Annotated in this window: 50 protein-coding genes and 1 tRNA gene (1 of these 51 running past the window's edge); 16 read left to right on the top strand and 35 right to left on the bottom strand. The window is 56.2% G+C overall.

Annotated elements, in window-relative coordinates:
- The first annotated feature begins 4 nt into the window (after nt 1-4).
- A tRNA-Met gene (locus tag CRO87_RS05790) sits at nt 5-81 on the top strand.
- A 108-nt stretch (nt 82-189) separates the two neighbouring features.
- Here the strand turns inward: CRO87_RS05790 and amiC are convergent.
- Nucleotides 190-1,446, bottom strand: coding sequence for an N-acetylmuramoyl-L-alanine amidase AmiC (amiC, locus tag CRO87_RS05795; protein WP_097161991.1), 1,257 nt, complete (start codon nt 1,444-1,446; stop codon nt 190-192).
- Nucleotides 1,447-1,673: 227 nt separating this feature from the next.
- Between amiC and argA the strand changes: the two genes are divergently transcribed.
- Nucleotides 1,674-3,005, top strand: a complete 1,332-nt coding sequence (gene argA / locus CRO87_RS05800; RefSeq protein ID WP_097161992.1) for an amino-acid N-acetyltransferase — start codon at nt 1,674-1,676, stop codon at nt 3,003-3,005.
- Nucleotides 3,006-3,049: 44 nt separating this feature from the next.
- Here argA and recD read toward each other — a convergent pair whose 3' ends face one another.
- From recD to rppH, 12 genes are all read right to left on the bottom strand, one after another.
- The gene (recD, locus tag CRO87_RS05805) at nt 3,050-4,888 is read right to left on the bottom strand and encodes an exodeoxyribonuclease V subunit alpha (RefSeq protein ID WP_097161993.1); all 1,839 of its coding nucleotides are present in this window, start codon (nt 4,886-4,888) and stop codon (nt 3,050-3,052) included.
- Nucleotides 4,888-8,427 carry an exodeoxyribonuclease V subunit beta gene (gene recB, locus CRO87_RS05810; protein WP_097161994.1) on the bottom strand — a complete coding sequence of 1,180 codons (3,540 nt, stop codon included), beginning with the start codon at nt 8,425-8,427 and terminating at the stop codon, nt 4,888-4,890. The genes recD and recB overlap by 1 nt, the downstream gene beginning before the upstream one ends.
- Nucleotides 8,424-11,312, bottom strand: coding sequence for a pitrilysin (ptrA, locus tag CRO87_RS05815; protein ID WP_097161995.1), 2,889 nt, complete (start codon nt 11,310-11,312; stop codon nt 8,424-8,426). Before ptrA ends, recB begins: the two co-directional genes overlap by 4 nt.
- Before the next feature lie 129 nt (nt 11,313-11,441).
- Nucleotides 11,442-14,807, bottom strand: coding sequence for an exodeoxyribonuclease V subunit gamma (gene recC, locus CRO87_RS05820; RefSeq protein WP_097161996.1), 3,366 nt, complete (start codon nt 14,805-14,807; stop codon nt 11,442-11,444).
- A 29-nt stretch (nt 14,808-14,836) separates the two neighbouring features.
- Nucleotides 14,837-15,157, bottom strand: coding sequence for a prepilin-type N-terminal cleavage/methylation domain-containing protein (locus tag CRO87_RS05825; protein WP_097161997.1), 321 nt, complete (start codon nt 15,155-15,157; stop codon nt 14,837-14,839).
- Nucleotides 15,142-15,519 carry a DUF2509 family protein gene (locus CRO87_RS05830; RefSeq protein ID WP_255252490.1) on the bottom strand — a complete coding sequence of 126 codons (378 nt, stop codon included), beginning with the start codon at nt 15,517-15,519 and terminating at the stop codon, nt 15,142-15,144. Before CRO87_RS05830 ends, CRO87_RS05825 begins: the two co-directional genes overlap by 16 nt.
- Before the next feature lie 26 nt (nt 15,520-15,545).
- Nucleotides 15,546-16,103 carry a prepilin peptidase-dependent protein gene (locus CRO87_RS05835; protein WP_097161999.1) on the bottom strand — a complete coding sequence of 186 codons (558 nt, stop codon included), beginning with the start codon at nt 16,101-16,103 and terminating at the stop codon, nt 15,546-15,548.
- A complete protein-coding gene (locus CRO87_RS05840; RefSeq protein WP_097162000.1) occupies nt 16,094-16,564 on the bottom strand; it encodes a prepilin peptidase-dependent protein in 471 nt (156 codons plus the stop codon). The genes CRO87_RS05835 and CRO87_RS05840 overlap by 10 nt, the downstream gene beginning before the upstream one ends.
- Nucleotides 16,565-16,726: 162 nt before the next feature.
- Nucleotides 16,727-17,521, bottom strand: a complete 795-nt coding sequence (thyA, locus tag CRO87_RS05845; RefSeq protein WP_097162001.1) for a thymidylate synthase — start codon at nt 17,519-17,521, stop codon at nt 16,727-16,729.
- A gap of 6 nt (nt 17,522-17,527) precedes the next feature.
- Nucleotides 17,528-18,403 (bottom strand): prolipoprotein diacylglyceryl transferase, encoded by an 876-nt coding sequence (lgt, locus tag CRO87_RS05850; RefSeq protein ID WP_097162002.1) that lies wholly within the window; start codon nt 18,401-18,403, stop codon nt 17,528-17,530.
- A 173-nt stretch (nt 18,404-18,576) separates the two neighbouring features.
- Nucleotides 18,577-20,823: a phosphoenolpyruvate--protein phosphotransferase gene (gene ptsP / locus CRO87_RS05855; RefSeq protein WP_097162003.1), complete on the bottom strand. Its 2,247-nt coding sequence runs from the start codon at nt 20,821-20,823 to the stop codon at nt 18,577-18,579.
- A 12-nt stretch (nt 20,824-20,835) separates the two neighbouring features.
- Nucleotides 20,836-21,369, bottom strand: a complete 534-nt coding sequence (gene rppH / locus CRO87_RS05860; protein WP_097162004.1) for an RNA pyrophosphohydrolase — start codon at nt 21,367-21,369, stop codon at nt 20,836-20,838.
- Nucleotides 21,370-22,051: 682 nt separating this feature from the next.
- On the opposite strand from rppH, the gene mutH reads away from it, so the two are divergent.
- From mutH to CRO87_RS05885, 4 genes are all read left to right on the top strand, one after another.
- Nucleotides 22,052-22,738 carry a DNA mismatch repair endonuclease MutH gene (gene mutH / locus CRO87_RS05870; protein ID WP_097162006.1) on the top strand — a complete coding sequence of 229 codons (687 nt, stop codon included), beginning with the start codon at nt 22,052-22,054 and terminating at the stop codon, nt 22,736-22,738.
- A 69-nt stretch (nt 22,739-22,807) separates the two neighbouring features.
- Entirely contained in the window at nt 22,808-23,521 is a 714-nt protein-coding gene (locus CRO87_RS05875; protein WP_097162007.1) for a TerC family protein, read from the top strand.
- 126 nt (nt 23,522-23,647) lie between these two features.
- The gene (locus CRO87_RS05880; protein WP_097162008.1) at nt 23,648-23,866 is read left to right on the top strand and encodes a YgdI/YgdR family lipoprotein; all 219 of its coding nucleotides are present in this window, start codon (nt 23,648-23,650) and stop codon (nt 23,864-23,866) included.
- Between the two features lie 139 nt (nt 23,867-24,005).
- The gene (locus CRO87_RS05885) at nt 24,006-25,046 is read left to right on the top strand and encodes an NADP(H)-dependent aldo-keto reductase (RefSeq protein WP_097162009.1); all 1,041 of its coding nucleotides are present in this window, start codon (nt 24,006-24,008) and stop codon (nt 25,044-25,046) included.
- A gap of 44 nt (nt 25,047-25,090) precedes the next feature.
- Here CRO87_RS05885 and lplT read toward each other — a convergent pair whose 3' ends face one another.
- Together lplT and aas are read right to left on the bottom strand one after the other, a co-directional pair.
- The gene (gene lplT, locus CRO87_RS05890) at nt 25,091-26,284 is read right to left on the bottom strand and encodes a lysophospholipid transporter LplT (protein WP_097162010.1); all 1,194 of its coding nucleotides are present in this window, start codon (nt 26,282-26,284) and stop codon (nt 25,091-25,093) included.
- On the bottom strand, nt 26,277-28,436 hold the full coding sequence (gene aas, locus CRO87_RS05895) for a bifunctional acyl-ACP--phospholipid O-acyltransferase/long-chain-fatty-acid--ACP ligase (protein WP_097162011.1): 2,160 nt from the start codon (nt 28,434-28,436) through the stop codon (nt 26,277-26,279). Before aas ends, lplT begins: the two co-directional genes overlap by 8 nt.
- A gap of 423 nt (nt 28,437-28,859) precedes the next feature.
- Here aas and galR point away from each other — a divergent pair, with 423 nt between their 5' ends.
- Complete coding sequence (galR, locus tag CRO87_RS05905) at nt 28,860-29,876, top strand: HTH-type transcriptional regulator GalR (protein ID WP_097162012.1); 1,017 nt, start codon at nt 28,860-28,862, stop codon at nt 29,874-29,876.
- Here the strand turns inward: galR and CRO87_RS05910 are convergent.
- The 4 genes from CRO87_RS05910 to CRO87_RS05925 all read right to left on the bottom strand — a co-directional run bounded on the left by CRO87_RS05910 (nt 29,837) and on the right by CRO87_RS05925 (nt 33,956).
- Nucleotides 29,837-30,316, bottom strand: a complete 480-nt coding sequence (locus tag CRO87_RS05910) for a GNAT family N-acetyltransferase (protein ID WP_097162013.1) — start codon at nt 30,314-30,316, stop codon at nt 29,837-29,839. The two genes, galR and CRO87_RS05910, sit on opposite strands and share 40 nt — an antisense overlap.
- Nucleotides 30,313-31,086: an FCD domain-containing protein gene (locus CRO87_RS05915; RefSeq protein ID WP_097162014.1), complete on the bottom strand. Its 774-nt coding sequence runs from the start codon at nt 31,084-31,086 to the stop codon at nt 30,313-30,315. The genes CRO87_RS05910 and CRO87_RS05915 overlap by 4 nt, the downstream gene beginning before the upstream one ends.
- A gap of 100 nt (nt 31,087-31,186) precedes the next feature.
- Nucleotides 31,187-32,614: a glycoside hydrolase family 1 protein gene (locus tag CRO87_RS05920; protein ID WP_097162015.1), complete on the bottom strand. Its 1,428-nt coding sequence runs from the start codon at nt 32,612-32,614 to the stop codon at nt 31,187-31,189.
- 7 nt (nt 32,615-32,621) lie between these two features.
- Nucleotides 32,622-33,956 (bottom strand): PTS sugar transporter subunit IIC, encoded by a 1,335-nt coding sequence (locus CRO87_RS05925; RefSeq protein ID WP_097162016.1) that lies wholly within the window; start codon nt 33,954-33,956, stop codon nt 32,622-32,624.
- A gap of 297 nt (nt 33,957-34,253) precedes the next feature.
- Here CRO87_RS05925 and CRO87_RS05930 point away from each other — a divergent pair, with 297 nt between their 5' ends.
- Nucleotides 34,254-35,288, top strand: a complete 1,035-nt coding sequence (locus CRO87_RS05930) for a LacI family DNA-binding transcriptional regulator (protein WP_097162017.1) — start codon at nt 34,254-34,256, stop codon at nt 35,286-35,288.
- Here the strand turns inward: CRO87_RS05930 and lysA are convergent.
- A complete protein-coding gene (gene lysA / locus CRO87_RS05935; protein ID WP_097162018.1) occupies nt 35,258-36,520 on the bottom strand; it encodes a diaminopimelate decarboxylase in 1,263 nt (420 codons plus the stop codon). The two genes, CRO87_RS05930 and lysA, sit on opposite strands and share 31 nt — an antisense overlap.
- 121 nt (nt 36,521-36,641) lie before the next feature.
- Between lysA and CRO87_RS05940 the strand changes: the two genes are divergently transcribed.
- Nucleotides 36,642-37,589, top strand: a complete 948-nt coding sequence (locus CRO87_RS05940; RefSeq protein WP_097162019.1) for a LysR family transcriptional regulator — start codon at nt 36,642-36,644, stop codon at nt 37,587-37,589.
- On the opposite strand, the gene CRO87_RS05945 is transcribed toward CRO87_RS05940, so the two are convergent.
- The 5 genes from CRO87_RS05945 to CRO87_RS05965 form a co-directional block, all read right to left on the bottom strand.
- The gene (locus CRO87_RS05945; protein WP_097162020.1) at nt 37,576-38,268 is read right to left on the bottom strand and encodes an aspartate/glutamate racemase; all 693 of its coding nucleotides are present in this window, start codon (nt 38,266-38,268) and stop codon (nt 37,576-37,578) included. The two genes, CRO87_RS05940 and CRO87_RS05945, sit on opposite strands and share 14 nt — an antisense overlap.
- 116 nt (nt 38,269-38,384) lie before the next feature.
- Complete coding sequence (gene wzz(fepE), locus CRO87_RS05950) at nt 38,385-39,512, bottom strand: LPS O-antigen length regulator Wzz(fepE) (protein WP_097162021.1); 1,128 nt, start codon at nt 39,510-39,512, stop codon at nt 38,385-38,387.
- 348 nt (nt 39,513-39,860) lie between these two features.
- Nucleotides 39,861-40,622 carry a 2-dehydro-3-deoxy-D-gluconate 5-dehydrogenase KduD gene (gene kduD / locus CRO87_RS05955; protein ID WP_097162022.1) on the bottom strand — a complete coding sequence of 254 codons (762 nt, stop codon included), beginning with the start codon at nt 40,620-40,622 and terminating at the stop codon, nt 39,861-39,863.
- Nucleotides 40,623-40,682: 60 nt separating this feature from the next.
- Nucleotides 40,683-41,519 (bottom strand): 5-dehydro-4-deoxy-D-glucuronate isomerase, encoded by an 837-nt coding sequence (kduI, locus tag CRO87_RS05960; RefSeq protein WP_097162023.1) that lies wholly within the window; start codon nt 41,517-41,519, stop codon nt 40,683-40,685.
- A gap of 473 nt (nt 41,520-41,992) precedes the next feature.
- Entirely contained in the window at nt 41,993-43,174 is a 1,182-nt protein-coding gene (locus CRO87_RS05965; protein WP_097162276.1) for an acetyl-CoA C-acetyltransferase, read from the bottom strand.
- Nucleotides 43,175-43,392: 218 nt separating this feature from the next.
- Here CRO87_RS05965 and CRO87_RS05970 point away from each other — a divergent pair, with 218 nt between their 5' ends.
- The gene (locus CRO87_RS05970) at nt 43,393-44,622 is read left to right on the top strand and encodes an amino acid permease (RefSeq protein WP_097162024.1); all 1,230 of its coding nucleotides are present in this window, start codon (nt 43,393-43,395) and stop codon (nt 44,620-44,622) included.
- Nucleotides 44,623-44,732: 110 nt separating this feature from the next.
- Nucleotides 44,733-45,611, top strand: a complete 879-nt coding sequence (locus tag CRO87_RS05975) for an aldo/keto reductase family oxidoreductase (RefSeq protein WP_097162025.1) — start codon at nt 44,733-44,735, stop codon at nt 45,609-45,611.
- A gap of 4 nt (nt 45,612-45,615) precedes the next feature.
- On the opposite strand, the gene CRO87_RS05980 is transcribed toward CRO87_RS05975, so the two are convergent.
- Both CRO87_RS05980 and CRO87_RS05985 read right to left on the bottom strand, forming a co-directional pair.
- A complete protein-coding gene (locus CRO87_RS05980) occupies nt 45,616-46,377 on the bottom strand; it encodes a transporter substrate-binding domain-containing protein (RefSeq protein ID WP_097162026.1) in 762 nt (253 codons plus the stop codon).
- Between the two features lie 12 nt (nt 46,378-46,389).
- Nucleotides 46,390-47,553, bottom strand: coding sequence for an amidohydrolase (locus tag CRO87_RS05985; protein WP_097162027.1), 1,164 nt, complete (start codon nt 47,551-47,553; stop codon nt 46,390-46,392).
- A gap of 144 nt (nt 47,554-47,697) precedes the next feature.
- Between CRO87_RS05985 and CRO87_RS05990 the strand changes: the two genes are divergently transcribed.
- The 5 genes from CRO87_RS05990 to CRO87_RS06010 all read left to right on the top strand — a co-directional run bounded on the left by CRO87_RS05990 (nt 47,698) and on the right by CRO87_RS06010 (nt 51,669).
- On the top strand, nt 47,698-48,543 hold the full coding sequence (locus CRO87_RS05990) for a LysR family transcriptional regulator (protein WP_097162028.1): 846 nt from the start codon (nt 47,698-47,700) through the stop codon (nt 48,541-48,543).
- 85 nt (nt 48,544-48,628) lie between these two features.
- Entirely contained in the window at nt 48,629-49,192 is a 564-nt protein-coding gene (locus CRO87_RS05995; RefSeq protein WP_097162029.1) for a peroxiredoxin, read from the top strand.
- Nucleotides 49,193-49,211: 19 nt separating this feature from the next.
- Nucleotides 49,212-50,435 (top strand): protein-disulfide reductase DsbD, encoded by a 1,224-nt coding sequence (locus CRO87_RS06000; RefSeq protein ID WP_097162030.1) that lies wholly within the window; start codon nt 49,212-49,214, stop codon nt 50,433-50,435.
- Between the two features lie 54 nt (nt 50,436-50,489).
- Nucleotides 50,490-51,059: an RNA polymerase sigma factor gene (locus CRO87_RS06005; protein ID WP_097162031.1), complete on the top strand. Its 570-nt coding sequence runs from the start codon at nt 50,490-50,492 to the stop codon at nt 51,057-51,059.
- Nucleotides 51,046-51,669, top strand: coding sequence for an NrsF family protein (locus CRO87_RS06010; RefSeq protein WP_097162032.1), 624 nt, complete (start codon nt 51,046-51,048; stop codon nt 51,667-51,669). The genes CRO87_RS06005 and CRO87_RS06010 overlap by 14 nt, the downstream gene beginning before the upstream one ends.
- A 55-nt stretch (nt 51,670-51,724) precedes the next feature.
- Here CRO87_RS06010 and CRO87_RS06015 read toward each other — a convergent pair whose 3' ends face one another.
- The 8 genes from CRO87_RS06015 to CRO87_RS06050 all read right to left on the bottom strand — a co-directional run.
- The gene (locus tag CRO87_RS06015) at nt 51,725-52,360 is read right to left on the bottom strand and encodes a carbonic anhydrase (protein WP_097162033.1); all 636 of its coding nucleotides are present in this window, start codon (nt 52,358-52,360) and stop codon (nt 51,725-51,727) included.
- A 163-nt stretch (nt 52,361-52,523) separates the two neighbouring features.
- Complete coding sequence (locus CRO87_RS06020) at nt 52,524-53,006, bottom strand: cold-shock protein (protein WP_097162034.1); 483 nt, start codon at nt 53,004-53,006, stop codon at nt 52,524-52,526.
- Between the two features lie 369 nt (nt 53,007-53,375).
- Complete coding sequence (locus CRO87_RS06025; RefSeq protein WP_097162035.1) at nt 53,376-54,149, bottom strand: hypothetical protein; 774 nt, start codon at nt 54,147-54,149, stop codon at nt 53,376-53,378.
- The gene (locus CRO87_RS06030) at nt 54,146-54,634 is read right to left on the bottom strand and encodes an undecaprenyl-diphosphatase (protein WP_176504263.1); all 489 of its coding nucleotides are present in this window, start codon (nt 54,632-54,634) and stop codon (nt 54,146-54,148) included. Before CRO87_RS06030 ends, CRO87_RS06025 begins: the two co-directional genes overlap by 4 nt.
- Nucleotides 54,635-54,689: 55 nt before the next feature.
- On the bottom strand, nt 54,690-55,316 hold the full coding sequence (locus tag CRO87_RS06035) for a VTT domain-containing protein (protein ID WP_097162037.1): 627 nt from the start codon (nt 55,314-55,316) through the stop codon (nt 54,690-54,692).
- Nucleotides 55,317-55,425: 109 nt separating this feature from the next.
- Complete coding sequence (locus CRO87_RS06040; RefSeq protein ID WP_255252491.1) at nt 55,426-56,838, bottom strand: heavy metal sensor histidine kinase; 1,413 nt, start codon at nt 56,836-56,838, stop codon at nt 55,426-55,428.
- A complete protein-coding gene (locus CRO87_RS06045; protein ID WP_097162039.1) occupies nt 56,801-57,502 on the bottom strand; it encodes a heavy metal response regulator transcription factor in 702 nt (233 codons plus the stop codon). The genes CRO87_RS06040 and CRO87_RS06045 overlap by 38 nt, the downstream gene beginning before the upstream one ends.
- Nucleotides 57,499-57,671: the end of an efflux RND transporter permease subunit gene (locus CRO87_RS06050; RefSeq protein WP_097162040.1), read on the bottom strand. 2,908 nt of this gene lie beyond the right edge of the window; only the last 173 of its 3,081 coding nucleotides appear in the window; its start codon lies off the right edge, out of view — the gene reads right to left on this strand; it ends in the stop codon at nt 57,499-57,501. The genes CRO87_RS06045 and CRO87_RS06050 overlap by 4 nt, the downstream gene beginning before the upstream one ends.

Raw genomic sequence — 57,671 nt, forward strand, 5'->3', positions numbered from 1 at the left:
CGGACGCGGGATGGAGCAGCCTGGTAGCTCGTCGGGCTCATAACCCGAAGGTCGTCGGTTCAAATCCGGCTCCCGCAACCACTTCATAAAACAATAAGCACCTTAACGGGTGTTTTTTTGTATCTGAAATCCAGACTCCTGCCAAAAAAATGACGCCTTTCAGCGCCATTACTCTGTTTACTGAAACTATTAGCCCCGTCGTGCGAGCGTTGCACCATCGGCGAAGTACGCCTTGATCCCTGCCAAAATTGATTCGGCCACTTCCTGCTGGAAGGTCGCCGTTTTCAGCTTGCGTTCTTCTTCCACGTTACTGATAAAGGCCGTTTCCACCAGAATGGAAGGGATGTCAGGGGCTTTCAGAACCGCAAACCCTGCCTGCTCCACTCGATTTTTGTGCAAATCGTTGATCTTACCGAGCTTGCCAAGCACCGCTTTGCCAAACTTCAGGCTGTCGTTGATGGTCAACGACTGGACCATGTCGAACATGGTGTGGTCGACATACTTATCACCGCTCTTGCTAACGCCACCGATAAGATCCGAGGCGTTCTGGGTTTGTGCCAGATACTTCGCCGCGGTACTGGTTGCACCTTTGGTCGACAGCGCAAACACCGAGGAACCGCTCGGCTGACGGCTGGTAAAGGCGTCGGCGTGAATGGAGACGAACAGATCCGCGCGCTGCTTCTGGGCCTTCACCACACGGACCTTCAGCGGAATGAAGATGTCTTCATTCCGCGTCATGTAGGCCTTCATATTGGCTTCTTTGTCGATAAGCGCTTTCAGGCGGCGGGCGATTTGCAGCACCACATCCTTCTCACGCGTGTGGTATTTCCCCACCGCGCCGGAGTCTTCGCCGCCGTGACCTGGATCGAGCATGATCACAATCGGTCGATCGCGCCCGGCCTTGCCAGGCTGCGGGCCGCTCTGGGCCGGAGGCGGCACCTGCTTGTCCAGATCACCTTTGTTGTAGTCCTCCAGCAACGCCAGCAGTGGATCCTGCACCTCCGTTGCCGTAGACGGGTAAAGATCCATCACCAGGCGCTCTTTGAACCCGGCGACCGGGGCCAGGGCAAACAGCTGAGGACGGACGTTTTGCTTAAGTTCAAAGACCATTCGCACCGTCTGCGGATCGAACTGTCCGACGCGTGCGGATTTAATATAAGGATCGTCACCGCGAATCTGCGCGCCCATACCCTTGAGCACGGAATTGAGGTTCACGCCCTGAAGATCGACCACCAGCCGCTCAGGATTGCTCAACGCAAACTGCTTATATTTCAGCTCGTGGCTGGATTCCAGCGTCACGCGAGTATAGGTCGACGAAGGCCAGACGCGTACGGCGACCACCCGACTTTCGGCGGCAAGCCCCACCTGACTTACGCTGAGCAACCACATCGCCCCTGCCCCTTTTAACAGGCCGCGGCGCGTTATTCCTGACTGACTTCCCGACATGCTTCTCCCAGGCAAAAAATTCGATTTAGCAAAGTAAACGGCTGGTTTGACCGAAAACTTTAACCAAAGGCGCATAAACTGTCATCTATAAAAGGGTAAACATTCCTGATCCCTTCCGCGTTCCCGCGAGAATTTTCAAGCTATTGGTTGAAATTGCTGCTTGCACTCGGGATAAAAACAGAATAAAAATACACTTATTACGAATAATCATGCATCGAGGTTGTACTGTGGTGAAGGAACGTAAAACCGAACTGGTTGAGGGATTTCGTCATTCTGTTCCCTACATTAACGCCCACCGCGGCAAAACTTTTGTCATCATGCTCGGCGGTGAAGCGATAGAGCATGAGAATTTTTCAAGCATTGTCAATGACATAGGCCTTCTTCACAGTCTGGGCATCCGCCTGGTACTGGTTTATGGCGCGCGCCCGCAGATTGACGCCAATCTGGCTGAGCATCATCACGAGCCGTTGTATCACAAAAATACCCGAGTGACTGACGCCAAAACCCTCGACCTGGTGAAACAGGCCGCCGGGATGCTGCAGCTGGATATCACCGCGCGTTTGTCAATGAGCCTCAATAATACGCCGTTGCAGGGCGCACACATTAACGTGGTCAGCGGCAACTTCATTATCGCGCAGCCGCTTGGCGTGGATGACGGCATTGATTACTGCCATAGCGGGCGTATTCGCCGTATTGACGAAGAAGCTATCCACCGCCAGCTCGACAGCGGTGCCATCGTACTGATGGGCCCGGTGGCGGTGTCCGTCACCGGAGAAAGCTTCAACCTGACGTCGGAAGAGATTGCCACGCAGCTTGCCATCAAGTTGAAAGCGGAAAAGATGATTGGCTTTTGCTCCTCGCAGGGTGTGATGAATGCCGACGGAAATATCATTTCTGAGCTGTTCCCGAATGAAGCCCAGGCGCGGGTGGAAACTCTCGAAACTGAGGGAGATTACTATTCCGGCACTGTGCGTTTCCTGCGTGGCGCGGTGAAGGCCTGCCGCAGCGGCGTGCGTCGCTGCCACCTCATCAGCTATCAGGAAAATGGCGCGTTGCTGCAGGAACTCTTCTCCCGCGACGGCATCGGCACGCAGATAGTGATGGAGAGCGCCGAGCAAATTCGCCGCGCCACCATCAACGACATCGGCGGAATCCTCGAGCTTATCGAGCCGCTGGAGCAGCAGGGGATTCTGGTTCGCCGCTCGCGCGAACAGCTGGAAATGGAAATCGACAAATTCACGGTTATTCAGCGTGATAACACCACCATCGCCTGTGCTGCGCTCTATCCTTTCCCGGAAGAACGCATCGGCGAGATGGCCTGTGTGGCGGTCCATCCCGACTACCGCAGCTCGTCTCGCGGCGAAGTGCTGCTGGAGCGAATCGCCGCCCAGGCGCGGCAAATGGGGCTCAGCAAGCTGTTTGTCCTGACCACCCGCAGCATTCACTGGTTCCAGGAGCGCGGATTCACGCCGGTTGAAGTGGATTTGCTGCCGGAGAGTAAGAAAGAGATGTACAACTATCAGCGTCGTTCGAAGGTGCTGATGGCGGATTTGGCCTGAGCCAATAAGCTGCCGGGCGGCACTCCTTTCGCCCGGCCTTCTGGCTATCCCAATCGGGCAAACAGCGCCGCCAGGCCACTTCGCCGTTCGGTTCTAACGGTAATCGCTTTTTCCAGCAGCCGCTTATCGGCATACAGCGACAGCTGCTGTTTGGCACGCGTGATCGCCGTATAAACCAGTTCCCGCGTAACCAGCGGTACGCTTTGCGAGGGCAAAATCAGTGCCGCATGGTTAAACTCCGAGCCCTGAGATTTATGGACCGTCATCGCCCAGGCGGTATCATGCTCCGGCAAGCGGCTCGGCTGCACGGATTTGATGCTGCCGTCCGGCATCGGGAACCACACGCGCAGACCCGTCCCCCGATCCAGCGCAATGCCGATATCACCGTTGAACAGCCCAAGCGCGCTGTCGTTGCGGGCAATCATCACCGGACGCCCTTCGTACCAGCGGGAGTGTCGGGAGAGCGTGATATGCCGTTTCCGGGCAAGCGCATTTTCAAGCTGTTCGTTCACTCCACTCACGCCATACGGCCCTTCGCGCAGCGCACAGAGTAACTGATACTGAGAGAACGCAGCCAGCACGTCTGCCGGTTCCGCCCTGGTCTTCAGCTGCGCCAGATAATCCGCATAACCCGCCACCGCATCCAGGAGCATTGCTTCATACTCCGTCGTTGTTTGCAGCGGTTTAAGTGCGATGTCAGAAAAGCCCTGCTCAAACACGGTGTTTATCGCCCGCGCGTCGCCATTATTCACCGCCCTTGCCAGCTGGCCGATACCGGAGTCGCTGCCGAAACGATAGCTTTTTTGCAGCAGGCACAGGCTGTCACGCAGCGGTCCGGCTTCCGTTCCCGCACCTGATGGCACCGTAAAACCCGTCAGCCTGCTAAGCTCCTGAGCACGCTCTGGCGTGTACCCGGCATTGACCCAGGCGCAGATATCGCCCAGCACCGCCCCGGCTTCCACTGAAGCCAACTGATCGCGGTCGCCGAGGAAAATCACCCGTGCGTGTTCAGGGAGGGCCGCAATCAGTCGCGCCATCATCGGCAGGTCGATCATTGAGGCTTCATCCACTACCAGCACGTCGAGATGCAGCGGGTTCCCCGCGTGGTAGCGCAGACGCTGGCTGCCGGGCTGAGCACCGAGCAGACGGTGCAAGGTGCCCGCCTCTGTAGGCAGCCATTTTTTCTGCTCGTCGGTGAGTGGCAGCTCGCGCAGTGCCGCCCCTAATGACTCCGTCAGGCGCGCCGCTGCTTTGCCCGTGGGGGCTGCCAGCCGTATACGGCATTTGGGTTGCGTTTTAGTCTGGATAAGCGCAGCCAGCAGCTTCGCAACCGTCGTGGTTTTCCCGGTGCCCGGCCCGCCGGAAATCACCGAGATGCGCCTGGTCAGCGCAACGGCCGCGGCGACTTTCTGCCAGTCAATGTCTGTTGAAGCGGGGAAAAGTGCGGCAAGCGTCGCGGTCAGCGGTGCCTCATCCGCAGACGTAAGCGGCCCGCCCTGACTGAAAAAGCGGGCAATAGCGAGTTCGTTGTGCCACATACGGTTGAGGTAGAGCCGCCCTTCACACAGCACCAATGGCGTGGCCCCGGAGCCATCGCTCACCGCCGGGGAAGCCAGAAGCTGAGCTTCGATATCGTCCACCGACTCTGGCAGCGCAAACAGCTGCTGCCAGAGCGCCTGCGCCCGGCCGGTGGCCTGCTCATCGGCGTGAAAGCGGGACAGCGGCAGGCAAACGTGCCCTTCCCCGGCATCACGGCTGAGCAGCGCCGCCGCCAGCAGGACCGCAGGTTTATCGTTCTCCGCCACCATCAGGGCAAACTGGACGTCGAGCGGGCGCAGTAACTTCTGCTGCGCGGCTTCCATCAGCAAGTTCACCATAGTCATCACGCCACCTCCTGTGTGTCGCCAGCAAACAACCGATCCAGGCCGTCGATTAAGGCCCGCTCTGGCCTGGTGGCGAAAATGCCCTGCCCGCTATCGCAACCATCAACGCCGCGAAGGAAGAGATAAATAACACCGCCGAAGCATGTATCGTAATCGTAATCCTGCAAACGATGGCGCAGGTAGCGGTGCAGCGCGAGGCTGTAGAGCTGATACTGCAAGTCGTAACGATGTGACTGCATCGCCTGTGCCATCGCAGTCTGAGTGTAGGCCTCGCTGCTTTCACCGAGCCAGTTTGACTTGTAATCCAGCAGGTAGTAGCGCCCATCGTGGCGGAACACCAGGTCGATAAACCCCTTCAGCATGCCGCTCACCTGGCGGAAATCAAGCGGTGGGCAGCCTGCGGACAGCGCGTCATGCTGGCGGATCAGCGCATCCAACTGCTGCGGCATCAGCAGTTGCTCAATCGGCAGATAAAACTCCATCTCCACCTGCTTGTCTTTGCCGGTTAACTGGCTGAGCGAGACGCCCGCTAAGGAAAGCGGCGTCTGTAGCACGGTGGTCAGCCACTGAGTTAAAACAGGAGCCCATTTAGCCTCAAAGCCGTTACGCTCAAGCTGTTCCAGCATCCACGTTTCCGACACGGGCTGAGTGAAATCAATCTCTTCGAACAGGCTATGCAGGAAGGTGCCCGGCGACGCACCGCGCGGAAAATGGTGAGGAGTTAACTCAGGCTCCTCTGTGGCTTCTGCCACGCCCGCTGCATCGATATCCAGACGCGGCAGCAAATCCTGCGCCACGCTGTGCCCGCGCTGCTGCAACCCGGAATAGCTGGTCACTCGCCAGTCATCCACAATGCGAACGGTCATTTCGCGCGCGCTCAGCTCCGGCATCTCTGGTGCGATGGCCTGCCAGCGGCTGCCCTCCGGCAAGGTGGCGATATGCAGCGCAACATGATCGTTGCATAGCGAGCGCAGGCAGGCTTCAAGCCCCGCCGCATCTTTCGCTTCGCCCTTTTGCACCAGCCGCCCTAATGCACTGTGATGCAGTTCGGTTTCTGTTGCTTTATCGCTGCGACGGGGGCTGAGCGGAGCAATCCCCAGGCTGCAGTGCCAGATGGCGCGGGTCAGCGCGACGTACAGCAGGCGCAAATCTTCGGCCAGACGTTCGGCCTCGGCAAGTTCGAGGCTCTCTTCGCTGTTGTGTAAATCGAGCACTGCCGCAAAGGTGCTGCGGTCGTGATAAAACGCCTGGTCCTGCTTGCGATAGCGGGCGATAAACGGCAGCCAGACCAGCGAATACTCCAGCCCCTTTGATTTATGCACCGTCACGATTTGCACCAGATGTTTGTCGCTTTCCAGACGCATTTGCTGGCTGGAGGCGCCGCTGTCCGGCCCGCCAATCTGCTGCACCAGCCAACGCATCAAGGCATGCTCGCTTTCCAGCTGTCCGGCGGCCTCCTGCAACAGCTCACTCAGGTGCAGAATATCCGTCAGGCGACGCTCGCCGCCGTGGGTGGCCAGCAGGTTTTCTGCAATATTGCGTGCGGCCATCAGCGCCCGCAGCATCGCCATCACCCCACGCTGCTGCCAGAGCTGACGATACTGGCTGAACTCTTCGACCAGCGCATCCCAGGCCAGCTCATCAAGATTCAGCCGTTCGATATCCTGCGCATTCAGGCCGAAAAGCGAGCTGGCAAGCGCGCTACGCAGGCTGCTTTCTCTTTCCGGGGCGAGGACTGCCTGAAGTACCCAAAGCAGTTCCTGCGCCTCTGGCGTTTCAAACACGCTGTCGCGGTTAGAGAGATAGACGGAGGGAATGCCGAGTGCGTTCAGCGCATCGCGCACCAGCCCGGCTTCCTGACGGTTTCGTACCAGCACGGTGATATCCGAAGCCTGAACCGGCCTCGCCTTTTCACCCCGCCAGAGCAGGGCATCGCCCCGCTGTCCGGCGCTCAGCCAGTCGCGAATTTGCCCGGCGCAAAGCTGCGCCATAAAGGCCTGATAGTCGCCCGAGCCCACATTGTTCCCCGGCATCAGCCAGAAACTCATGGCGGGCTGATCTTCCCCTTTCAGCTCAAAGCGTAACGTCTGGTTTTTTGGCGCAGACTTCACCGGCAGAAAAGGAATATCGCGGAACATGAAGGGGTTATCAGAAAGGCTGAACAGCTGATTGACGCTTTCAACCATGCCTGGCGCGGAACGCCAGTTAGTATCGAGCGTGTAGTGTGCTGCCACATCACCGCGGGCGCGCATGTAGGTGAAAATATCCGCGCCGCGGAAGGCGTAGATAGCCTGTTTTGGATCGCCAATCAGCAACAGTGCGGTATCAGGCTGCCGCCGCCAGATACGACGGAAAATGCGGTACTGCTGCGGATCGGTGTCCTGAAACTCATCGATCATCGCCACCGGGAAACGCTGGCGGATTGCCGCAGCCAACGCCTCACCGCTTTCACTCTGCAGGGCCTGATCCAGACGGCTCAGCATATCGTCAAAGCCCATCTCACCACGCCGCAGCTTCTCCCGCGCGACGGCCTCACGGATTTCGACCATTGCCCGGGAGATAACCAGATCGTTGAGCGAAGGCGGTGCAGCCAGCAGGTTTTCAATGGTGTCGAACAGTGGGTGCACCGGCGGATTGCCACCCTCTTTGGTGCGTGAAAACAGGAAGGATTGGGCGAATTTCTCAAGAGAATCAGGAAGTTCATAGCCGGTGTTCTCCACGCCAGCCCAGGAGGAGATCTTCTCGATCCACTTGCCCTGGTTCCCACGGTTGAACTTGCGCCTGTCGAGATCTGAGTGTTCGAGGAGATCGGCGATCTCACCGACGGTCGCCAGCCATCCGGCTTTGATCCCGGCAATCTGTTCAATAATCTGTTGATGGCGGGCAATCAGCGTCTCATCCGAAGGCAGTGTTTTCAGCTGTGGAGCTTCGCCCTGGAGGTAACGATCGATGGATTTGAGCAGCGCCTGTGGCCCCTTCCAGCTGGCATAGACCGCCTCGGCCACCTCGCGTGGCAGCGGGTAACAGTGGCGCCGCCAGAAATCAGCACAGGCCTGGAAGCGCAGCCGGGATTCATCCTCAATCAGCTGCTGCTCGAAGAGCATGCCGGATTCAAAAGCGTTGAGGCTCAGCATCCGCTGGCAGAAACCGTGAATGGTAAACACGGCGGCTTCGTCCATCTGCCGTTCAGCGAGCAGAAGGACATCGGCGGCCTGGTCCCGGTCCGGGATCTCTTCCAGCAGGCTGGCGTACAGCGGGTTATCGGTGCTGTTACGCAGGCAGGCGATACGCAGTTCGTGGATATTGCTGCGAATGCGGCCACGCAGCTCTTCGGTGGCGGCTTCGGTGAAGGTCACCACCAGCAGCTCTTCGACATCGACAGGGCGAACAAAGGCGGCTTCGCCGCCCAGTCCAAGCAACAGCCGCAGATAGAGAGCGGCGATGGTGTAGGTTTTTCCGGTGCCCGCTGAGGCTTCAATCAGGCGCTCACCCGTTAACGGTAAGCGCAGGGGATTTAAGGACTCGGCGGTTTCGGTCATTCGTTCTCTCTCATCAACGGCATGGATTGCTGCAACGCGCTGACGCTCTTCCAGACCTTCCAGCCTTTCGGGTGAACATACTCTGTTTTCCCGTTCTGGCTGCCGGAGACCTGAGAAAGTACGGTCATGCCCTGCGGCTCCACCACCGTCTGATGGAAGAAGTCTGCAAGCTTTTGCGGCGTCAGCAGTTTTATCTGAGCCACTACTTTATCACGTGAATCAAAACGCATATTACCGCGATCGAAATCTTTGCTGAGCTTCGAGGCTTCATCCCCCAGCGTTTGCGGTGGCTGCTGCATCTGGGCAATCACCGACTGCTGGATTTGCGCAAACTCCTCTGGCTTCATAGCACGTAATTTGGCCTCTGCCGTCGGGAAAAATGCCTTAAAGCGCTGCCAGAGGAAGCCTGGCTGCTTATCGCTGCTCTGTAACAGGAAGCCAACGCCCCATTGACGGCCGATGTTCATCGGGAACGCAAAGACGGCGTAGCCCAGCTGTTCTTCGGTACGCAGCTGATTGTAGAACCAGGGCTGAATAATCTGACCGAGCAGGGCGCTGGCCGCTGAACTGCTGAACTCATCGGCCTTCGGTGGTGCGAATACCGCAGCAAGCGCTGAATCGCTGGTGCTGCCCGCTTTTTCAAAAATCGCGTTCTGCTTTTTATCGACAATGACATCTTTGTTGCGACACCACTCACTGCCGTGGGCATTGAGCTGAGTCTGCACTTTGCGAGCGAGGGCGACAGAATTTTCAGCCGTCATGTTGCCGACGACCAGAAACTCCGGGCGCGCACCGGCTTTCAGCTCATCCCGCCAGGTCAGAACGTCTTTCAGGGTGATTGATGGCAGCAGATCGCGACGGACTTCACGCTGGAAGTAAGGCACCTGGGACAGCATCTGAACAGGCATGATCGCCTGATCGAACGCTTTGCCTTTCTCGGCAGAGTCCAGCATTTGTGCATACCATGACTTCGCCTGCGCGAGCTGCTCATCCGTGGGCTGGTAGCTGAAATAGCCCTGAAGCAGTGCGTCAAACAGCTGCGGCAGGCGCTGGGTGTAGCCGTTGGCGTTAACCATCAGGCCATTGTTCGCCCCGGTGGAGAAGCTGATCCCGCCGACGGCGGCCTGATTGCTCAACTGATCGAGTGCGATCCCTGCCAGATAGTCATTCAGGGCAAAAATGACCTGGTTGCGCGCACTCTCCATCGCATGAGGATTGCGCAGCACCATTGTGACGTCAGCTTTAGGTTCGCTGGCAAAGTAGCGGCTCGGGGTATAAACCACGCGAAGCTGTGGCTCATCGACAATAAGCTGCGGTTTGTCGCTGACTTTCTCAGGCTTAATCAGCGAGAAATCATCGGGAATGTACGGGTTCAGGGTCGGCAACTGCAGGGCAATCTTCGCGGATTCCTGCTGCCACTGGCTGAAGGTCTGCTCGCCAATCTTATCGACCTGATAGGGCGCATTGACGAAGTAGGCCGTTTTGTTGTGCGGCTCGTTCGGGCTGATATACCAGATGCGCGCGTTTTGCGGGGTCATCATCGCCAGCCGGTCCTGGATGGCCTTCTCGTCGTACTGATCTGCGATATTCACTGCATCAAGCGTGTGTTCGACCGGCACGCGAATCATGGTGTCCGCCAGCCATTCGACGTAATCCATATCGCGGTTGATGGACGGGTAGCGGAAATCAAGATCCAGCACGTGGGCCAGTTCGTCGAAATAGCGTTTATCCACGCCCTTTTCACGCAGCAAATTGAGGTAGCTGAAAATCGCCGCCACGACCTGGTCTCGGTTCGCCAGGCCTTTATCGGTCAGCGTAGCGGAAATGGCCAGCACGCCGCTGTTACCGTTCACTACCGGATCGGAATCCGCGCGAATCCCTTCAACCAGACCCTGATTTTGCAGCCAGTCTGACAAGGTTCCCGGGCTGCGGTTGCCAATCAGATAAGTCACAAGCTCATCGGTTTTGCTGCGGAACTGCGCGGTGTTGTTATCGATACGAAACTCAACGCGCAGCACTTTGCGAGGCACGGCCGGGGTGTAATGAATGATGATGCCTTTTTGCGCATCAGTGACAACCGGCACGGTGATTTCCGGGCGGGTGATATTTTTATTCGGTACGCGGCCCCAGGTTTCTGCAGCCATTTTCGCCAGTTCCGGCAGCGGTTTATTGCTGTAGATAACCGCCTTCATCAGGTTGGCGGAATAGTATTTGTCACGGAATGCCAGCAGAGCGTCCAGCGTCGGGCTGCCCGGCTTGTCACTCAGGGTTTCAAGGTTGCCGCCAGAGAAACGCGCACCGGGGTGAGCCGGGTTGATCGTCTCCGCGCTGACCTGCGCCATGCGCATACCGTCGCGGCTGCGGGCCATGGTCAGTTCGGAGTTGACGGCGTTGCGTTCGCGATCGGCGTATTTTTTATCCAGCAGCGGTTCGGCAATGGCATCGGCCAGACGATCAACGGCACCTTCCAGCGCGTCATTCTCCACTTCAAGATAGAACGCGGTACGGTACGGCGCGGTGCTGGCATTGTGGCTGCCGCCGTGCATTTTAAGGTATTCGGCGAGGCTGTCCGGCTGTGGGTATTTTTTAGAACCCATCAGCGTCATATGCTCGAGGAAGTGAGCGAGGCCAGGGTGTGAGTCAGGATCCTGAAGCGAGCCTACCGGCACGACCAGCGCAGAGAGTGATTTTACCGCCTGCGGATCGGATACCAACAGCACGACCATGCCGTTATCCAGCTTGATAGCCTGATACTGACGCGGGTCTTTCTCGCTTTTACGGATGGTTTCTTTTACCGGCTGCCAGCCCTGATCGGCTTGGCTAATGGGCGCCCAGAGGGCGAACAACACGATAAATACGACATTCAACCAGGTGCTGCGGGGCATTCACGGACCTCATCATTAACAAACTTCTGTGCTGCTCTGAATGGCAGCCTCACTTATGAACATCAGTCCGTGACAAGTTGCGCATGATAATGGAATCCGAATATCTGCGCAATTTTTATACAACGGTTCTCACTGATGGAAGCGAAAAATCGGCAGTAGATAACGTTCTGCCTGTCGGGTAATCGCTTCAATGCTTTCCGGTTCAAGGGTTCGCCACAGTCGCTGGTACCAGACATCAGCCCCTTCACCACGAACAACCTGGTTGCCTTCCCAGGCCTGGATAAACTTACTCCGCGCCTTCTGCTGCGTTTCGTCATCCCATAAAATGACATCATTTTCGCGGTCATAACAAGCGTTCAGCCATGCCCCCCCACTTTCAGGGAGGAACAGTAGCGTCTGCGACATGCCTTCACGGTAGCCTGCAACCAAATCCGTCAGGTACGACATGGCTTCCTGCTCAGAGAGCGGCGGAAAGCGCCACTCCTCTTCTTTGCGCAGCAGCAGACGGCTCTCACCCGTTCCGCCACTGGCACAGTAGACAAGATGCTCCAGCCAAAGTTGCATCCCCTGCGAGACGTTCTTCATTGACGGACGCCAGCGCAGCAGTCCATCTGACTGTACCTGTGTGAGCCATCCAGTAATATTGACGCCGTCACACTGCAAATCAATTTCCAGACTTTTCCCCGGCTGGCGGCTGGCATTGACTCTGTCTGCCAGCGCCTGCATCTCCTCGCGCTGAGCATCCCAGGCAATTTCACCAAATGCACCGTAGGGCAGTTCGCCACCGGCACGAAAGCGGCGGTACATCAGGCTGGCGTCCTGCTCCTCTACCAGCGTATTGACCAGTTGCTGATTCAGCTGATATCGAGTCAAACCTTCCAGGCTGAACGGCTCAGTTTCAGGGATATCGTTATCTTCAGTGCGGAAATTGACCTGCAGACGCATCTGGAAAAATGCTCTGACTGGGTGCGACCAGAAGCGCTGAAGCTGTTCAAAGGGAAGTGTTTCTAAAACCTGCGGCGGCAACGGCTGAATAAATTCGCTGTGGGCTTCCCCCCCCTGGCTCGCTGCTTTCAACCATTCGCGGGCGTAACTTTGCCCCTCTCCCGGCAGAAAGTTCACCGCATCAAACGGCATACGACTGTGCTGGTGAGCGATGTGATTTTTCACTCGTTGCTCGGTTTCATCACAGTTAAGGGTTTCATCGCCCGCTAAGCAGTGGCTTTGGCCGATATAATCCACCAGTTCCTGAACCAGAACAGACGGATAGCGCTCACTGTTGTCCTGAATGGAGCGACCGATGTAGCTGATATAGAGCTTCTGCTCAGCGGACATGAGCGCCTCAAGGAACAAATAACGGTCGTCGTCGCGTCGGCTACGGTCACCGCGAACGGGCTTCTGGCTCATCAGGTCAAAGCCAAGTGGTGCAAGCGCTCTAGGGTAAATACCATCGTTCATGCCAAGCAGGCACACCACTTTAAAGGGGATAGAACGCATCGGCATAAGGGTACAGATGTTGACCGGTCCGGCCAGGAAGCGCTGGCTGATGCGCTCCTGGTCCAGCCGCTGAGCCAGCTCATCCCTCAGCAGCGACAGCGGAACCGGTGCAGCATACCTGGCGTCCAGAGCCTGATCGATAATGCCCTGCCACTGCTGCTCAATAAGCGCCAGAGCGGCTTCGGTATCGGTATCCGGGAGGAAGAAATCATTGAGCATTTCACGGCATACGGGCAACCATTCGGCCAACGGTCGCTCACCGGCAAGCTGCTGACGCCAGTGGTTGAGCTTCATCAACAGCGAAGCCAGGTAACCCACCAGCTCGGCGATGAGCCCGTTGGATTCGTCATACGGCAGAACAGATTGCCACTCGCCCTGGCTGCTTTCCATGGCGTAACCCAGCAACATTCGCGTCAGGCCGAAGCGCCAGGTGTGCTGCCCGGTGGCTGGCAGATCCCATTCGCGAACGTTGTCATCGTCCATCCCCCAACGGATCCCGGACTCGTTCACCCACTGCCGCAGGTAGCGCAGCCCTTCTTCATCAATGTTAAACCGGGCCGCCAGCACCGGGACATCCAGTAAGGCCAGCACATCTTCACTGACAAATCGGCTGTCAGGCAGAGACAGCAAGGTGATAAACGCCTGCAAGGCCGGATGAGACTGGCGCGCCCGGCGATCCGAGATGGCCCAGGGGATGTAACGTTCGCCACGGGCGCTGCCAAACACCGCCTGGATAAACGGGCTGTAGCTGTCGATATCTGACACCATCACGATAATATCGCGCGGCGCGAGGGTCGGGTCCTCTTCCAGCATTGCCAACAGACTATCGTGCAGCACTTCGACTTCGCGCTGCGGGCTGTGACAAACGTTAAGGCTCAGGCTACGATCGTCAGGATCCAGCGTTCGCTTGCTGTCACTGTTTGCAAATTCCTCCGCTGTGCGCCCGGCTACCGCGCTGTTTTGCAGTTCCAGAATGTCGTACTGCAGGCTGTGCAACAGGTTATCAGGCTCAATATCAACGAAGGCATCCAGCTCCTGATAGCGCTCAAGCCCCGCCAGCAGGTAGATATAATCGCGCCCCAGCTTTCCCCAGGAGGCCAGCATTGGGTTCCCTACATCCTGCTCGCCTTCGGCATTAAACAGGGCCGGAGCCTGCTGGCTGTCGCGAAATAAGGGGAGATCCCGCTGTTCGCGGTGATGTCGGCGCTGGCGAGCCAGCAGTTTCGCGAGGAAGGCAGGATCCTTAATATCCCCCCAGTAGTAGCGGCACGGGTTGGTAAAGAGCACATACACATCCACATGCTTACCCAACGCCTGAAGCGCCTGAAGATAGACCGGCGGCAGCGCGGAAATGCCACAGATAAACACCCTTGAAGGCAGGCCAGCAGGTGGATGGTCGCTCTCCTCCAGCGCGGAAATGAAGCGCTGGTATAAATTAGCGCGGTGCCACAACGGCTGACCCAGCGCCTGAGTGTGTTCCACCAGCGCCTTCCATAGCGGAGCCTGCCACATTTGAGCATCGTCGATACCTTTAACGCGCTCATCGGCTTCCCAGCGGGTCAGCCATTCAGGGCGATAAACCAGATACTGGTCGTAAAGATCGGCAATGCGGGAAGCCAGCTGGAAGAGTTTGCGCTTGTCACCATCGTCCGCCAGGTAGTGACGCAGTGAGGTGAATGCTTCCTGCCCGAGCATCTCCGGCAGTAGCGTCATCAGCTTCCAGCTCATGCTTTGCTTATTAAAGGCGCTTTGCTCCGGAATTTCAGGCAGGACGCGAACGAACATATCCCAGATAAAACTCGCCGGGAGCGGGAACGCGATATTGGCAGCGATGCCAAACCGCTTCGAGAGCGTCATTTGCAGCCACTGCGCCATACCCGTACTTTGCACCAGCACCATTTCAGGCTCGAAGGGGTCGCTGAGCCTTTCCTGCTCAACAATAAACTCCATCAATGCTTCCAGCACATCCAGACGGTTGGAGTGGTAGACCCGTAACATAGTTGCTCCTGACGCTCGCGGTTAAGCCATTAACTTTTTGGGCAATGAAGGCGGGTTAGCAGCCCCTGCCTGCCGGATGGCGTGGTGATCGTTCCTGTGATGCTGACACATCTTTGGCGGCTTGTCTGTACACGGTTTAGCCGCCAGCCATCGGGCATTGGCGCGGAGTGAAGCTGAGTCTGTCGCCATGCCTGATGCCACAACTGGCGATACTGGCTGAGCTGCATGCCACCCGCAGCATACTGGCTGTAAAGGCCGGACAACGCCGTGACCACCATGACCATCAGCACCACGCTCAACAGCACTTCAGGCAGGCTAAAGCCCTGCTGCCGCATCAGGGAATCTGACATTGCGATACCTCCTTGCGTGGGCAAAAATCGCTCCAGCCATTGTTGTCGAACCGTACTTTCCCGCCGCTTACCTTTCCGGTCTGCCAGCGGAATTGTTCCCCACTGTTGGCGATAAGCAGAGCCGTATCATCAGCAAAGACGCGCAGGCAGGCTCGGCCGGAGAACTCTGTGCTGCTCTGACATCGATCGCCCGACTGGGTTGCCCAGGAAAGAAACCGTCCCCACTCCAGCAAGGATTCCGCATTCGCGCTCTCGCGAATTGCGCTTTTATCCAGCGTTGCCTGAGAAACTTTTGCCTGATGCCGAAGGCTCATGCCCTGTAGCATCAGACTTCCAAGGGTCAACATCAACAGTACCAGCATGAGTGACGACATGCCTTTTTGCCGACTCACAGGTTGTGTCCCGTCACGCTGTAAACGGCACTTGCTTTAATTTCAGGGCGTGAGGCCAGATGCGCAGAAAGGGTCAGTTCAAATTCGGGCGCAAAGCCGCTGCGGCTATGCCGCTCCACGGTAAACTCATCCACGAGGATAAAATCAGGATCGGTCATTTTTTCCCATCCTGCTCCTGAACAGTTTTGTGCCCCTCGTTGCGTCTCAAGTGCCCCCTTTCTGAGCCTGAAGCCCGTAACGTCCGCATTCGCGGGAGGCGCCTCCTCCCAGACGCCGTTCAGGTTACTGTCCCAGCGAACCCGCAGACATTGGCTCTCCAGGGTTACCCCTTCACCGGTACAGTTTCCCCGGCAGAAACCTGCCCGCTGCAAATGACGAGCCACGGCAAGTAAACGCTGCCAGACCTCTTCCTCCAGCGTCTGCTGTTGAGTCTGCCCTGTAGCAGCCCTTTGCAGGGCAGGTAAAAAACGGGCAGTTGATAACAACAATACGCTGCTAATAGCCATCGCGATCAGGACCTCCACCAGTGAAAAACCCTGCTGATTTACTGACATCCTTTGACGTTACTCCCTTTGCACAACCGGACACGGCCCCAGTTTGAAATGACGAGCGTCCAGCTGTCCGCTCCGCTTTTCAGAATGATATGTCCCGGCCAGGCCGTGCTGCGTAAGCCATAAAAACCCAGTGCAGGCGTGATATCTGCAAGGGTGACTTCCGGCCAGAGCGGGCGCAGCACGTACAGATTGCGCCCCTCACAACCTGTCTGTTCCTGGCTGGTCGCATTGAGGCACCAACCCGAGCCGCTATTTTCCTGTCTCGGTAAGCGGTCACGCCTGTGCCAGTTGGCATCATTTCGCAGCATGACCAGATAGTCCCGGACCTGGCTGGCGGTTTGCCAGAGCCGCTGCTGTCGCTGCCAGCTTTGCCAGCCCAGCACACTGCCCGCGCTGAGTATGATCATCAGCGACAGCGCAACCAGCATTTCAATGAGGGTGTATCCCTGTTCTCGTTTCATGAGCGCACTCTGCACTACTCGCAGGGGGCATTCGAGGAGCAACAGCAATTTTTACGGGCAGGTTTCAGGGAAAGTTATCGGCTTGCAGGGCGTTGCAGAAAATCAGGAAGGAGGGCCGAAAAAAACAAAACCGGCCACAGAGACCGGTTGATTTCAGGTGATTTAAATCGCCACCGGCGCTTTAATACCCGGGTGAGGATCGTAGCCTTCAATCTCAAAATCGTCGAACTGGTAGTCGAAGATTGAGGCGGGTTTACGTTTAATCACAAGCTTAGGTAAAGCGCGAGGTTCACGGCTTAGCTGCAGATGAGTCTGCTCCATGTGGTTGCTGTACAGGTGCGTGTCGCCGCCGGTCCAGACAAAATCGCCCACCTCAAGATCGCACTGCTGGGCAACCATATGCACTAACAGCGCGTAGCTCGCGATGTTAAACGGCAGGCCCAGGAACACATCGCAGGAGCGCTGATACAGCTGGCAGGAAAGTTTGCCGTCTGCCACGTAGTACTGGAAGAAAGCGTGGCAAGGTGCCAGCGCCATTTTATCCAGTTCGCCCACGTTCCAGGCGGAAACGATGATGCGGCGTGAGTCCGGGTCATTTTTCAGCTGGTTAATGACCGTGGTTATCTGGTCGATATGGCGGCCATCTGGCGTTGGCCAGGCACGCCATTGCTTACCATATACCGGGCCCAGGTTGCCCTGTTCGTCGGCCCACTCATCCCAGATGGAGACGTTATTTTCATGGAGATAAGCGACGTTGGTGTCCCCTTTCAGGAACCAGAGCAATTCATGAATAATGGAGCGTAAATGGCAGCGTTTGGTGGTCACCAGCGGGAAGCCTTCCTGCAGGTTAAAACGCATCTGGTGGCCGAAAATCGACAGGGTGCCCGTTCCGGTACGGTCATTTTTTGGGGTGCCCTCGTCGAGCACCTTCTGCATCAGATCAAGATACTGTTTCATGCTTCCTCAGGAGACTTGTTGCTGCGGGTGACGACGATAAGCCCAGACCATCATGATGATCCCTGCCAGCACCATCGGAATGGAGAGGATTTGCCCCATGCTGATGTACTGCACCCACTCGCCGGTAAACTGCGCATCCGGCTGACGGAAGAACTCGACGATAATACGGAACAGGCCGTAGCCAATCAGGAACAGACCGGAAACGGAGCCCGTCGGGCGCGGTTTGCGAATAAACAGATTCAGGATGATAAACAGCACCACGCCTTCCAGTGCCAGTTCATAAAGCTGTGAAGCATGACGAGGCAGGACACCGTACTGATCGAACAGAGATTGCCATTCAGGATGTGAAGGCAGCAGCGCCATGTCTTCTGCACGGGAACCCGGGAACAGCATGGTGTAGTGGAAGGACGGATCGACACGGCCCCACAGTTCACCATTGATAAAGTTACCCAGACGGCCTGCCCCAAGCCCGAACGGAATCAATGGTGCAATGAAGTCGGAAACCTGGAAGAAAGTGCGCTTAGTGCGTCTGGCGAAGACTATCATCACCACGATGACGCCAATCAAGCCACCGTGGAACGACATGCCGCCGTCCCATACACGGAACAGATACAGCGGATCGCTCAGGAAGACCGGCATGTTATAGAACAGCACATAGCCAATACGCCCGCCCAGGAATACGCCGAGGAAGCCTGCATAGAGCAGGTTTTCAACTTCGTTTTTCGTCCAGCCGCTGCCCGGTTTGTTCGCCCTGCGAGACGCCAGCCACATTGCGAAGACAAAACCGACCAGGTACATCAAGCCGTACCAGTGAAGCGAAACCGGTCCAATGGAAAAAATCACCGGATCAAACTCCGGGAAATGCAGATAACCACTATTCATCTGTCACCACAAATGCTTGTTATTCCGCCGAAAGTGGTCAGCGGTAGAGACGTGCAGCCGGGTGGCTGCTCCAAAGGAGCGAATAATAGCACAAGGCGGGAGACGCGGACGCGGGGAAAGATGTAAAAGATCTGTATAGCCGCCCTATTACGCAGAATAGGGCTTTAAGTAAACTAACGACCGCCGCGAATCAGGCCGCCAAGCCCACGACGCTCCATAAAGGCCGCAACCTGATGGCGAACCTCCGTGGCAAGCTGGGCCTCCAGGCTGCGCTGCGCCAGGTTCTGCGCCTCTTCCAGCTCAATGTTACGCAGCAAGTACTTCACGCGGGCCACCGAGCGTCCGTTCATCGACAGATGACGGAAGCCCAGACCAATCAGGATAGTGACGCACATCGGGTCGCCCGCCATTTCACCGCAGAGGCGAAGATCCAGGCCGTGGCGTTCTGACTCCTGTGCAATCATCGACAGCGCCCGCAGCAGCGCCGGATGCAGGCTGTCATAGATACTTGCTACACGGGTGTTGTTTCTGTCGACCGCCAGCAGATACTGGGTTAGATCGTTTGTCCCGACGGAGATGAAATCTACCCGATTTACCAGGTGCGGCATCAAAAACACCATCGACGGGACTTCGAGCATTACGCCAATACGTGGTTTCGGGATCTCGTAGCCGATCATCTCCTCCACTTCCCGCCCGGCACGCTCGATCAGGCGTTTGGCCTCATCGACTTCATCAATGCTGGTCACCATCGGCAGCAAGATGCTGAGATTGCCGGTCGCCGCATTGGCGCGAAGCATGGCACGCACCTGAACCAGGAAGATCTCTGGCTGATCGAGCGTGATGCGGATCCCGCGCCAGCCAAGGCAAGGATTCTCTTCGCTGATCGGCATATACGGCAGCTGCTTATCCGCACCGACATCCAGGGTACGCAGCGTCACCGGCTTGTCGTTGAACATCTGCAACATGCCCTGATACTGCGCAACCTGCTCTTCCTCAGAGGGGAAGCCGCTCTGTAACATGAACGGAATTTCGGTGCGATAGAGGCCGATGCCGTCGATGCGGCTCCCGAGCTTTTCTTCGTGCTCAGGGCTGAGGCCCGCATTGAGCATCACTTTGACACGTTCGCCCGTCTTCAACTGGGCCGGGCGCTCAACGTCATCTTCTGCGATTCGGCTGAGCTCATTTTCTTCCGTTACCAGCCGCTGATATTCCTGCAGCAACACCGGCTCCGGATCCACCAGCAGTTCGCCGCGATAGCCATCCACCACCAGCATGCGGCCATGCAGAACCGAAGGCTGAATGTCCGCCCCCATCACCGTCGGAATACCTAACGCACGTACCATGATGGCTGCGTGGGAGTTGGCCGCACCATCGCGCACTACCACGCCGGTTAGCCTGTCCTGCGGTACTTCAGCGAGCGTCGTTGCCGAGAGCTCATCCGCCACCAGGACGAAACGCTCCGGCCAGGCGTTAGCGCCCTGCACGGTGTCGTCAAGATGGAACAGCAGGCGCTGACCCAGCGCACGCAAATCGCCTGCACGCTCTTTCAGGTAACCATCGCTCAGCGCGGCAAACTGTGCGGCGAACTTTTCAATGATGGTTTTAACCGCCCACTCCGCCACCGAACCTTTGTCCACCTCAGCGAACAGCTCTTTACGCAGGCGCGCGTCGGATAACAAGTGTGAATAGAGGTCAAAGATGGCCGCGGTTTCTTTCTGCGCGCCGGCAGCGAAACGCTTGCTGTAGCGGCGAAACTCTCCCGCCGCCTCTTCCAGCGCACCAGTAAGACGTTCACGCTCCAACACGGTGTCCAGCGTCGAGGCTTCGTAAACCTGCTCCATCAGCGGCAGCGTGGCGTCCATCCAGCCCTGAGCAATGGCAACCCCGGAAGATGCAGGCAGCGCGCGGATACGCGTCTGGCGATATTGACCAAACAGGGCCGTCAGCTGGGACTGAGATAGAATTGCCGCCATTTGCGTGGCGAGCGTGACGAGGAACGACTCTTCGCTTTCATCGTACTGGCGAAGCTCACGCTGCTGCACCACCAGCACGCCAAGAAGCTGACGACGCTGGATGATCGGCACACCGAGAAAAGCGCGGTATTTTTCTTCTTTAACGGAGGGAATGTATTTAAAGCTCGGATGCTTTTGCGCATCCGCAAGGTTAATGGGCTCCGCCAGACGCCCTACCAGCCCAACAACGCCTTCATCAAATGCGAGGGTAATCGTGCGGCCGCGCGGTTTTTTAAGCCCGCGCGTCGCCATCAGGTAATAGCAGCGCCTGTCGTGGTCAGCCAGGTAGACTGAACAGACTTCGGTTTCCATTGCCTGACAGATGTCTGTCACCAGGATATCAAGCGCCTCGTTTACTCGCGGGGCGCTTGCCACTTTCTCGACTATTTCTCGCAAGCGGGTGAGCATAATGTGCGTGGCTTAACCTCTTTTACGTCGATAAGCAGGGGCTGTGTTCTGCAGCTTTGGCGTACTTTCCGTCAGCGCCAGCACAACGCCTGCAAACTCCTTCATCACCCGACGATAGACATCGCGTTTAAACGACACCACCTGACGCACCGGGTACCAGTAACTTACCCAGCGCCAGCCATCGAACTCCGGTGTACTGCTGGTTTGCATATTGATATCGGCATCGTTACCAATCAACTGCAGGAGAAACCACTTTTGCTTCTGGCCGATACATACCGGCTTTGTGTCCCAACGCACCAAACGTTTCGGTAGCTTGTAACGCAGCCAGTTCCGGGTAGACGCCAGGATCCGCACATCTTTGCGGCTCAGACCGACCTCTTCGAACAATTCCCGGTACATCGCCTGCTCAGCAGATTCGCCTGGGTTGATCCCTCCTTGAGGGAACTGCCAGGAGTGCTGGCCGTAGCGTCTGGCCCACATCACCTGGCCCTGACGATTACAGATTACAATGCCAACATTTGGGCGGTAGCCATCGTCATCAATCACCGGACTACCTCTAAACAATTTTCAATGTGAATGATTGTTTCACACTCGCCGGAAACGGTAAACCACTCTCTTGCGGCGATAACACCGGATAACAATTGAATAACTCACAGTAATCATCAAAGTTATAAACAGAAGAGAGGGTCACAGCGCCATTTTATTCACTTTTTCTGTGGATAGAGTTGTGAAGAAGTCTGGAATTACCACGGGAAAACCCTGAACTACCCTGAAAAGCCAATTTCACACCATCAAAATAAGATGATGTTATTCATTACGTTAGGATAGTTCTTTTTCATGAGATATGCCACAACGTGACGATCATCACACAGGAGATCCTTGCACTGATGAAAGATCGAGCAACGTCGTTTTTATCCACAGATTGTGCCACTAACTTAAACACATTTTGTGTGAAAATTGGATTTTCGTCGCACGTCAAGCCTGTAAATGGAAACAGTAGTGGGGGTTTTTACCAGTTATCCCATTTTTCTGTGGATAACAGGGTGTAAGATCCTGTTCATTGTCAGTGACCAGAATGGGGAAAGCTTTTTCTGCGCAAAAAAATCCCGGCTAAAAAAAGCAAAAAACACATTAAAATCATCGCATTGGCGTAGTTATCCAGAAAGAGGTAAACTCTTTCCACTCGGGGGATAAACCCCGCTCACTTTTCAACCAAAGGTCTTACGTTATGTCCGGGCTCGCTCCATTACGTCATTCTCCCCACTCTGAAGCCGAGCTTTTAGCTCAGGCGCAGCTGCTGGCGGGTTACACGTTAGGTGAGCTGGCGGCAATAGCGAACCTGCCCATTCCACCCGACTTAAAGCGTGATAAAGGCTGGATCGGCGTGCTGCTGGAGATTTGGCTGGGCGCCAGTGCAGGCAGTAAGCCAGAGCAGGATTTTGCCGCGCTGGGCGTCGAGCTGAAAACTATCCCTATCGACCGGCAAGGTCGCCCGCTGGAAACCACCTTTGTCTGCGTCGCGCCGCTGACAGGTAATAGCGGCGTGACCTGGGAAACCAGCCACGTGCGCCATAAGCTTAAAAGGGTGTTGTGGATCCCGGTTGAAGGGGAGCGTGAGATCCCACTGGCCGAGCGCCATGTCGGCTCGCCGCTGCTGTGGAGCCCAAATGAGGAAGAAGATTGCCAGTTAAGGATGGACTGGGAAGAGCTGATGGATTTGATCGTCCTCGGCCAGGTTGAGCGCATTACCGCTCGCCACGGTGAAGTGCTGCAGCTGCGCCCTAAAGCCGCCAACAGCAAGGCCTTGACCGAAGCCGTCGGCACCCACGGCGAGCCCATCCTCACGCTGCCTCGCGGCTTTTACCTGAAGAAGAACTTCACCGCTGCCCTGCTCTCCCGCCATTTTCTACTCTGACACTATTCGTTTGGGTTAACGCTGCCTGAAGGCTTATAATCGCGGTTTTCGTTTTTGGCAGGACTTACAATGTTATTTGCATGGATAACCGATCCCAACGCGTGGATGGCGCTTGGCACGCTGACGATCCTCGAGATCGTCCTGGGCATCGACAATATAATTTTCCTCTCTCTGGTGGTGGCAAAACTCCCTACGGCGCAGCGTAATCACGCCCGCCGTATCGGCCTGTTCGCCGCAATGATGATGCGCCTGGCGCTGCTGGCTTCTATTGCCTGGGTTGTCAGATTGACCAATCCGCTCTTTTCCCTGTTTGAGCACGCCTTTTCCGCCCGCGACCTGATTCTGCTGTTCGGTGGCCTGTTCCTCATCTGGAAAGCGAGCAAGGAGATCCACGAATCCATTGAGGGAGAAGAGGAAGGGATCAAAACCAACGTTCACTCATTCATGGGCGCGATTGTGCAGATCATGCTGCTGGATATTATTTTCAGCCTCGATTCAGTGATCACGGCCGTTGGCCTCTCCGACCATCTGTTTATCATGATGGCCGCCGTGGTGATTGCCGTCGGCGTGATGATGTTCGCCGCGCGGCCTATTGGCGAATTTGTCGACCGCCATCCGTCCGTCAAAATGTTGGCGCTGGCCTTCCTGATTCTGGTCGGCTTCACCCTGATGTTAGAAAGTTTTGGGATTCATGTACCAAAGGGCTATATCTATTTCGCGATGTTTTTCTCCATCGCCGTGGAGAGCCTCAATTTGCTGCGAAATAAAAAGAATCCGCTTTAAATTCAAGGGCAGCCTGCAAAATGAGGGCTGCCCCGCAATCTTTTTAAGATTTTACTGCTTTTTACTTACTGCCCAGCGGGTTATTACTAGAATGATAGGAGTTGCGGTCATATAAGGGTGATAACGATGACAAAATGGGCAGTTTTGATTTCCGCCGTTGGCCTGGCTTTCGCGGTATCCGGTTGCAGCAGTGACTACGTAATGGCGACCAAAGATGGCCGTATGATCCTGACGGACGGCAAACCGGAAGTTGATGACGACACCGGTCTTATCAGTTACGAAGATCAGCAAGGGAACAGAATGCAGATCAACCGTGACGATGTCTCCCAAATTATTAAACGCTAAAAGAAAACAGGTCAGCCAGGCTGGCCTTTTTTGATTTTTTGCTTCCGCTTTTTCCCCGCTTCTGCCATGTTTATAGTCCTTTGTCGGGCAGCCCCTGGCGCCTGACGTTGTTGATATAAATGTATGAAGGAAGGCGGCTATGCACTATCACCGTATCCCCCACAGCTCTCTTGAAATCAGTACCCTGGGGCTGGGCACAATGACGTTTGGTGAACAAAACAGCGAAGCCGACGCCCATGCACAGCTTGATTACGCCGTGGCTCAGGGCATCAACCTGATCGACGTCGCTGAAATGTACCCCGTCCCTCCCCGCCCGGAAACGCAGGGCCTGACGGAAACCTACGTCGGCAACTGGCTGGCAAAGCACGGCAACCGTGAAAAACTGGTTCTGGCGTCGAAAGTCAGCGGCCCGTCGCGCAATAACGATGCGGGCATTCGCCCGAACCAGGCGCTCGATCGCAAAAATATCCGCGATGCGCTACACAACAGCCTGACCCGTCTACAGACTGATTATCTCGACCTTTATCAGGTCCACTGGCCCCAGCGCGCGACCAACTGCTTCGGTAAGCTCGGCTATCAGTGGACGGAATCCCAGCCGGTTATCACCCTGCTGGAAACGCTGGAAGCGCTGACCGAATTCCAGCGCGCGGGCAAAATTCGCTACATCGGCGTGTCGAACGAAACGGCCTTTGGCGTGATGCGCTACCTGCATCTGGCAGACAAACACGACCTGCCGCGCATCGTCACCATTCAGAATCCGTACAGCCTGCTGAACCGCAGCTATGAAGTCGGCCTGGCGGAAGTAAGTCAGTATGAAGGGGTTGAACTGTTGGCCTACTCCTGCCTGGCTTTCGGCACGTTAACGGGTAAATACCTGAACGGTGCGAAACCTGCCGGGGCGCGAAACACGCTGTTCAGCCGCTTTACGCGCTACAGTAGCGAGCAGTCGCAGAAGGCCGTGGCGGCCTACGTGGATATCGCCAAACGCCATAACCTCGATCCGGCACAGATGGCGCTGGCATTCGTTCGCCGTCAGCCGTTCGTTGCCAGCACGCTGCTGGGCGCAACGACCATGGAACAACTGAAAACTAACGTCGAAAGCCTGCATCTGGAATTGAGTGAAGAGGTGTTGGCGGAAATCGAAGCGGTGCATCAGGTTTATACCTACCCGGCACCGTAAGAAGGAAATGCACGGTGGTAACAAGCCACCGTGCATTGTTGTACTTAACGTTTTCTTCCCCAGGCCCACAGCACGATAATCGCCAGGCCGAACAACGTGCCAAAGCCAATCCCGACGCCGACCACCGGAATGCCCACCATCACCGCCAGCGAGTAAAGCCCCAGCATGAGCAGCATCGCGCTGTTCTCTCCCAGGTTCTGCACGGCAATCGCATTCCCGGCCCCGACCGTATGCTTCCCACGTTCCTGTAATAAGGCATTCAGCGGCACCACAAAGAAACCGCCGCACACGCCCAACAGGAACAGTAAGACATAAGCAGGAAGAAGCGCGTGCTGTAGCGCAAAAATCACCACCGCAACGCCAATCAGCACGCCCGCAGGCATACAACGAGCTACAGTTTCCAACGTCACCAGCTTCGCGGCTGCGCCAGCCCCCACAACAATCCCGACGGCGACCATCGCATTGAGGTAGGTTGGCGTGGCGTTATCGGTAATGCCGAGCGCCACTGGCACCCAAAGCACCAGCAGGAAGCGCAGCGTAACACCCGCCCCCCAGAACAGGCTGGTACCGACTAAAGAGAAACGCGTTTCGCGATTACGCCACAGGGTTTTACAGGCGGAGAAAAAGCTGCCGGTCATGGCGTTAAAGCGCCACGACTGCCCGGTTCTCGCGGCGGGTAAACGCGTAATGAACAGGTTAGCCACTACGGCTCCGGCGTAGACCAGCGCACAAACGCCAAGCGCCGCCAGCACGTGCCAGTCCGCCAGCACGCCGCCCGCCATAGATCCCAGTAAAATCGCGGCGATGGTTGAAGACTCCATCATCCCGTTCGCCTTCACCAGTTTGTCGCCAGTAGTCAGTTCACCGAGGATGCCGTACTTCGCCGGGGAGTATGCCGCCGCACCAACACCCACCAGCGTGTACCCGATGAACGGATTCACGCCAACGCAAATGGAGGCCGCGCCAATCAGCTTCAGGCCGTTGGCGACCATCATCACCCGGCCTTTCGGGAAGCTGTCGGCAAACTGGCCCACAAACGGCGCAAAGAGAATGTAAGCACCCACAAACATCATCTGCAATACCGGCTGGCTCCAGTCCGGATAGAACTGCTGCTTCATCAGCGCGAGGGTGGCGAACAGCAGTGCGTTATCGCCAAAAGCCGAGAGGAACTGGGCGCAAAGCACCGCCAGCATCCCTTTCGAGCGCAGCGAAGTGTTAGTGTGTACTGACTCACTCATGGGCTGTTTCCGCCTGATCGACCTGCTGTTTGAGGGTGACGAAATCCGGTTTACCGCTGCCAAGTACCGGCAGCTGTTTGAGGAAGCGAATATCACGTGGCACTGCCAGCTCCGGCACGCCAGTGGCTCGCGCCTGCTGCTGAAGCTTCTCGCGCGTCAGCTCAGCATCTGTAGTGAACAGCACCAGCGCCTCACCTTTGCTTGCATCCTGCTTAATGACCGTGGCGTGAAGCTTGTCCGGCGAGACGACCAGCGCCAGCTGTTCAACCATCTCCAGCGACACCATTTCGCCCGCAATCTTCGCAAAGCGTTTTGCACGGCCCTGAATCTGCACAAAGCCCTGCTCATCAAAGCGCACGATGTCGCCGGTGTCATACCAGCCCGTTTCCACTTCGCCATGCTGATTCTCAGCCGTTGGCAGCTCCAGCACGCCTGGGTTTTCCACGCGAAGATAGCCATTCATCACGTTCGGGCCTTTAAGCTGTAAACGCCCCCCGTCATCAATACCCGGCACGGCCAGCAAACGCGCATCCATGCCCGGCAGAATACGTCCGACGGTGCCTGGCATCGCTGCCATTGGCACATTGATGGACACCACTGGCGCACATTCAGTCACGCCATAGCCTTCCAGAATGCGCAGGCCAAACTTGTCCTGCCAGATCTGCTTCGTGCTCTCCTGTAACTTTTCCGCCCCAGCGACCACATAGCGCACCTTATGGAAGTCATACGGGTTAGCGAAACGGGCGTAATGCCCGAGGAACGTCGAGGTGCCAAACAGCACGGTGCAGTTACGATCGTAGACCAGCTCCGGCACAATGCGGTAATGCAGCGGACTCGGGTAGAGGAACACTTCCGCCCCGGTCAGCAGCGGCGTAAACAGGCCGACGGTCAGGCCAAAGGAGTGGAACAGCGGCAGCGCGGACATAAAACGGTCGCGGGCGGTGAAATCGGCGATGGTTTTAATCTGCTCGACGTTGGCCAGAATGCTTTTATGGCTGTGCACCACGCCCTTCGGATGCCCCTCTGAACCGGAAGTGAACAGCACGATGGCGGCATCTTCCGGCTGCTGTTTGACCTGCGCCAGGTGCGGCACCAGCAGATGACCGAAGATCCACAGCTTGTCGACGAGCGTGACGTCCCCTTTCAAATCTTCCAGGAAGACCCAGCGCACCTGAGTCAGCTGCTCCGGCAGATGCCACAGTTTGCCTTTGTCCAGGAAGGTCCGGGAGGTGAAAATCGTTTTGATTTCTGCCGCCGTGATGGCGCTGGAAAGCCCTTTCACCCCGGCGGTGTAGTTCATCATTGCCGGGATGCGGCCCCGGGCAATGGCACCGAAGATAACCGCGGCGCTGATCCCTGCATTCGGTAACATCAGGCCAATCTTTTCGCCCTTCGCGCTGTATTTCTCCAGAATGCGTGCGACGAACAGGGTTTTCGTCAGCAGCTTGCGGTAGTTATCAGGCTGGAAGTTGATGTCCTCCACGCAGGGTTTACGGTCGCCGTAACGATACTGGGCAGAGAGCAGCGCCTCATACAGTGTTTCGCGCGGGCGCACCGCCATGCGGGCTTCCATCATAATCTGATGCAGCATTTCCCCGGCAATTTTGCGGCGCGTGCGGGCGCGCGGGGCGTCCGGCATGGGCAGCGTAGTTGGCGGCAGAATATGCAGCTGGATACGTGGGAACAGGCGGCGTTTCACCAACCCTTTCAGGCGACTGGCAAAGGTCAGCTCTGCGCCTTCGATGCGCACCGGCACCACAGTGGCCTGAGATTTTGCCGCCACGAACGCCGCGCCGTCGTAGATTTTCATCAACGAACCGGTAATGGAGATGCGCCCTTCAGGGAAAATCACCACCGGGCGGCCCTGCTCGACCAATCGCACCAGATGCTTGATAGACATCGGTTTCGTTGGGTCCAGCGGCACGAAATCAATCAGCGGCGCCAGCCAGCGCATAAACCACTTCTGGCTGATTGAGGTATAGACCGCAAAGACCGGGCGCACCGGTAAAAACAGCGCCAGTAAAATGCCATCTATAAAAGAGACGTGGTTTGGGGTAATCAGGACCTTCGACTGGTGCAGCGCCGCCGTGTCACCGGTCAGCCTGACCCGAAAAATCACTCTGAAAAGGAAGCGAAAAAAGCCCAGCAGCATATCAACTCCATTTGGCAAAAAATGACTTTTTGCAGGGTACACGAGATGCGGCGGGAAAAGCAGGGTGGCGGTGAATTTCAGACAAAAAAAACCTGCGCATCTGCGCAGGTCGGTGCAAGAGAGAAGTACAGAAATCGTACTAAGAAATTCTCACCAATCAATACCTCTGGGATAATCAGAGTATCAACCAGGCTGACAAATCCTCCAGCGAACATTCGCAACAGCTAATCGCAAAGTGTAACCAAAGGTTTGAATTACCCTTTTTCATTTTCAATTGCCCGTGACGTGCTGTGTAACTTTTTCCCTCTGCGAACGACTCTGGGTCACATTTGCTAACGCCAGTGTGCGCTTAGCCTTGAACAGCTCTGGGTTTTCCGTAACACTGATCGGGTGTAACCGTTTACCCTCACCAGAAGGCCAAATATGGCGACAATTAAGGATGTGGCGCGGATGGCAGGCGTTTCCGTCGCCACCGTTTCCCGGGTGATCAACAATTCACCCAAAGCCAGCGATGCCTCGCGTCAGGCGGTGTTTTCCGCCATGGAAACGCTCAACTACCACCCGAATGCCAACGCCCGCGCGCTGGCGCAGCAATCTACCGAAACCGTTGGGCTGGTCGTCGGTGATGTCTCGGATCCCTTTTTCGGGGCGATGGTCAAAGCCGTTGAGCAGGTGGCCTACCACACCGGTAACTTTCTGCTGATTGGTAATGGTTATCACAATGAGAAAAAGGAGCGTCAGGCCATTGAACAACTGATCCGCCACCGCTGTGCGGCGCTGGTGGTTCATGCCAAAGTTCTGCCGGATGAGGAGCTGACAGGACTGATGAAGCAGATCCCCGGGATGGTGTTGATCAACAGGATCTTACCGGGCTTTGAAAAACGCTGCGTGGCGCTCGACGATCGCTACGGTGCATGGCTTGCTACGCGCCATCTGATCCAGCAGGGCCACACGAAAATTGGCTATCTCTGCTCCAACCACGCCATTTCCGATGCCGAAGATCGCCTACAGGGTTACTACGATGCGCTGAAAGAGAGCGGCCTGCCGTGCAATGAGCGGCTGGTGACGTTCGGCGAGCCAGACGAAAGCGGCGGTGAACAGGCCATGACCGAACTGCTTGGTAGAGGTAAAAACTTTACCGCCGTCGCCTGCTATAACGATTCGATGGCAGCGGGCGCCATGGGCGTGCTGAATGACAACGGCATTGATGTGCCCGGTGAAATTTCGCTGATTGGCTTCGATGACGTGCTGGTGTCGCGTTACGTTCGCCCGAGGCTGACGACGGTACGCTACCCGATTGTCACCATGGCGACCCAGGCGGCAGAACTGGCGCTGGCGCTGGCGGATAAGCGTCCGCTACCGGAAATCACCCACCTCTTCAGCCCGACGCTGGTGCGCCGTCATTCGGTGATAGCGCCAGTAGAAGCGCCAAGTTCATAACGATAAAGATGCACGGTGGTGGCAGGATATTCGATGCCATCGCCGATGTACTGCCAGCCAAAGCGCTCGTAGAAATTTCGGCAGGCTGAATAGAGATGCAATTCCTCAAAACCTTTTTCCCGCGCGTATTCAATGACATGTGCCTGTAGCGCTCCGGCAATGCCCTGCCCACGCACGGACTCATCGACATACAACGCCGCCAGCCACGGGTAAAGATCCTGGCGACTGATCAGATCACAGCGCCACAATCCCACCGTCGCCAGCACGCGTTCACCTTCCGTCATCACAAAAGTGAGCGGCAGCGCGCCGGGCTTCTGGCTGTGTTCGATGATGCTGGCGAAGAACTCGCGCGGCATCGCCACGCCGCCAAACGCCTGCCATAGCCAGTCGGTCACCTGGCGGGCGTGCTGCGGCACCTGATACAGCGGCTGGGTTTTCACATCAATTTTCCCTGAAAAATGGGCACGGACTCAAACAGATAGCCGTCAAAATCGGGTGCGTCTTCGTCAGAAAGTTCCAGCAGGCTGTTTTTGACGTTTTCAAGGTGCTGCCACATCGCCTGCCAGGCCCCCATGACGTCGCGACGACGCAGTGCGGCAAGAATGGTTTGCCTCTCGCCAAGCCACTTCAGACGATAGGCCCGGCTGGCGATGTGCGCGTTAAACTGCTGCCACAGCGGGCTGCTGTCCATCTGCAGCCAGATTTTTTCTACCGTGGTCAGCAGCATCTGGTTTTGCGTGGCACCTGCGAGTACGAGGTGGAAAAGCTTGCTGTTGTCCTGACTGGTGTCGTTGGTGGCAATCGCACGCTGTTCCTGCTCAATAATGCGTTTCAGGTTGTCGATATCAGCGCGGGTTGCCATTTTCGCCGCAAAGGCCGCAATGTTGCTTTCCAGCAGCTGGCGCGCCTGCAAAATCTCAAACGGGCCAACGTCGCTGTTGAGCATCTGCTCTTCTTCGCTGTCGTTTTCCTGCGGAATGCGCATCACGTACACGCCGGATCCCTGACGAATATCGACGGTGCCCTGCAGCTCCAGCATCAGCAGCGCCTCACGCACGATGGTGCGGCTGACGCCGTATTTTTCCGCAATATTGCGCTCGGGTGGCAGCCGGGAACCTACCGGGTAGAGGCCTTCTGCTATCTGAGCACGCAAATCTTCACCAATTTCCTGGTAAGGTTTTTTTTCCAGCGGAACAACGGCCTTTTCCACAATATCACCTGTGTCTGTTTGCGGGAGAGTGACAGGCCGCCGCTCCTGGCGGCCCGACCGGCGGCTATAGTAGCAAAAATCACGCAGCGGTGGCGCGCCGCTACTTCAGTTCATCGTCCACGTTAAGGGTTAAGCTTCGGCTGTCACGCAGCCTGCGGAACCAGGCCGCTGACTTCTTCGCCCGGCGAGCCCTGTTATTCTCCAGATCGATCTCAATCAGCCCGTAGCGATTCTTGAAGGCGTTCATGGGCGAAACGTTGTCAGTAAATGCCCACAGCATATAGCCGCGGCAGTTGGCACCGTCCTGCTTCGCCCGCAGCGTTTGCCACAGGTGCTCGCCGATAAAGTCGATGCGGTAGTCATCTTCAATAACGCCGTCACGGTTACGGAACTGCCCCTCGTTCTCAATCCCCATCCCGCTTTCCGCCACAAACCACGGAATGTTGCGGTACTCATTTTTAATACGCATCGCCATGTCGTACACAATCTGCGGGTAAATTTCCCAGCCGCGGGATTTGTTCATCCGCCGCCCCGGCAACTCGAACGGCTCGTAGTAATACGCCGGGTGGAAAGGCGTTTCCGGGTGCCAGGCACGGGATGGCGCTTTCACGCGATGCGGGTAGTACAGATTGATGCCAAGCTCGTCGACCGTGTTCGCACGGATCTCCGCCAACTCTTCCTGCGTGTAATCCCATGCCACAGCATGTTTTTCCAGCAACGTGAACAGCTCTGCCGGGTACTCACCGTGAACGAAGGGATCGAGGAACACGCGATTGTAGAACAGATCGTAAACCTCTGCGGCACGGACATCGTGCGCGGCGCTGGAGCGTGGATAAGTCACTTCCGGGTTGAGAATACACCCTACGCTGCCACGATAGCCCTTCTCGCGGAACAGCTTTACCACCCGCGCCGTCGCCAGCACCTTGTGATGATTCCACTGCATCCAGGTGCCCGTATTCTGTTCATACGGCCAGCGAAGCGCATCCAGATAGACCCGCGTCTGCACCACAATCGGCTCGTTGAAGGTGAACCAGCGCGTGACTTTGTGGTGATAGCGGGCGAAGACTTTTTCCACGTAGCGAACGTAAAGCTCAACCACTTTTTTGGACGCCCAGCCGCCATAGGTTTCCAGCAAATAGCCCGGCAACTCGTAATGTTCGAGGCAAATCATCGGCGTGATGCCGTGGGCGAGCAGTTCGTCGAACAGCGCATCGTAGTATGCCGCGTACTCTTCATCGACGGTGACGTTTTCATAATCGGTCAGAAAGCGTGACCAGTTGATCGAGGTGCGGTAATGCGTGAGCCCCGCCTCCTTCATTAACGCGACGTCTTCACGAAAACGGTTGATAAAATCCGTGGCAACTGCAGGACCATAGCCGTTATGCCAGACGTGTCTGTCGTTTTTGTACCAGAGATCGGGCCAGGAATCCTGGCCCTCTTTTTTGCCTCTCCAGCCTTCAGTTTGCCAGGCGGAGGCAGCGGCCCCGAGAATGAATTCCTGTGGTATGGCGATAGTTTTCTGACTCATTGCGTCCTCATGCGTTCTCAGTGGCCTGCTGCTGCGCCTGTAGCTGTGCCTGCTCCGCACGGCGGGAGGCAATTTTCACAAACGGCAGATAAATAATGATGGAGGTGACGATGCAAATCAGCTGCGTGATAACCGCCCCCATAGAACCCGCGGTTGACAGCCAGGCGTTGATCAGCGGCGGCGTGGTCCACGGCACCATCACCACGGCTTTACCGGCAAAGCCCGTGACGGTGGCGAAATAGCCAATCGACCCGGTCACCAGAGGGGTGATGATGAACGGAATAGCCAGAATCGGGTTGAGCATAATCGGCATGCCGAAAATCACCGGCTCATTGATGTTAAACAGGCCAGGCCCGATTGAGAGCTTGGCGATCTCCTTCATTTCTTTGCGTTTTGTCGCAATCATTACCGCAATCAGCAGGCCGATAGTCAGGCCGGAACCCCCGATGCTCATGTACACATCCCAGAACGGCATGGTGATAATGTTCGGCACCTCTTTGCCCTGCTCGAAGGCGCTCATGTTGACGGTGATCGCCCCCAGCAGCAGCGGCTCGCGGATCGGTTTGATCATCTGGTTGCCGTGAATGCCGATCACCCAGAACAGCTGGGCAACAAACATAAGCAGCAGAATACCCGGCAGGCTTTGCACCACGCGCTCCAGCGGCTGCTGGACGACCTGATACACCGCATCGTAGAGATACATGCCCGTCAGCTGATGGAACACGAAGCCGAAGGTGGCGATGGCCGTCGTGGTAATGATCGCCGGGATCAGCGCGGAGAACGACGCAGAAACGTTCGGCGGCACGGTATCCGGCATTTTGATTTTCAGGCCCGGACGCCCTTCCAGCCAGCAGTACACTTCCACTGACAAAATGGCGATAAACATGCCAAGGAACAGGCTACGGGTGTCGGAGAACTGGCGCAGCAGCACGTCTTTCACCACATGCATCTGACCGTCCACCAGCATCTCTACGGTGGTTGGGGTCACACAGATAAAGCAAATCACCGCCAACAGCCCGGGGAACAGCGTCTTAATGCCGTTGATGCGGCCCAACTCAATGCCGATTAAGAACACTGCGCCGATATTGAGGAAGTTCAGCGTGGCGTAGTTAATCGCCGCGGTAATTGGCTTCAGCGCCGCCAGGAACGACAGCGCCTGGAAGCTTGCCAGACCGTTTTTCGGGTCCAGTACCATGTTGGAAATCAGTACCGAAAAGGCGCCGACGATGATCACCGGCATGAGGGTTATAAAGGAAGATTTGATTGCCATGATATAGCGGTAGCTATTGAATTTCGTGGCGAAACTTCCCAGAGAGTCGATCAGTTTTTCCTGAAATGCCATAGGGGTGATACCTCAAATGTGGCTTTTATAGAATGGGTTTACAGCCTTGTAACATTTGGCATACCAAAAATAGCGATGTGTCGGACAAAGTTCTGTGACTGAGCTCTCATGACGACATTTGGTATTCCAAACAAAGTTAAAAACCCAACATTGGCATACCACGCAATCTTTACAGGGATATTCAGATAAAACCCTGTCAAAAGCGTGATCTCGATAGTTATTTGTCACGAGGGCGGCAGATATGGCACTGAATGTCTGTGATAAACTGCGGCTATCAACGGGTATCAGGAATAAATAATGGCAACAATGCTGGATGTCTCACTACGCGCTGGCGTGTCGAAAGCGACCGTTTCCCGCGTGCTGAACGGCACAGGTCAGGTAAAAGAAAGCACCCGCAAGCAGGTGTACAAAGCCATGGAAGAGCTGGGTTATCGTCCGAATTTTTTGGCGCGCTCGCTCGCGAACCGAACCAGCAACAGCATCGGCCTGGTGGTCTCCACCTTCGATGGCTTCTATTTTGGCAGGCTGCTTCAGCAGGCCTCACGCCAGACGGAAACCCACGGCAAGCAGTTGATCGTCACCGACGGTCACGACACTCCAGAACGTGAAGAGCAGGCCGTGCAGATGCTGGCAGACCGCCAGTGTGATGCCATCGTGCTCTACACCCGCTTTATGAGCGAAAAAGCGATCATGAAGCTCATTAACTCCATCGCCATGCCGGTGGTGGTGATCAACCGCGACGTCAGCCAGATGCGCGATCGCTGCGTCTTCTTCGAGCAGCAGGATGCCGCGTTCCAGGCGGTGGATTATCTGATTACCCAGGGCCATCGTGATATCGCCTGCATTACCGTGCCCATCCACACGCCAACGGGTAAAGCGCGCCTGCAGGGCTACCGCAATGCGCTGGAAAAGCACGGCATCGCATGGGATCAGAACAAAGTGAAATATGGCGATTCCGGCATGACGCGAGGCTATGAGCTGTGTCAGCAACTGCTGGAAGAGAAGGTGGAGTTCAGCGCCCTGTTTGCCTGTAACGACGATATGGCTTTGGGCGCGTCAAAAGCGCTGCATCAGGCGGGTTTACGCATTCCACAGGACATTTCGCTGTTCGGCTTCGACGATGCCCCATGCGCCAGGTGGCTTGAACCGGGGCTTTCAACGGTGTATCTGCCGATCGATAACATGATAACCACCGCGATCGACCAGGCCATCAAACTTGCCAATGACCTGCCTATCGAGACTCTGCCGCCCTTCACCGGTAAGCTGGTGCTGCGCGACTCAGTCACCACCGGTCCGTTTTATCAGAACAATTCCAGCGCCAGCAGCTCCTGAATCGTCTGGCGACGACGGATGAGTTTTGCCACGCCGTTGTCGTACAGCACTTCCGGCAGCAGCGGGCGGCTGTTGTAGTTGGAGGACATCGACGCGCCGTAGGCACCGGTATCGTGCAGCACCAGATAATCTCCCGGGGCAACCTGCGGCAGCTCACGCGTCTCCACTTTGCCGCCTTCCTGTTGCGTAAAGACATCACCCGATTCACACAGCGGACCCGCCACCACGGTTTCCACTTGCGGGGCCTGAGACAGATCGCGGCCATCGGCGGCCAGCGCCGAAATATGGTGATAGCTGCCGTACATCGATGGACGCATCAGGTCGTTAAAACCGGCGTCAATCAGCACGAAGTGGCGGCTGCCCATGTTTTTCACGCTGCGCACCTGCGACACCAGCACGCCGGACTCCGCCACCAGGAAACGGCCCGGTTCAATTTCCAGCTTCACCGCATGCCCGAGGTGCTTCGCGATTTGCTCGCGGGCGGCATTCCACAGGCCGAAATAGTGCTGCGTATCGATGGTTTCATCGTCGTAGTGATATGGAATGGATAAGCCGCCGCCGGCAGAGATGGCCTCCAGATCCTGACCAAACTCAATAACCTGGCGCACCATTGCGCCGCACACCTGCTCCAGATGTCCGTAATCCACGCCGGATCCGATATGCATATGGATGCCGACGAGCTTCAGTTTGTAACGCTGGATCACCTCCAGCGCCTGAGGCAGATCGCTATACCAGATCCCATGCTTGCTGTTTTCGCCGCCGGTATTGGTTTTCTGGCTGTGGCCGTGACCGAAGCCCGGATTCACGCGCAGCCAGACAGGATGCCCGGGCGACACAGCACCAAGCTGCGCCAGCATATCAACAGAACCCGCGTTCACCGGGATCTTCAGTTCGGCAACGCGCGCGATAGTCGCTTCGTCGATCATATCGGCGGTGAACACAATATCGTTGGGATGCGCAACGGGATCGTAACCCGCTGCCAGCGCGCGCTCGATTTCACCGAGCGACACGGAATCCACCTTCACACCCTGCTCGCGCATCAGGCGCAGAATATGAATATTCGAGCAGGCCTTCTGGGCAAAGCGCACCACGTCAAACTGGCTGAGTTGGGCAATCTGCTTGCGGATGATGGCCGCATCGTAAACCCACACTGGACAGCCAAACTCCGCAGGCAGGCGCAGCAGGTTTTCAGCATTCAGGTCGGTGTCAGTCGTGTGAAGTGGACGTGGCATGGTGAACTCCGGTTTATTCGCTTTCAGAGGATTACGCCACAGGGAAAGCAGAATAAAAAATATCGTTTTATCCTGACTTCATGCAAAATTGATATGGATAACGTTCTGGAAGGAGTTCGTCATGCCCGCGGTCAATCTGCGCCACATCGAGATTTTTCACGCCGTGATGACCACTGGCAACCTGACCGAAGCCGCCGCGATGCTGCATACCTCGCAGCCAACCGTCAGCCGGGAACTGGCGCGGCTTGAAAAAGTGCTGGGGCTGAAGCTGTTCGAACGTACCCGTGGGCGTCTGCACCCGACGGTGCAGGGACTGCGTCTGTTTGAAGAGGTTCAGCGCTCGTGGTACGGGCTGGACAGGATCCTGAGCACCGCCGAAAGCCTGCGCGAATTTCGCCAGGGCGAGCTTTCCGTGGTCTGCCTGCCGGTATTTTCACAATCCTTTTTACCGGCGCTGCTGCAGCCGTTTCTCGACCGCTTTCCGGACGTCAGCCTGCAAATTGTGCCGCAGGAATCGCCGCTGCTGGAAGAGTGGCTTTCGGCGCAGCGTCACGATTTAGGCTTAACGGAAACGCTGCACACGCCGCCCGGCACGGAGCGCACGCCGCTGCTGAGCATGAATGAAGTGTGCGTCCTGCCCGCGAAGCATCCGCTGGCGAAAAAAGCAGTGCTGACGCCGAAGGATTTTGACGGCCAGAACTATATCAGCCTGTCGCGAACGGACAGCTATCGCCAGCTCCTCGACGGCCTCTTTGCCGAGCACGAGGCACACCGGAGAATGGTGGTGGAAACCCACAGCGCGGCGTCCATCTGTGCGATGGTGCGGACAGGCGTCGGGATTTCCGTCGTTAACCCCTTCACCGCGCTGGATTACGCTTACAGCGGCGAAGAGAGTGGGATCGCCATTCGCCGCTTCAGCGTGGAAGTGCCCTTTACCGTCAGCCTGATTCGCCCGCTGCATCGGCCGGGTTCGGCCCTGGTCGATGCCTTTGTTGCACATCTGCAAAACAGCGTGCAGACCCTGGTTGAACCACTGGAAAAGATGCTGAGCGACGTCAGGAAAGCATAAAGTCAACGGCGTCGGAGGCGTGCAGCGCGGCGGTGTCGAACACCGGCACCGGGCTGCGTTCTTCAGGCACCAGCAGGCCGATTTCCGTGCAGCCAAAAATCACGCCTTCCGCCCCTTCGCTGACCAGGCGTTCGATGACCTGGACATAGTAAGCGCGGGAAGCTTCGCTGAAGGTGCCCAGGCACAGCTCTTCGAAGATGATCTGATTGATGCGCGCCCGCTCCTCTGCGTCAGGGATAATCGTGTTCAGCGAGAACTCCTGCTCCAGACGTCCGCGATAAAAATCCTGCTCCATCGTATAGCGTGTGCCTAAAAGCGCCACATTACGCACGCCCTGTTTTTCAATGGCGCGGCCTGTCGCGTCGGCGATATGTAAAAACGGCACGGCGCATCGCAGTTCAATATGGGAAGCCACTTTATGCATGGTGTTGGTACAGAGCACAATGCCTTCTGCGCCAATACTTTCCAAATCGGCCGCCGCCTGCGCCAGCATCTCCCCTGCCTTATCCCACTCCCCCGCCGACTGGCAGGCTTCTATCTCGTGAAAATCGACGCTGTGCATCAGGATTTTTGCCGAGTGCAGGCCGCCGAGTCGCTGCTTGATGCCTTCATTGATCAGACGATAGTAAGGGATGGTCGATTCCCAGCTCATACCGCCAAGCAGGCCGATGGTTTTCATGGAGGTTCCTTTCTGAGTTTTTCACGGTGAAACAACCTTACCCTGCCGAGCGGACAGAAAAAAGGAGGCAAATGCCTCCTTTTCGCTAATGAGATAAAATGTGAATGTCGGACGCACTACTCGGCCGCAAGCCTCGGGCTGTGGCGGGAACGCACTGCCTGCTGCAACAGTACGCCGCCGCACGCCAGCATTCCACCCACGATCGCCGCCAGCAGAACAATCAGCGTTTTTCCCGGGCCATCTTTTTTCACCGGCAAAGAGGGAGAAAGCTGATAATTCACCACCGGAAACTGAATTGACTTGATATTGAGGGCTTCGAGCTGCTTCAGGAGATATTCACGGTTAAGAATCTCCGCATTCAGCTCCGAGACATCAGTGATCGATTTTTCGATTTCCAGCTTTTTGTTGAGCCCTTCGGTGCCCAGGGTCACTGAAAAATCTGGATCGTCCTTAATTGCCTGACCGTTGCTGTAAACTGGTTTATTAATTCCGGCCGCTTTTGCCACCTGCAGGGAATAATCCAGACGCTTGATTTTGGCCTCTTTGGCATTTTCCAACTGCGCGCGATCTAACGCCAGGCGCTGCTTTTCGACCTGCACTTTCATCATCACTGTGTCATGAATGTTCGTCATGGTTTGTGACACCACTTTATCCGCCACGAACCGCATGTAGCCAGCAAGAATAGCCTGCGCTTCTTCAGGCTGTGGACCCGTGAAGGAGAGCGTCCATGAATGGTACGGTGTAGTTGGCCCATTTTTATTATCTGCATCATCCAGGGCCCTCATTCGCTCAGACATCGCCACAATCGCGCGGTGTAGCTCAATAGGGTCAACATTCACTCCCTCAAACTGGCTCATCAACGAAGGGGTGGATTTCACATACTCCTCGAGCAAAACGGAGGATTTAAACTTCTTAATAAACAGATTAAAGAGGTTGCCACTGTCAATTTTCAAATCGACGTTCAGCACCTGTACAGTGGAGAGCAGTTGGTTAAGCGGCACCAATTGATTACGCTCAGCGGAGGTGATAACCGAATTGCTGGTCCATTTTTGCGGCAGAAGAAGGCTCACGGCAAATCCCAGCAGGGCGAAACAGAAGACCACACTCAAAATACGTTTTTTGGCATTCCACAGCGTTTCAGCCAGCGCAAGCAGGTCAATTTCTTGCGGCTCGCGGGAGGATAATGCGGGACGTGGGAAAGAGATGATCGCATCCGTTTGCGGTTTAATATCCATAGTAGACATGATTAGACATTAATTCTTCGTAGGGGTAAGTGCCAGCCAATATAACCTTATAAGAATTATCTGAAAACCCTAAACTTCTAATAAATGAAAAATACAGGGTATTCAGGAAGAAGTTTGTCAAAAGCTGGCGGATTTTTTTGGGGTCAAACAGCAAAACCTACGAAAACAGGCAGTTGAAAAACATGAAATCCCCCGTTGCATAGTGCGAGCCTAAATTTTTATTTAAAAAATCCTATTTTTGAGTATTCAATTAAATGCACTCAAAGAATTAATGAATTTAATAAATATATTTCCTGAATACAAAAAACCCTGCCATTGAGCAGGGTTATGATTTGCAATAACGGTGAATTAGCGGGCGAGCCAGCCCCCATCCACGGCGATGGTATAGCCGTTGATGTAGTCAGACGCGCTGGACGCCAGGAACACCACCGGCCCCATCAAATCTGACGGCAGGCCCCAGCGTGCGGCCGGGATACGGTCCAGAATTTCCGCGCTGCGCTGCTCATCGGCACGCAGCTGCTGAGTGTTGTTGGTCGCCATGTAACCTGGCGCAATGGCGTTGACGTTAATGCCGTGCTTAGCCCATTCGTTGGCCAGCAGACGCGTCACGCCCATCACGCCACTTTTGGAAGCGGTGTAAGACGGCACGCGGATCCCACCCTGGAAGGAGAGCATCGAAGCAATGTTAATGATTTTGCCGCCGTTGCCCTGGCTGATGAAGTGCTTCGCCGCCGCCTGAGCCATGAAGAACACCGCTTTGATGTTCAGGTTCATGACGTCATCCCAGTCTTTTTCGCTGAATTCAATAGCGTCCTGACGGCGAATCAGCCCGGCGTTGTTCACCAGAATGTCGATATGGCCGAATTCTGCCACTGCACGCTCCAGCAGCTGTGGGATCCCATCGATGTTGCGCAGATCTGCCGTCAGGCTCAGGAAGCGACGACCGCGGGAAGTCACCTGCTCGATGGTCTCTGTTGGCTCAACGATGTTAATGCCGACGATGTCACAGCCCGCTTCCGCGAGGCCGATGGCCATGCCCTGACCCAGCCCCGTATCACAGCCGGTCACTACGGCAACTTTACCTGCCAGAGAAAATGTATCGAGAATCATAAAAATTTCCTTACTCATTCGCGCCTGATTCAGACAGGCATAGGGTTAGCTGTCTGCGGCTTAGCGCAGGTCTTTCACGGCAACATGGTCCATATCATCAAAGACCTGGTTTTCGCCAACCATGCCCCAAATGAAGGTGTAGGCCTGAGTGCCGACGCCAGAGTGAATCGACCAGCTCGGCGAAATCACCGCCTGTTCGTTGTGCATCACAATATGGCGCGTCTCCTGCGGCTGTCCCATCATGTGGAACACACAGGCGTCATCGGCCATATTGAAGTAGAAGTAGACTTCCATGCGGCGCTCGTGGGTGTGGCACGGCATGGTGTTCCAAAGATTGCCTGGGTCGAGCTGAGTGAGGCCCATGCTGAGCTGGCAGGTTTCCAGCACGTCCGGCACGAAGTACTTATTGATGGTACGACGGTTGCTGGTGAGGTTGTCACCCAGCGTTACCGGAGCCACGTCAGCAGGGGTCACTTTTTTCGTTGGGTAAGTGGTATGCGCCGGGGCGCAGTTGTAATAAAACTTCGCCGGTTTTGCCGTATCGATGCTCGCAAACACCACTTCTTTCGCGCCTTTGCCGACGTACAGCGCATCACGATGGCCGATTTCGTAGCATTTGCCATCGACGGTGATAGTGCCTGGGCCGCCGATGTTGATCACGCCCAGCTCACGGCGCTCGAGGAAATAGCTCACGCCCAGCTGTTTACCGACTTCGCCGCCCACCGAGACGGTCTTCGCCACAGGCATGATACCGCCAACGATAATGCGGTCGATGTGGCTGTAGACCATGGTGTATTCGTCGGCGACGAAGACTTGCTCAACTAAAAACTCTTTGCGCAGCTCCTGGGTATCGAGCGTTTTGGCGTGCGCGCTGTGGATGCTTTGTCTGATGTCCACGTTATCCTCCGGTAAGAGTGTTCCATTTTGAAAAGCAGTTTTGCTTTTGTGATGAAACTATCTTAGTCCTCTCCTCAGCGCTTTTCAATTGCAATTAAAACAGCGTTTCACTTTTTCTGCATTTAAATACCAAAACTGCAAATGCGATCACGTTCGCGCGCAAATCCCTGGCCATGCTAAAAACAAAAAATATTTAAAAACAACAAATTAACCGATCTTTAAAAAAGAACGCAGGGAAAGGAAAAATCGGGAGGAAAACAAAGACATTCAGGCGAAGCAGAAAAGTGCGTGAGGCGTCACGAAAAATAAAACATCGTTTTGATAAATTACAAGCTGACTCATATGTATCCCAGCCATCACCAGAACTGACCTGAGTGATTCTGTAACTGGCCTTGCCCTTCCTCTGTGAAGGGCTTTTTTTTTGCAAAAACAAAAAGGGCCTCACGTGGAGGCCCCATCAAAAGCAGAGAGGTTTAATCGCGTTCTACCGCCAGCGCCACGCCCTGCCCGCCGCCAATGCACAAGGTCGCAAGCCCCTTTCGGGCATCGCGTTTAATCATTTCATGGACCAGAGACACCAGGATGCGACAGCCGGAAGCCCCAATCGGGTGGCCGAGCGCAATGGCGCCGCCGTTGACATTGACGCGCTTCTCATCCCACTCCAGCACTTTGCCCACCGAAATAGCCTGAGCGGCGAAAGCTTCGTTGGCCTCTATCAGATCCACATCGTTTAACTGCCAGCCCACACGCTCCAGACAACGACGCGTCGCATAAACCGGGGCGATGCCCATCAACGCCGGGTCGACGCCCACGCTGGCAAAAGCGCGGATCCGTGCCAGAATCGGCAGATTAAGCTCCATTGCCTTCGACTCGCTCATCATCATCACTGCCGCCGCGCCATCGTTGATGGAGGAAGCATTGCCTGCCGTCACCGAACCGAGTGAGTCAAAGGCGGGCATCAGACGCGCCAGCCCTTCGGCGCTGGCATCGGTACGGGGCTGTTCGTCGGTGTCCACCACCTGCGCCAGACCGTTCTTTTGCAGGTTCACCACCGGCACGATTTCATCCCGGAAGCGCCCGGAATCAATGGCCCGCCGCGCTTTTTGCTGCGAGCTGAGCGCCCAGGCATCCTGCAACTCACGGGAGATGCCGTACTCGCGGGCCAGGTTTTCTGCCGTGACGCCCATATGGTAATCGTTGAACGCATCCCACAGGCCATCGTGGACCAGGCTGTCAATCAGCTGACTGTTGCCAAGACGCGCGCCGGTGCGGCTGTCGGTCAGCACGTGCGGCGCGCGGCTCATGTTTTCCTGGCCGCCCGCGATAACCACATCCGCTTCGCCACACTGAATAGCCTGGGTCGCAAGATGCAGAGCCTTGAGGCCGGAGCCGCAGACGTCGTTAATGGTGATGGCCGAAACGGTATTCGGCAGCCCGCCTTTAATGGCCGACTGGCGCGCAGGGTTTTGCCCCGCCCCGGCGGTCAGCACCTGACCGAGGATCACCTCATCCACCGTCATAGGATCCAGCCCGGTGCGCTCCACCAGCGCCTTTACCACCACGCTTCCGAGCTCCACTGCGCTAAAGCGCGACAGCGCGCCCTGGAAGCAGCCAATGGGCGTGCGCACTGCACCTACGATAACGACGTCTTTCATCCCGACCTCTGCGCAAATAAACAGCGCCATAGTAGAGCATTGTTATCAAAAATCGGTGTAATTGTTTAAAAAAAGTGAGTTTTATCACAAAGGATTTTTCCTTCAATTAACATTCATCTGCCGTAAACCAGACTTAACTAAATCTCCGTCCCCTGGCCCGTCTGAAATGGAGTAAACTCGCCGCTGTTTTTTCGTTTTCTGGTTTAAAGATTCAAAAAATGTCTAAATTATGGTCAAAAGACGAAACCCTGTGGAGTTTCGCCTTATATGGTACTGCAGTAGGCGCAGGCACCCTCTTCCTGCCGATTCAGTTAGGCTCCGCCGGGGCGATGGTACTCCTGATCACAGCCCTGGTGGCCTGGCCGCTAACCTACTGGCCGCACCGCGCGCTGTGCCGCTTTATCCTCTCCGCCAATCTGCCTGCCAACATCGGCATTACCGGGGCAGTCAGCCACTACTACGGGAAGAAAATTGGCAACCTTATCACCGCGCTCTATTTCATTGCCTTCTTCGTGGTGGTGCTGATTTATGCCGTCGCCATCACCAACTCGCTGACCGAACAGCTGGCAAAACAGATGACGGTCACGCTCGGTGTACGCATGGCAGTGAGTCTGACGGTGGTTTTGGTGCTGAACCTGATTTTCCTGATGGGCCGCCACGCCACGCTGAAAGTCATGGGCTTCCTGGTCTTCCCTTTGATTGCTTATTTCCTGTTCCTGTCGCTCTATTTGACAGGTGACTGGCAGCCGACGATGTTCAGCGGCGGGCTGACGTTTACCCCACATACGCTGCACCAGGTGTGGCTCTCTATTCCCGTGATGGTTTTCGCTTTTAGCCATACGCCGATTATCTCGACCTTTGCCATCGACCGGCGCGAGAAATTTGGCGAGCAGGCCATGGATAAATGCAAAAAAATTATGCGGATCGCCTACCTGATTATCTGCCTGAGCGTGCTGTTCTTCGTCTTCAGCTGCCTGCTGGCGATCCCGGAAAGCTATATCGTCAACGCCAAAAATGAAGGCGTCACCATCCTTTCCGCGCTGGCGATGATGCCCGCCTCTCCGCACTGGCTGGCGGTTTCGGGCATTGTTGTGGCGATTGTGGCGATGTCGAAATCGTTCCTCGGTACCTATTTTGGGGTGATCGAAGGGGCGAGTGAGATAGTGCGCGCCACGCTGAACGTGGCGGGCGTGCGCAAGAGCCGCGCCTTCAACCGCGCGGCTTCCATTCTGCTGGTATCCGCCGTGACCTTTGTGGTCTGCTGTATTAATCCGAATGCCATCTCGATGATCTATGCCATCAGCGGCCCGCTGATTGCGATGATCCTCTTTATCATGCCCACGCTCTCCACGTACCTGATCCCGGCCCTGAAGCCGTATCGTTCCGTGGGCAGCCTGATTACGCTGATTGTCGGCCTGCTCTGCGTCTCGGTGATGTTCTTCGGTTAAACCGCACTGCGGCAGGTTTGCCTGCCGCACATTCCGTTAAACTATATTCCCTTCTTTCCTCAGCTATTCCGTTTACACTTGAGCGGTTAAGCCATTATGAGGAAACCGTTATGTCCAGCGTTAAACAGTCCGGCAGCTTTACTCTTGGCGATCGCGAAGTCTGGCGTCTTGGTTACGGCGCGATGCAGCTCGCCGGTCCTGGCGTGTTTGGTCCGCCAAAAGATCCAGAGATGGCGGTGAAAGTCCTTCAGGCCGCGCTTGAAGCAGGCGTGAACCACATCGACACGTCCGATTTTTACGGCCCGCACGTTACCAACCAAATCATTAAAAAAGCACTGCATCCGTACCCGAAAGAGCTGACCATTGTCACCAAGGTTAGCGCGCGTCGCGACGAGCAGGGCAACTGGTTGCCCGCACTTTCCGCGCCAGAGCTGACGCAGGCGGTGGAAGATAACCTGCGCAACCTTGGCCTGGAGGCGCTGGACGTGGTTAACCTGCGCAGCATGATTAGCGTCCACGGCCCGGCGGAAGGCTCTCTGGAAGAGCCCATGTCGACGCTGATTGAGCTTAAAAAACAGGGCAAAATCCGCCACATCGGTCTGAGCAACGTCACCGCAAAACAGGTGGAAGACGGCATGAAGCAAACCGAAATCGCCTGCGTGCAGAACTTCTATAACGTGGCGAACCGCCATGACGATGCGCTGATCGATACGCTGGCCGCAAAAAACATTCCTTACGTCCCGTTCTTCCCGCTCGGCGGCTTCTCACCGCTGCAATCTCAGGAGCTTAATGAGATTGCAGCGAACCTGAACGCCACGCCGATGCAGGTGGCGCTGGCATGGCTGCTGCAGCGCGCGCCCAACATTCTGCTGATCCCGGGCACTTCATCCCTGGGCCATCTGAATGAAAACCTGGCCGCCGCGCACCTGACGCTGCCGCAAGCGGCGTTAGACGTGCTGAACAACCTGCCTCAGGCGGCGCAGCACTAAGCGGCTACAGCGCCCCGAGATACTGTTTTTCCAGCGCACTGATGGTGCCGTCCTGCTTTAACTGGCTGACGGCACTGTCAATTTTCTGTCGGGTGGCCTCATCCCCCTTGCGCAGACCAATGGCGCTGGTCGACGCCAGTACCGGGTCCTTCACCACCTCGCCGGAAAAGGCAAAATCCTTGCCCGCAGGTTTGGCTAAAAAGCCAGCCTGTCCTGCCGTCGCCACCACCAGCGTGGCATTCAGACGGCCGTTCGCCAGATCGGCGTAAATGTTCTCCTGATCCGGATATTCCACCACGTTCACGCCCTGAGTACGCCATTTCTCCAGCGCATATTTCGCCTGTACCGAGCCCTGCAACACGCCAATATTTTTACCGCTCAGCGCCTCGGCGTTACTGCCCAGCGGCGCGGCTTTGGCTGAAATCAACCGGGTGTCGTCCTGATACAGCGACTGGGTGAAGTCCATCACCTTCTGACGCTGGGCATTAGGGGCCATCGACGACAGAATAGCGTCAAATTTCTTCGCATTAAGGCCAGGGATCAGCCCATCAAACCCGGTTTCCACCCATTCACACTTCACGCTGGCCCGTTCGCAGATGGCTTTGCCCACCGCGATGTCCAGACCGGCCAGCGTGCCGTCCGCCAGTTTGTATTCATAGGGCGGATAGGTCGGATCGGTGCCAAAGCGCAGCACGTCGTTTTCTGCACCAAAAGCACTCAGCGAAACGGTGGATAACAACGCCAGCCCGGCGATCACTTTTTTCATTTTTAGCTCCGGTTATTCAGTGGTGAGGCGATCGAGTGCGAGGGCAATCAGGTACTTCACCCCCAGAGGAAGGATATCGTCGTTAAAGTCATAGTCCGGGTGATGACAGTACACGCCGCCCTGTCCGAGCAGCGCGTAGGCGCCGGGTTTGCGTAACAGAAACTCGGAGAAGTCCTCCGAGCCGTTAAGTGGGGCAATATCCCGCTTAACGAAATTGCTGCCAAACACACGTTCTGCCGCGCGGGCCGCCGCCTTCGCCTGTTCCGGGTGATTCACCGTCGCCGGAGATCCATTGGCAAACCGGACGCTTATCTGACAGTCGCTGGCCATCGCGATACCCGAGCAAATCGCTTCAATTCGCGCTTTCGCCTGAGCACGCAGCCTCTCGTCAAAGGTGCGCAATGTCCCACTGAGCGAGGCGCTGGCAGGGATAACGTTCGGCGTCGTTCCGGCGTGCAGACTGCCCATGCTCAGCACCACCATTGCCGCAGGATCCACCGTCCGGCTGACGACGGTCTGAAGAGAACAAATCAGCTGTGCCGCAGCCATGATGGGATCGCGGCACTTCTCAGGTGCAGAGCCATGGCCGCCGGTGCCCTGGATGTCAAACAACACATCATCACAGGAGGCGAGCATCGCGCCATCGCGCACGCCAAAAACCCCCGGAGGCAGATGAGGGGCATTGTGCAGGCCGTAGATCTCATCCCAGCCAAAGCGGGTTTCCACCTCGTCGGCCAGCATTGCCAGTGCGCCGCCGCCGTTCTCTTCCGCAGGCTGAAACAGCAGCACGACCTTACCGTAAAACTCTCGATTCTGGCTCAGCCAGCCCGCCGCCCCAAGCAGCATCGCGGTATGCCCGTCATGCCCGCAGCCGTGAAAAGCGCCGGAAAAGGTCGAACGCCAGGCAGGCGTACCGCCCTCTTCCATCGGCAGCGCATCCATATCGGCACGCAGCGCAATCGTCCTCCCAGGCCCCAATTGACCGTGGATCACGCCGACTACGCCTGTACCACCGATGCCGGTCCAGGTATCGATATTCCACTCACGAAGCTGGCTGGCGACGCGCAGGCTGGTTCGCCGCTCGCCGAAGGCAACTTCGGGATGAGCGTGCAGATCTCGCCGCAGCGCGACTAACGCTTCAACGTCAAACACGATTTCAGGCAATGCACTCGCCATTCGGACCGTCCTCTCTATACTCAGGGGAGAAAAACTCGCTGGTCTGAATCTATAAGTGTTTTATTTTAAGGGTCAATTTTCCGTTTCTTATGCCTATAACCGGGCGTTATAGAGGGAGGCATTATCAAGACTTCACAGCTCAAATTGCTGGTCGCCATTGCCCGGCAGGGGACGCTTATCGGTGCGGCAAACGAGCTGCATCTGACTCAGCCCGCCGTGACCAAAAGCATTAAGGAGCTGGAGGCCCAGCTTGGCGTACAGCTGCTGATACGCAGCGGCAGCGGGGTTCGCTTCACCGACTATGGCGCAACGCTTTTGCATTCCGCTCGCCGCATAACTGCAGAAATGGAGAGCGCCGAACAAGCCATCGGGCAGATGAAATCCGCCGCGCCGTCGACGCTCAAAATCGGCGTATCGCTGCTTTCGGCAACGGTCCCGGTGTATCAGGCACTTAGCCGCTTTCGCGCACGCTTCCCGCAGACGCGGCTGGAAATCATGGAAGGGATGCCACGCCAGATTATCGACAGCCTTCGTAACGGTGAGTTCGACCTCTGTCTGGCCTTCATTGCGGACAGCGATACCATCGCCGAATTCACCTTCATTCCCCTCGCCCGCTGGCAGCAGCGCCTTATGTTCAGCGGTGCAGACACGTCACCTGAAGCGCTGGCGAGAAGCCAGTGGCTGTGGAATCACACCGCCGAAAGCTGGCTGCCGTTCTGGCAGCATCTACATGGTGAGGAGAAGAGTCCCCCGCTCCCCCGGATGACGTTATGCACCTCGTGGACGATTTACCGACAGCTGGCGCTGGAGGCCGACACGGTCAGCATCTGGCCGGAATTTCTGCTGCACAGCAAAGATGCGCCGAAGGGCTTATCGCCCCTGCCGCAGACTCTCCCGGCGATCACCTTAGGCTTTCTTGTGCGGCGCGATTGTGTTTTCAGCCTCGCCAGCGAGTACTTTATGGAGTGCGTAAAGGCAGAGCTGAAATAATTTTTTTACGTCATCGCAACTTTTCAGTGACCTCCGGCGAATTGTTCAGGGAAGACCCTTTTTCTCAACAAGACCGGAGCCGACCATGATTGCTGTGAAACACCGTTTATCCCTGCTCGCGACCGCCGCCGCATTCGGCTTATCCCTGATGGCCTTCAATGCCGAAGCGGCCCTGCCCGCTGGCGCCAGCGCGCCTGACTTCAAACTGGACGCCGCACTGGGCGGTAAACCCATGACCTTCTCGCTTCAGCAGGCTTTGCAGAAAGGACCAGTGGTGCTCTACTTCTTCCCTGCAGCCTTCACCGCAGGCTGCACGCTGGAAGCCCACGACTTCGCCGAAGCGACCGATGATTTTAAAAAACTGGGGGCAACAGTGATTGGTGTTACCGCCGGGAATACCGATCAGGTCGGTAAATTCTCGCAGCTGGAGTGCCGCAATAAGTTTGCCGTCGCCGCCGACCCGGGTGCGAAAGTGGCCGCCGAATACCAGACGCAGATGCAAATGGGCGGCAAAACGCTCTCCGATCGCACCTCGTTTGTGATTGCGCCGGACGGCAAAATCCTGCTGAGCTACACCGACCGCAACCCGGACGAGCACATCCAGAAAACCATGGATGCCGTGAAAAAATACGCTCAGTCACACTCCTGATAACCGACAGAGACGCGCCATGCTAACCGCCCTGTTCGCCGCCTTCGTTGGCGGCATTATTCTCAACTTTATGCCGTGCGTGTTCCCGGTGGTTTCGCTCAAGGCTTTTGGCCTGCTGCGCCACGACGGTAATACCGCCAGCGCCCGCAGCGAAGGCCTGGCGTTTCTGCTCGGCGTCGTAGTCACCATGATGGCGCTCGCCGGGATTTTGCTGGCTGCCCGCGCGGGCGGTGCCGCCGTCGGCTGGGGCTTCCAGCTGCAGTCGCCGCTGGTGATCTCCCTGCTGGCGCTGGTGATCCTGGGAGCCGCTCTGAACCTGCTTGGCGTGTTTGAAGTGGGGCTTTCGCTCCAGCGCGCAGGGGAAATCTCCGTCGGGAGTGGGGCGTTTGTCCGTTCGGCGCTGACCGGTGCGCTGGCCATTATCGTGGCTACGCCCTGCTCGGCCCCGTTTATGGCGAGTGCTATCGGCTATGCGCTGGTGCAGCCGCCCACAGTCGCGTTAGCCATTTTCTTCGCGCTGGCTTTGGGCTTTGCCGCGCCGTTCACGCTGATCTCGCTCTTCCCTGCGCTGGCAAAACGCCTGCCGAGGCCCGGCGCTTGGATGAACGTGCTCAAGCACGCGCTGGCATTTCCAATGCTGGGTGCCTTCGCGTGGCTGGTGTGGGTGCTCGCCCAGCAGGCTGGCACAACGGCACTGGGCGTGCTGCTGGCCGGTTCGGTCGCGCTCAGTTTAGCTGCATGGCTGTACGGCATTGCCCAACGCCGCCAGCTGGCAGGCCGGGGTTATCGGGTGATGTATTCGCTGACAGCGGCGTTATTGGTAGCGATTATCGCGCCGCTGCCGGGCGTGATGAAACCTGTTGAAAGCACCGACGTGAGTGTCAGTACCGCGCCAATAAAATGGACGCCCCAAACCGTGGCGGAACAGCGCGGGCACGGCAAAGCCATCTTTGTGAATTTCACCGCCTCCTGGTGCATCACCTGCCAGGTCAACGATAAAACCTCACTTTCGACCAAAGCGGTGAAAGAGGCGCTGGCCCGCACCGGCACGCTGTATATGGTGGCAGATTCGACTAAATTTAATCCTGATGTCGATGATGCGCTGAGCCAGTTTGGTCAGGGAGGATTGCCGCTTTACGTGGTCTATCCTGCCGACGGCGGCGCGCCGAAAGTATTGCCTCAGGTATTAACCCCAACACTGGTCGTTAATGCCCTTAATCAGGCGTCGGGTAAAAAGGCGTGATGCTCGCGGCGGCAGATCGCCACGTTTTCCCGGCGTCTTGCTGCAAGGCGGAATATGGATAAGGTGATTGTCCCGCGTGAAGCCTGGCCCACGTACATGGCGCGCGCCCAGGCCGGAGATCGGCAGGCGTACACGCAGCTGTTGCAGACGCTGGTGCCGGTTATCCGCGCGATTGTTCGTAAGCAGATGGACGATGAGACGCTGATCGAAGACGTGATTCAGGATGTGCTGCTAACCCTGCATCGGATCCGTCACACCTACGATCCGGCCTGCCCTTTTTTGCCCTGGCTGATGGCGATTGCCCAGGCCAGAGCCATTGATGCCCTCAGGCGGCGCGGGCGTCGCGAACGGCGGGAAGTGATGGATGATGACTCACTGCTCAGGGCAGAGGATCGCTCTCTTGCTCTCAGGGCAGAGCAGCTGGACGCAGGCGAAGAGCTGAGCGGCTTTCTCAATCAGCTTCCTGCCAGACAACGCCAGCTGGTTGAGCACGTCCACTTGCAGGAAATGAGCCTCGCCGAAGCGGCGCTGCGGCACAACCTGACGGTGTCTGCCGTCAAATCTTTACTACATCGGGCGTTGAATCATCTTCGCCGTAGCGGAGCCCAACATGGCCGATCATAACGCTCTTATCTCCGGGCTGGGCGACCACGCCGCCCCCGTAACACGCGTGAAGTCCACGGGATGGCGGACGTTTCTCTGGACCCTCACCGCCCTTCCCTGCGGCGCGCTGGCAAGCCTGCTGGTGTCACGTGAAGCAACGGACTGGACCCAGTCCGGCGCGCTGCTGGCCGGTTTACAACTTATGTTGGCCTTCGTAACGGGTCTGCTGGCGATTCGCAATGCGTTCACCATCAGCATTGCCGGGCGTCGGGGTAGCGGCTGGCGGCTGTTTCTTCCGCTGCTGCTGGTCTGGCTGACCACGCTCGGCCTGAGTCTCGGGCACCAGCCTGCGCATATCGACAGCCACGATACACAGTGTTTCACTTTTATGGTGACCGTCAGCGTGCCGATGATCGCCCTGGTGATCCTTTGGCTGCGGCAAACTCGGACCCTGACGCCGCTGCGTAGCTTGCTGTGTGCAGGCGCAGGTGTTGCCTGCATGGCGGTGACGCTGCTGTCATTTTGCCATCCGGTACATCTGCATCCGATGGATCTGCTGATGCACGTTGCGGCATTCGCCGTTGTTGTCGGCGCGACCGCGTTGGCTGGCTGGCGATGGGTGAAAGTGTAGGAGAGGAGAATGACGTGAAGACGGCAGCGCGGAGTCGCCCTGCCGTAAGAAGCGATTATTCGAAATAAGCGCCCGGATTCTCCGCCAGAGAGATAAAGGTATTGCTCTCGCGGTCCAGGGTGCGAATAACCCCTGATTCAATATCGTAGACCCAGCCGTGCAGGCGAATCGACTTGTTGCGCAGCCCAACGGCAACGGACGGATGCGTTTTAATGTTATTGAGCTGAGCGATGACGTTCTCTTCCACCATCGCATTCACTTTGTCCGTTTCGTTCGCCCAGGTCTTCTTATCGACCACCGCCTTCGCCGCGTCAGAATAGCGCAGCCAGTGCTGAACGGCAGGCATAGGCTCGAGATTTTGCGCCGCGGCAATCGCCTTCATCGCGCCACAGTTAGAGTGCCCACAAATCACAATATCGCTCACGCCCAGCGCAACCACGGCGTATTCAATGGTGGCAGAAACACCGCCAGGCTCCGGGCCAAAGGAAGGGACAATATTGCCTGCGTTGCGGATAACGAACAGCTGGCCAGGCTCCTGTTGGGTAACCAGTTCCGGCACCAGACGGCTGTCTGAACAGGAGATGAACAGCGCTTTCGGGTTCTGGCTTGAGGCCAGGCTGCGGAAAAGCTCTTTACGCTGCGGGAAAATATCCTTCTGGAAGTTGAGGAACCCTTCGATGATATGTTGCATAGCAAGATCTCTTTTTTTGTTTCAACAACGTTATGATGAAGATCACATTCTGTAATTTCAACGCTTGCGGACAGTTTACGACTTCGAAGGGTGGAGCTCACGTAAAAACTAACAATGAAGCAACATTGGCAGGCTGATGGCGGGCGACACCCGCCATCTTCTATCAGAGCTTGAGCATTTTTACCGTTTCTTCGATGTCGATTTCATCTTCCGAGTAGATCAGCGTCTTTTTCTGGAAGGTGGTGATCGCCAGCTTCTTCACGGAACGCATTTCACCCGCTTTGGCCGTGGCTTTCGGGCGAATGCTGTTCATCAACAGGCCCACCGACAGCACCGCATTCTCTTTATCGATTTTGTTGTCGACAGGCTCTTCTTCGCTGTAGACCAGATACGTTTTGATGGAGGAGAGTTTGAGGCGCTCGCCCGCAATGTAGATGTATTTGCTTTCCGGCAGCACTTTCACCGCAAACGCCGAGAGGCCTTTGGTATTGGTCGTTGGCTGAAACGTCACCGCCGCGTCTTTTTTGATAAGCTCCGGGTTGGCGACCTTAATCACGTGAAAATAGCGGTTGTCGCCGTTTTCATCTTTGATAAATCCAAACCCTTTGTCTTCAAACCAGGTTGTGATTGTTCCGTTCATCGCCATTACCGCCTCATTCATCTTTCACCAAAATTTTGCAGCGCGCAGTGTAGCACAATGCCGTGCAGGCTATGCCTTTGAGTTAAGTCTGGCCGATAAATGTTGGGGATGCCAAAGAGAATGCAGCGTTGAAGGAAGTACTGGAGCAGTGAAGGGATCTTTTGAAGCCTGCCAACCATCCCGATACTGCACTTCGGGATGTGTCTGATAACGTGGCTTTACATAAGGTCGAGCTATCATGTCCAGAGCTACACATACGGTATGTTTGAACCGCCTGTTGTCGATCCACTGCAGGGAGTGACGGCCGACGCTAACGGATACACTCATCTGGGTCTTCCTAAGAGAGTATGGGAGCGGTCAGTACGCTCCCAATTACTATTTGGCGACTACGCGCTTACGCCTGTCGCTCACCACCAGTCCGGCAATCATTAGCATAATCGCCAGGCCGAATATCAGGCTGGTCATGTTCGCGCCTAGTCCAATGCCGCCGTTATCGACCGGCTGGGAAAGCAGATCGCCGCAGGCCGCGCCGAACGGACGGGTCAGAATATATGCCGCCCAGAAGCAAAACACGCGATTTGCTTTAAAGATAAAGCAAGCCCCAGCGACAATCAGGATCCACGTGCCAAAGAACAGCGCCGCACCGTAATAACCGAGGTCAATGCCCTCCGCCAGCCAGTCCCCCACCGCCGTACCGAGGGCAAAGGTTGCCAGAATCACTAGCCAGTAGAAGAATTCCCGACTACGACTATTGATACTGTGAATCGATAGCGTGCCCTCCCGCCGATACCACACGATAAAGACCACCAGCAACATCACGCTAAATACCAGCGAAGAAAGCGGCAGCGGCACGTGCCAGGCATCGGTGAGATTATCAGTAATCAGCGTGCCAAAAACGCTGATAAACACCACCGTAACCCAGTACAGTACAGGCTGATAGCGCGTCGCCCGCATCTGGAAAAACAGCGATATCGCAAGCAGTGCGCCGGTGACTATCGAGGTATTGGCTAATCCAAAATGTAAATCCATGTTCAGGAAATCCGCCGCCGTTTCGCCCACGGTGGTCGACATCATCTTAATTAGCCAGAACACAAGTGTGATCTCAGGAACTTTATTAATCCACATAGGTGAAGTCTGTTGCATCGTCATACCTTTTTCCTCGCACTCGTTAAAAGTTGTACGATTTGCATCCGGGTCATTATCCAGGCGCTAACCAGCGCAACCACGAACGCGCCCAGCATATCAACCGGGAAATGCAGGCCCAGATACACTCTGGCCCAGGCCACCGCCAGCCCGGCAGTAAACAGCCAGGCGCCAGCAGTTCTCAAGCGTGCGGTCATCATCAGCGTGAAGGCAAAGGCCCAAATCAGCACCGCGTGATCGCTGGGAAAAGATGCGCTGGCAGAGTGAGCCACCAACGTATTACCGATGCCAACCACGAACGGGCGCGGTGTCGGCCAAACGTGACCTATGGTGACATTGATGAGCAAAGCAAACGCCGCACTGAGCACTGCGGTCATCACCAGCAGACGATTCTCTTTTTTACGCCACAGCCATACCGTCGTCAGCGGGAGCAGCCATAGCGGAAGTTCCGCCATCGCCCGCACAATGTTCAGCGCGAGGGGGGCTGGCATTTGTGATGCATTGATAAGTAAGAATAATGTTGCATTTATCGACATGAAAAAATTCTCATTGACCTGAAACCGTCCGACGGAAGAGCTGATACCCTACCGGCATCACCGAAAGCACCACGATGGCGAGTGCCATCCATTCCATATGGCTTTTAACCCACGGCACCGAACCGAGCGAATAGCCCAGAGTCATGAAGAACGTGCACCAGCAGGCGGCGCCGACGCTGTTCCACAGCATAAATTTACGCACCGGCATTTGTCCTATGCCCGCCATGAAGGGGGCCAGAGTTCTGACGACGGGAATAAAGCGGCCGATAAAGACGGTAGCGGCACCATATTTTTCAAAATAGTGCTTCGTCTGAGCCACGTGATGCGGTTTTAAGATCCGTTGATTGATAATGCGCTGACCAATTGCCGAGCGGCCAATCAGGTAGTTAAGAGTGTCGCCAGCAAACGCAGCGGCAATCACCACCGCCAGCGCCAGCGCGGGCGACACGGTACTGCTGACCAGAAAAGCGCCCAGCGCAAAGAGCAGCGAGTCGCCGGGCAGGAACGGGGCAATCACCAACCCGGTTTCACAGAAGATAATCAGCGCAATTGCGCCAAGTCCCCACAGCCCGTATTGGGCCAACAGTTCGCTAATATGTGAGGCCGAGAAAAAAGTGAAAATGTCATGCAGAGCCATTGGCTTCTCCGGGAGATTTCCGTATTGGAATTCCCGAATTATCAGCTTTTGACCATGACTAAAGCTCAACCTCTACATGACAATTTTGTCAGATTCGCGAATGCCGCCATTACAGCGGCAGTATCAGAGTAAAACAGCTTCCCTGCCCGAGGGTACTTTCAACCCGTACCCTGCCGCCGTGCAGTTCAGCAATGGTTTTCACCAGCGCCAGTCCCAGCCCGGTATTGCCCGCACTGCTGCGCGCATCGTCAACGCGATAGAAGCGGTCAAAAATAAACGGCAGATGCTCGGGGCTAATCCCTTCGCCATTATCCTGCACCGCCAGCAGAACGACGTTATCCTCCAGTGAAGCCTTCAGATGTACCGTGCCGCCCGGCCCGGTATGGCGAATCGCATTCGATAACAGGTTGGAAAGCGCTCGCTGCACATGGATAGCATCGCCGTGGAAAGAGACGTCGCCTTCGCGGGTTAAACAGATATTTTTCTCTTCCGCAAGAATGTCGTAGTAGTCCATCAGGCGTTCAAATTCCGTCTCGCTATTGAGCGGTTCCCGATGCAGCATTTCCCGGCTGTTATCGGCCCTGGCGAGGAACAACATTGATGAAATCATCCGCGATAGTCTTTCCCCCTCTTCGACAATCGCGGCGAGAGCATCCCGGTACTCCTGCGGGCTACGGTCTTTGCTTTGCGTCACGCTGGCGGCGGAGATCAGGTTGTTGATCGGACCACGGAGCTCGTGGGCGATGTCAGAAGAGAAGCGGCTTAGCTGCTTAAACGAGGCTTCAAGCCGGGTCATCATGCGGTCAAAGGAAGAAGCCAACGCGCTCAGCTCCGACGGCCAGTGCTGGGTCGCAAGTCTGGTATCCAGATCTTCGGCATGAATATACTCAATTTCGCGGCTGATCTTGCGCAAAGGCAACAGACCACGCCGCGCCAGCCAATAGCCGATCGAGGAAAAGACCACAATCGCTAGCGCTACCGCTATCTGCATCCGTTGCCAGTAGTCTTCAATAATTTCATTGTTTCGCGACACGTTGAGCGCCGCCTGCACCAACCACGGCTCGTTACCTTTCAGAATAAAATTGGTGGAGGCAATCAGATATTTTTCGCTGATATCCCCCCGATGATAGCGCCAGGAGCGGTAGGAAAAATCGCGGGACGGCGCGGGAAAATCGGCATTTGGCACGCGCATATTCTTCGACTGCGCCCAGACCTTACCATCAGGGCTAATTATACGAAGAGAAAGCCGGTCCTGGCGGGCGATAAACTCGAACAACTCCTGCTGCCAGAGGTCGGTTGGCCCCTGACGTTCGCTGATAGTCGTCGCAATTTCCTGCTGAAACTGAAGGGTACTGCGCAACTCATTTTCATCCTTCTGGCTGAGCTGGTTGCGCATCGTGGAGTACAGCAGCCCCGAGACGCTATACAGCACCAGCGTCATGGCCACGGAAAAGTATAGCGTCAGGCGAAGTGTTATCGATAAATTACGCGGAATCAGCATCTTGTCTTTCTTCCAGCACATAGCCTGCACCACGAATGGTATGCAGTAGTTTGACCTCAAAGCCATCATCAATTTTGCTGCGCAAACGGCGAATTGCCACGTCAATGACGTTAGTTTCCGGGTCAAAGTTCATATCCCAGACCTGCTCAGCCAGCACGGTTCGCGACAGCACTTCCCCGCTGCGGCGCATCAGCAGGCTCAGCAGCAAAAACTCTTTTTGGGTCAGCTCAATGCGCTTACCGTCCCGAATAACGCGGTGTTTATGGAAGTCGAGCTGTAGGTTGCTGATTTGCAGCACAGACTCTTCCATCGGCGCGGTATGTACCGTCTGGCGGCGCATGATGACGCGCACCCTCGCCAACAGTTCACTGAATGAAAACGGCTTAATGAGATAATCTTCTGCGCCGAGCTCAAGTCCTCGCACCCGGTCTTCAATTTCATCTCGCGCAGTCAGGAACATTACCGGCGTCGCTTTCCCCGCCTGACGAGCGAGTTCGAGTATTTTCCAGCCGTTCATTCCCGGCAGCATGACGTCGAGGATCGCCACATCATAATCGTTGGTCAGCAGATAGTGCAGCCCGTCAACGCCGTTATTGGCAACATCGACGACGAAGTCATTCTCTTTTAGCCCTTTTGCGATGTAGTCCGCCGCCATCGACTGGTCTTCAACCAAAAGTAGTCTCATTGTTCCTCCAGCAACCGTGCCGCATTCTCCTGCGAGCGAGCAGTTCGTTCAAACAGCAGGTATAAAACGGGTGTAATAAACAGCGTAATCAGTTGTGAAAAGAGTAGCCCGCCGACAATCGCCACGCCCATCGGCTGCCGAAGTTCGGCCCCTGCACCCCAGCCCAGCG

Source organism: Enterobacter sp. CC120223-11 (genome assembly GCF_900215375.1).
Lineage (GTDB): Bacteria > Pseudomonadota > Gammaproteobacteria > Enterobacterales > Enterobacteriaceae > Scandinavium.

Excerpts from the sequence above, each read along its gene's own strand:
- CRO87_RS06035 (WP_097162037.1), bottom strand. The coding sequence starts at position 55,316 with ATGGCTCTGCATGACATTTTCACTTTTTTCTCGGCCTCACATATTAGC.
- kduD (WP_097162022.1), bottom strand. The coding sequence starts at position 40,622 with ATGATTCTCGATACATTTTCTCTGGCAGGTAAAGTTGCCGTAGTGACC.
- CRO87_RS06005 (WP_097162031.1), top strand. The coding sequence starts at position 50,490 with ATGGATAAGGTGATTGTCCCGCGTGAAGCCTGGCCCACGTACATGGCG.
- CRO87_RS05970 (WP_097162024.1), top strand. The coding sequence starts at position 43,393 with ATGTCTAAATTATGGTCAAAAGACGAAACCCTGTGGAGTTTCGCCTTA.
- thyA (WP_097162001.1), bottom strand. The coding sequence starts at position 17,521 with ATGAAACAGTATCTTGATCTGATGCAGAAGGTGCTCGACGAGGGCACC.
- CRO87_RS06020 (WP_097162034.1), bottom strand. The coding sequence starts at position 53,006 with ATGGCGATGAACGGAACAATCACAACCTGGTTTGAAGACAAAGGGTTT.
- CRO87_RS05945 (WP_097162020.1), bottom strand. The coding sequence starts at position 38,268 with ATGAAAACCATCGGCCTGCTTGGCGGTATGAGCTGGGAATCGACCATC.
- recB (WP_097161994.1), bottom strand. The coding sequence starts at position 8,427 with ATGACCGAAACCGCCGAGTCCTTAAATCCCCTGCGCTTACCGTTAACG.
- CRO87_RS05975 (WP_097162025.1), top strand. The coding sequence starts at position 44,733 with ATGTCCAGCGTTAAACAGTCCGGCAGCTTTACTCTTGGCGATCGCGAA.
- CRO87_RS06000 (WP_097162030.1), top strand. The coding sequence starts at position 49,212 with ATGCTAACCGCCCTGTTCGCCGCCTTCGTTGGCGGCATTATTCTCAAC.
- lplT (WP_097162010.1), bottom strand. The coding sequence starts at position 26,284 with ATGAGTGAGTCAGTACACACTAACACTTCGCTGCGCTCGAAAGGGATG.
- CRO87_RS05880 (WP_097162008.1), top strand. The coding sequence starts at position 23,648 with ATGACAAAATGGGCAGTTTTGATTTCCGCCGTTGGCCTGGCTTTCGCG.
- amiC (WP_097161991.1), bottom strand. The coding sequence starts at position 1,446 with ATGTCGGGAAGTCAGTCAGGAATAACGCGCCGCGGCCTGTTAAAAGGG.
- CRO87_RS05835 (WP_097161999.1), bottom strand. The coding sequence starts at position 16,103 with ATGTCAGTAAATCAGCAGGGTTTTTCACTGGTGGAGGTCCTGATCGCG.
- CRO87_RS05940 (WP_097162019.1), top strand. The coding sequence starts at position 36,642 with ATGCCCGCGGTCAATCTGCGCCACATCGAGATTTTTCACGCCGTGATG.
- CRO87_RS05930 (WP_097162017.1), top strand. The coding sequence starts at position 34,254 with ATGGCAACAATGCTGGATGTCTCACTACGCGCTGGCGTGTCGAAAGCG.
- CRO87_RS06045 (WP_097162039.1), bottom strand. The coding sequence starts at position 57,502 with ATGAGACTACTTTTGGTTGAAGACCAGTCGATGGCGGCGGACTACATC.
- galR (WP_097162012.1), top strand. The coding sequence starts at position 28,860 with ATGGCGACAATTAAGGATGTGGCGCGGATGGCAGGCGTTTCCGTCGCC.
- CRO87_RS05825 (WP_097161997.1), bottom strand. The coding sequence starts at position 15,157 with ATGTCAGATTCCCTGATGCGGCAGCAGGGCTTTAGCCTGCCTGAAGTG.
- CRO87_RS05875 (WP_097162007.1), top strand. The coding sequence starts at position 22,808 with ATGTTATTTGCATGGATAACCGATCCCAACGCGTGGATGGCGCTTGGC.
- recD (WP_097161993.1), bottom strand. The coding sequence starts at position 4,888 with ATGACTATGGTGAACTTGCTGATGGAAGCCGCGCAGCAGAAGTTACTG.
- CRO87_RS06015 (WP_097162033.1), bottom strand. The coding sequence starts at position 52,360 with ATGCAACATATCATCGAAGGGTTCCTCAACTTCCAGAAGGATATTTTC.
- CRO87_RS05995 (WP_097162029.1), top strand. The coding sequence starts at position 48,629 with ATGATTGCTGTGAAACACCGTTTATCCCTGCTCGCGACCGCCGCCGCA.
- ptsP (WP_097162003.1), bottom strand. The coding sequence starts at position 20,823 with ATGCTCACCCGCTTGCGAGAAATAGTCGAGAAAGTGGCAAGCGCCCCG.
- CRO87_RS05985 (WP_097162027.1), bottom strand. The coding sequence starts at position 47,553 with ATGGCGAGTGCATTGCCTGAAATCGTGTTTGACGTTGAAGCGTTAGTC.
- CRO87_RS05980 (WP_097162026.1), bottom strand. The coding sequence starts at position 46,377 with ATGAAAAAAGTGATCGCCGGGCTGGCGTTGTTATCCACCGTTTCGCTG.
- CRO87_RS05925 (WP_097162016.1), bottom strand. The coding sequence starts at position 33,956 with ATGGCATTTCAGGAAAAACTGATCGACTCTCTGGGAAGTTTCGCCACG.
- aas (WP_097162011.1), bottom strand. The coding sequence starts at position 28,436 with ATGCTGCTGGGCTTTTTTCGCTTCCTTTTCAGAGTGATTTTTCGGGTC.
- CRO87_RS06040 (WP_255252491.1), bottom strand. The coding sequence starts at position 56,838 with ATGTGCTGGAAGAAAGACAAGATGCTGATTCCGCGTAATTTATCGATA.
- CRO87_RS05920 (WP_097162015.1), bottom strand. The coding sequence starts at position 32,614 with ATGAGTCAGAAAACTATCGCCATACCACAGGAATTCATTCTCGGGGCC.
- mutH (WP_097162006.1), top strand. The coding sequence starts at position 22,052 with ATGTCCGGGCTCGCTCCATTACGTCATTCTCCCCACTCTGAAGCCGAG.
- CRO87_RS05840 (WP_097162000.1), bottom strand. The coding sequence starts at position 16,564 with ATGAAACGAGAACAGGGATACACCCTCATTGAAATGCTGGTTGCGCTG.
- CRO87_RS06030 (WP_176504263.1), bottom strand. The coding sequence starts at position 54,634 with ATGCCAGCCCCCCTCGCGCTGAACATTGTGCGGGCGATGGCGGAACTT.
- CRO87_RS05885 (WP_097162009.1), top strand. The coding sequence starts at position 24,006 with ATGCACTATCACCGTATCCCCCACAGCTCTCTTGAAATCAGTACCCTG.
- lgt (WP_097162002.1), bottom strand. The coding sequence starts at position 18,403 with ATGAATAGTGGTTATCTGCATTTCCCGGAGTTTGATCCGGTGATTTTT.
- lysA (WP_097162018.1), bottom strand. The coding sequence starts at position 36,520 with ATGCCACGTCCACTTCACACGACTGACACCGACCTGAATGCTGAAAAC.
- CRO87_RS05830 (WP_255252490.1), bottom strand. The coding sequence starts at position 15,519 with ATGCTGGTACTGTTGATGTTGACCCTTGGAAGTCTGATGCTACAGGGC.
- ptrA (WP_097161995.1), bottom strand. The coding sequence starts at position 11,312 with ATGCCCCGCAGCACCTGGTTGAATGTCGTATTTATCGTGTTGTTCGCC.
- CRO87_RS06010 (WP_097162032.1), top strand. The coding sequence starts at position 51,046 with ATGGCCGATCATAACGCTCTTATCTCCGGGCTGGGCGACCACGCCGCC.
- CRO87_RS05965 (WP_097162276.1), bottom strand. The coding sequence starts at position 43,174 with ATGAAAGACGTCGTTATCGTAGGTGCAGTGCGCACGCCCATTGGCTGC.
- recC (WP_097161996.1), bottom strand. The coding sequence starts at position 14,807 with ATGTTACGGGTCTACCACTCCAACCGTCTGGATGTGCTGGAAGCATTG.
- CRO87_RS06025 (WP_097162035.1), bottom strand. The coding sequence starts at position 54,149 with ATGACGATGCAACAGACTTCACCTATGTGGATTAATAAAGTTCCTGAG.